Origin of the sequence: Amycolatopsis sp. cmx-4-61, from assembly GCF_046548775.1 — a bacterium.
In the GTDB taxonomy this organism is placed as follows: domain Bacteria; phylum Actinomycetota; class Actinomycetes; order Mycobacteriales; family Pseudonocardiaceae; genus Amycolatopsis.
On sequence record NZ_JAEBEI010000017.1, the window covers coordinates 169,156 to 225,091 of the forward strand.

Annotated in this window: 52 protein-coding genes (1 of these 52 cut by a window edge); 33 read left to right on the forward strand and 19 right to left on the reverse strand. The window is 73.2% G+C overall.

All coding sequences use genetic code 11. From position 1 onward, the window contains the following. Positions 1-64: 64 nt before the first annotated feature. From ACLJOU_RS35970 to ACLJOU_RS35980, 3 genes are read left to right on the forward strand one after another with little or no spacing between them, the layout of a single operon-like run. Positions 65-745 (forward strand): DUF998 domain-containing protein, encoded by a 681-nt coding sequence (locus ACLJOU_RS35970; protein WP_410573729.1) that lies wholly within the window; start codon positions 65-67, stop codon positions 743-745. Positions 746-781: 36 nt separating this feature from the next. Next, positions 782-2,086 carry a cytochrome P450 gene (locus tag ACLJOU_RS35975; protein WP_410573730.1) on the forward strand — a complete coding sequence of 435 codons (1,305 nt, stop codon included), beginning with the start codon at positions 782-784 and terminating at the stop codon, positions 2,084-2,086. Further along, positions 2,083-2,715 carry a TetR/AcrR family transcriptional regulator C-terminal domain-containing protein gene (locus tag ACLJOU_RS35980; RefSeq protein WP_410573731.1) on the forward strand — a complete coding sequence of 211 codons (633 nt, stop codon included), beginning with the start codon at positions 2,083-2,085 and terminating at the stop codon, positions 2,713-2,715. The genes ACLJOU_RS35975 and ACLJOU_RS35980 overlap by 4 nt, the downstream gene beginning before the upstream one ends. Here the strand turns inward: ACLJOU_RS35980 and ACLJOU_RS35985 are convergent. From ACLJOU_RS35985 to ACLJOU_RS36000, 4 genes are all read right to left on the reverse strand, one after another. After that, on the reverse strand, positions 2,712-3,359 hold the full coding sequence (locus ACLJOU_RS35985) for a GTP pyrophosphokinase family protein (RefSeq protein WP_410573732.1): 648 nt from the start codon (positions 3,357-3,359) through the stop codon (positions 2,712-2,714). The genes ACLJOU_RS35980 and ACLJOU_RS35985 overlap by 4 nt on opposite strands. 175 nt (positions 3,360-3,534) lie before the next feature. Then, a complete protein-coding gene (locus tag ACLJOU_RS35990) occupies positions 3,535-4,890 on the reverse strand; it encodes a hypothetical protein (protein WP_410573733.1) in 1,356 nt (451 codons plus the stop codon). Between the two features lie 182 nt (positions 4,891-5,072). Further along, positions 5,073-5,948, reverse strand: coding sequence for an LLM class F420-dependent oxidoreductase (locus ACLJOU_RS35995; RefSeq protein WP_410573734.1), 876 nt, complete (start codon positions 5,946-5,948; stop codon positions 5,073-5,075). A 66-nt stretch (positions 5,949-6,014) separates the two neighbouring features. Next, positions 6,015-7,319 (reverse strand): alpha/beta hydrolase fold domain-containing protein, encoded by a 1,305-nt coding sequence (locus tag ACLJOU_RS36000; RefSeq protein WP_410573735.1) that lies wholly within the window; start codon positions 7,317-7,319, stop codon positions 6,015-6,017. A 193-nt stretch (positions 7,320-7,512) separates the two neighbouring features. On the opposite strand from ACLJOU_RS36000, the gene ACLJOU_RS36005 reads away from it, so the two are divergent. Continuing rightward, positions 7,513-8,268, forward strand: coding sequence for an alpha/beta fold hydrolase (locus ACLJOU_RS36005; RefSeq protein WP_410573736.1), 756 nt, complete (start codon positions 7,513-7,515; stop codon positions 8,266-8,268). Here the strand turns inward: ACLJOU_RS36005 and ACLJOU_RS36010 are convergent. Further along, positions 8,259-9,254 carry a hypothetical protein gene (locus ACLJOU_RS36010; protein ID WP_410573737.1) on the reverse strand — a complete coding sequence of 332 codons (996 nt, stop codon included), beginning with the start codon at positions 9,252-9,254 and terminating at the stop codon, positions 8,259-8,261. The two genes, ACLJOU_RS36005 and ACLJOU_RS36010, sit on opposite strands and share 10 nt — an antisense overlap. Positions 9,255-9,305: 51 nt before the next feature. Here ACLJOU_RS36010 and ACLJOU_RS36015 point away from each other — a divergent pair, with 51 nt between their 5' ends. The 8 genes from ACLJOU_RS36015 (at position 9,306) to ACLJOU_RS36050 (ending at position 17,762) form a co-directional block, all read left to right on the forward strand. Continuing rightward, the gene (locus ACLJOU_RS36015; protein ID WP_410573738.1) at positions 9,306-9,881 is read left to right on the forward strand and encodes a TetR/AcrR family transcriptional regulator C-terminal ligand-binding domain-containing protein; all 576 of its coding nucleotides are present in this window, start codon (positions 9,306-9,308) and stop codon (positions 9,879-9,881) included. Beyond that, positions 9,878-10,864 carry a hypothetical protein gene (locus ACLJOU_RS36020; protein WP_410573739.1) on the forward strand — a complete coding sequence of 329 codons (987 nt, stop codon included), beginning with the start codon at positions 9,878-9,880 and terminating at the stop codon, positions 10,862-10,864. Before ACLJOU_RS36015 ends, ACLJOU_RS36020 begins: the two co-directional genes overlap by 4 nt. A gap of 95 nt (positions 10,865-10,959) precedes the next feature. Then, positions 10,960-14,103, forward strand: a complete 3,144-nt coding sequence (locus tag ACLJOU_RS36025) for a family 43 glycosylhydrolase (protein ID WP_410573740.1) — start codon at positions 10,960-10,962, stop codon at positions 14,101-14,103. A 143-nt stretch (positions 14,104-14,246) separates the two neighbouring features. Next, the gene (locus tag ACLJOU_RS36030) at positions 14,247-14,591 is read left to right on the forward strand and encodes a hypothetical protein (protein WP_410573741.1); all 345 of its coding nucleotides are present in this window, start codon (positions 14,247-14,249) and stop codon (positions 14,589-14,591) included. Positions 14,592-14,769: 178 nt separating this feature from the next. Then, positions 14,770-15,249: a MarR family winged helix-turn-helix transcriptional regulator gene (locus ACLJOU_RS36035; RefSeq protein WP_410573742.1), complete on the forward strand. Its 480-nt coding sequence runs from the start codon at positions 14,770-14,772 to the stop codon at positions 15,247-15,249. 91 nt (positions 15,250-15,340) lie between these two features. Further along, the gene (locus ACLJOU_RS36040) at positions 15,341-15,931 is read left to right on the forward strand and encodes an RNA polymerase sigma factor (protein WP_410573743.1); all 591 of its coding nucleotides are present in this window, start codon (positions 15,341-15,343) and stop codon (positions 15,929-15,931) included. Continuing rightward, positions 15,924-16,802 carry a CU044_5270 family protein gene (locus ACLJOU_RS36045; RefSeq protein WP_410573744.1) on the forward strand — a complete coding sequence of 293 codons (879 nt, stop codon included), beginning with the start codon at positions 15,924-15,926 and terminating at the stop codon, positions 16,800-16,802. Before ACLJOU_RS36040 ends, ACLJOU_RS36045 begins: the two co-directional genes overlap by 8 nt. Positions 16,803-16,937: 135 nt before the next feature. Beyond that, the gene (locus ACLJOU_RS36050; RefSeq protein WP_410573745.1) at positions 16,938-17,762 is read left to right on the forward strand and encodes a S1 family peptidase; all 825 of its coding nucleotides are present in this window, start codon (positions 16,938-16,940) and stop codon (positions 17,760-17,762) included. Positions 17,763-17,824: 62 nt separating this feature from the next. Here ACLJOU_RS36050 and ACLJOU_RS36055 read toward each other — a convergent pair whose 3' ends face one another. Then, a complete protein-coding gene (locus ACLJOU_RS36055; RefSeq protein WP_410573746.1) occupies positions 17,825-18,577 on the reverse strand; it encodes a ZIP family metal transporter in 753 nt (250 codons plus the stop codon). A 150-nt stretch (positions 18,578-18,727) separates the two neighbouring features. On the opposite strand from ACLJOU_RS36055, the gene ACLJOU_RS36060 reads away from it, so the two are divergent. Then, complete coding sequence (locus ACLJOU_RS36060) at positions 18,728-18,850, forward strand: hypothetical protein (protein ID WP_410573747.1); 123 nt, start codon at positions 18,728-18,730, stop codon at positions 18,848-18,850. Between the two features lie 48 nt (positions 18,851-18,898). Here the strand turns inward: ACLJOU_RS36060 and ACLJOU_RS36065 are convergent, their stop codons facing one another. Together ACLJOU_RS36065 and ACLJOU_RS36070 are read right to left on the reverse strand one after the other, a co-directional pair. Next, positions 18,899-19,039 carry a hypothetical protein gene (locus ACLJOU_RS36065; RefSeq protein ID WP_410573748.1) on the reverse strand — a complete coding sequence of 47 codons (141 nt, stop codon included), beginning with the start codon at positions 19,037-19,039 and terminating at the stop codon, positions 18,899-18,901. A 34-nt stretch (positions 19,040-19,073) separates the two neighbouring features. After that, positions 19,074-19,916, reverse strand: coding sequence for a phytanoyl-CoA dioxygenase family protein (locus ACLJOU_RS36070; RefSeq protein ID WP_410573749.1), 843 nt, complete (start codon positions 19,914-19,916; stop codon positions 19,074-19,076). 81 nt (positions 19,917-19,997) lie between these two features. Here ACLJOU_RS36070 and ACLJOU_RS36075 point away from each other — a divergent pair, with 81 nt between their 5' ends. Beyond that, positions 19,998-21,011 (forward strand): LacI family DNA-binding transcriptional regulator, encoded by a 1,014-nt coding sequence (locus tag ACLJOU_RS36075; RefSeq protein ID WP_410573750.1) that lies wholly within the window; start codon positions 19,998-20,000, stop codon positions 21,009-21,011. A 31-nt stretch (positions 21,012-21,042) separates the two neighbouring features. Next, positions 21,043-21,486, forward strand: coding sequence for an OsmC family protein (locus tag ACLJOU_RS36080; protein ID WP_410573751.1), 444 nt, complete (start codon positions 21,043-21,045; stop codon positions 21,484-21,486). Between the two features lie 213 nt (positions 21,487-21,699). Here ACLJOU_RS36080 and ACLJOU_RS36085 read toward each other — a convergent pair whose 3' ends face one another. Further along, positions 21,700-22,956 carry a diguanylate cyclase domain-containing protein gene (locus ACLJOU_RS36085; protein ID WP_410573752.1) on the reverse strand — a complete coding sequence of 419 codons (1,257 nt, stop codon included), beginning with the start codon at positions 22,954-22,956 and terminating at the stop codon, positions 21,700-21,702. Positions 22,957-23,197: 241 nt separating this feature from the next. Then, the gene (locus tag ACLJOU_RS36090; RefSeq protein WP_410573785.1) at positions 23,198-24,412 is read right to left on the reverse strand and encodes an MFS transporter; all 1,215 of its coding nucleotides are present in this window, start codon (positions 24,410-24,412) and stop codon (positions 23,198-23,200) included. 431 nt (positions 24,413-24,843) lie between these two features. Here ACLJOU_RS36090 and ACLJOU_RS36095 point away from each other — a divergent pair, with 431 nt between their 5' ends. The 11 genes from ACLJOU_RS36095 to ACLJOU_RS36145 all read left to right on the forward strand — a co-directional run bounded on the left by ACLJOU_RS36095 (position 24,844) and on the right by ACLJOU_RS36145 (position 37,563). Next, entirely contained in the window at positions 24,844-25,392 is a 549-nt protein-coding gene (locus tag ACLJOU_RS36095; protein WP_410573753.1) for a DUF2231 domain-containing protein, read from the forward strand. Next, positions 25,389-25,868 (forward strand): hypothetical protein, encoded by a 480-nt coding sequence (locus ACLJOU_RS36100; protein ID WP_410573754.1) that lies wholly within the window; start codon positions 25,389-25,391, stop codon positions 25,866-25,868. The genes ACLJOU_RS36095 and ACLJOU_RS36100 overlap by 4 nt, the downstream gene beginning before the upstream one ends. Before the next feature lie 103 nt (positions 25,869-25,971). Further along, complete coding sequence (locus tag ACLJOU_RS36105; RefSeq protein WP_410573755.1) at positions 25,972-27,051, forward strand: spore photoproduct lyase family protein; 1,080 nt, start codon at positions 25,972-25,974, stop codon at positions 27,049-27,051. Between the two features lie 46 nt (positions 27,052-27,097). Further along, positions 27,098-28,045: a threonine/serine dehydratase gene (locus ACLJOU_RS36110; RefSeq protein ID WP_410573756.1), complete on the forward strand. Its 948-nt coding sequence runs from the start codon at positions 27,098-27,100 to the stop codon at positions 28,043-28,045. Positions 28,046-28,178: 133 nt separating this feature from the next. Next, positions 28,179-29,351: a carbohydrate-binding protein gene (locus tag ACLJOU_RS36115; protein WP_410573757.1), complete on the forward strand. Its 1,173-nt coding sequence runs from the start codon at positions 28,179-28,181 to the stop codon at positions 29,349-29,351. 17 nt (positions 29,352-29,368) lie between these two features. Beyond that, the gene (locus tag ACLJOU_RS36120) at positions 29,369-30,655 is read left to right on the forward strand and encodes an extracellular solute-binding protein (protein WP_410573758.1); all 1,287 of its coding nucleotides are present in this window, start codon (positions 29,369-29,371) and stop codon (positions 30,653-30,655) included. A gap of 71 nt (positions 30,656-30,726) precedes the next feature. Continuing rightward, entirely contained in the window at positions 30,727-31,650 is a 924-nt protein-coding gene (locus ACLJOU_RS36125; RefSeq protein ID WP_410573759.1) for a carbohydrate ABC transporter permease, read from the forward strand. After that, positions 31,647-32,465, forward strand: coding sequence for a carbohydrate ABC transporter permease (locus ACLJOU_RS36130; RefSeq protein WP_410573760.1), 819 nt, complete (start codon positions 31,647-31,649; stop codon positions 32,463-32,465). Before ACLJOU_RS36125 ends, ACLJOU_RS36130 begins: the two co-directional genes overlap by 4 nt. Continuing rightward, positions 32,465-33,955, forward strand: a complete 1,491-nt coding sequence (locus tag ACLJOU_RS36135; protein ID WP_410573761.1) for a beta-N-acetylhexosaminidase — start codon at positions 32,465-32,467, stop codon at positions 33,953-33,955. Before ACLJOU_RS36130 ends, ACLJOU_RS36135 begins: the two co-directional genes overlap by 1 nt. Before the next feature lie 221 nt (positions 33,956-34,176). Further along, positions 34,177-34,875 carry a GntR family transcriptional regulator gene (locus ACLJOU_RS36140; protein WP_410573762.1) on the forward strand — a complete coding sequence of 233 codons (699 nt, stop codon included), beginning with the start codon at positions 34,177-34,179 and terminating at the stop codon, positions 34,873-34,875. Positions 34,876-35,166: 291 nt separating this feature from the next. Then, positions 35,167-37,563: a hypothetical protein gene (locus ACLJOU_RS36145; protein WP_410573763.1), complete on the forward strand. Its 2,397-nt coding sequence runs from the start codon at positions 35,167-35,169 to the stop codon at positions 37,561-37,563. A gap of 47 nt (positions 37,564-37,610) precedes the next feature. Here the strand turns inward: ACLJOU_RS36145 and ACLJOU_RS36150 are convergent, their stop codons facing one another. The 4 genes from ACLJOU_RS36150 to ACLJOU_RS36165 are packed head-to-tail and all read right to left on the reverse strand — an operon-like array spanning position 37,611 to position 42,366. Then, positions 37,611-38,375: an MHYT domain-containing protein gene (locus ACLJOU_RS36150; protein ID WP_410573764.1), complete on the reverse strand. Its 765-nt coding sequence runs from the start codon at positions 38,373-38,375 to the stop codon at positions 37,611-37,613. A gap of 12 nt (positions 38,376-38,387) precedes the next feature. Continuing rightward, positions 38,388-38,768: a DUF742 domain-containing protein gene (locus ACLJOU_RS36155; RefSeq protein WP_410573765.1), complete on the reverse strand. Its 381-nt coding sequence runs from the start codon at positions 38,766-38,768 to the stop codon at positions 38,388-38,390. Then, a complete protein-coding gene (locus ACLJOU_RS36160) occupies positions 38,765-39,250 on the reverse strand; it encodes a roadblock/LC7 domain-containing protein (RefSeq protein WP_410573766.1) in 486 nt (161 codons plus the stop codon). The genes ACLJOU_RS36155 and ACLJOU_RS36160 overlap by 4 nt, the downstream gene beginning before the upstream one ends. After that, positions 39,247-42,366: an ATP-binding protein gene (locus ACLJOU_RS36165; RefSeq protein ID WP_410573767.1), complete on the reverse strand. Its 3,120-nt coding sequence runs from the start codon at positions 42,364-42,366 to the stop codon at positions 39,247-39,249. Before ACLJOU_RS36165 ends, ACLJOU_RS36160 begins: the two co-directional genes overlap by 4 nt. Positions 42,367-42,718: 352 nt before the next feature. On the opposite strand from ACLJOU_RS36165, the gene ACLJOU_RS36170 reads away from it, so the two are divergent. After that, on the forward strand, positions 42,719-43,963 hold the full coding sequence (locus ACLJOU_RS36170) for a low temperature requirement protein A (protein ID WP_410573768.1): 1,245 nt from the start codon (positions 42,719-42,721) through the stop codon (positions 43,961-43,963). Positions 43,964-44,069: 106 nt separating this feature from the next. On the opposite strand, the gene ACLJOU_RS36175 is transcribed toward ACLJOU_RS36170, so the two are convergent. The 3 genes from ACLJOU_RS36175 to ACLJOU_RS36185 form a co-directional block, all read right to left on the reverse strand. Next, on the reverse strand, positions 44,070-44,549 hold the full coding sequence (locus tag ACLJOU_RS36175; RefSeq protein ID WP_410573769.1) for a hypothetical protein: 480 nt from the start codon (positions 44,547-44,549) through the stop codon (positions 44,070-44,072). Further along, the gene (locus ACLJOU_RS36180) at positions 44,546-46,933 is read right to left on the reverse strand and encodes a molybdopterin oxidoreductase family protein (RefSeq protein ID WP_410573770.1); all 2,388 of its coding nucleotides are present in this window, start codon (positions 46,931-46,933) and stop codon (positions 44,546-44,548) included. Before ACLJOU_RS36180 ends, ACLJOU_RS36175 begins: the two co-directional genes overlap by 4 nt. Positions 46,934-47,009: 76 nt before the next feature. Continuing rightward, complete coding sequence (locus tag ACLJOU_RS36185) at positions 47,010-47,477, reverse strand: MarR family winged helix-turn-helix transcriptional regulator (RefSeq protein WP_410573786.1); 468 nt, start codon at positions 47,475-47,477, stop codon at positions 47,010-47,012. Between the two features lie 87 nt (positions 47,478-47,564). Here ACLJOU_RS36185 and ACLJOU_RS36190 point away from each other — a divergent pair, with 87 nt between their 5' ends. From ACLJOU_RS36190 to ACLJOU_RS36215, 6 genes are read left to right on the forward strand one after another with little or no spacing between them, the layout of a single operon-like run. Then, on the forward strand, positions 47,565-47,921 hold the full coding sequence (locus tag ACLJOU_RS36190) for a DUF6292 family protein (protein WP_410573771.1): 357 nt from the start codon (positions 47,565-47,567) through the stop codon (positions 47,919-47,921). Beyond that, on the forward strand, positions 47,902-49,695 hold the full coding sequence (locus tag ACLJOU_RS36195) for a thiamine pyrophosphate-requiring protein (protein WP_410573772.1): 1,794 nt from the start codon (positions 47,902-47,904) through the stop codon (positions 49,693-49,695). Before ACLJOU_RS36190 ends, ACLJOU_RS36195 begins: the two co-directional genes overlap by 20 nt. Continuing rightward, positions 49,692-50,768, forward strand: coding sequence for an enolase C-terminal domain-like protein (locus ACLJOU_RS36200; RefSeq protein ID WP_410573773.1), 1,077 nt, complete (start codon positions 49,692-49,694; stop codon positions 50,766-50,768). Before ACLJOU_RS36195 ends, ACLJOU_RS36200 begins: the two co-directional genes overlap by 4 nt. 13 nt (positions 50,769-50,781) lie before the next feature. Further along, positions 50,782-53,844, forward strand: coding sequence for an FAD-binding and (Fe-S)-binding domain-containing protein (locus tag ACLJOU_RS36205; RefSeq protein ID WP_410573774.1), 3,063 nt, complete (start codon positions 50,782-50,784; stop codon positions 53,842-53,844). Further along, entirely contained in the window at positions 53,841-54,155 is a 315-nt protein-coding gene (locus tag ACLJOU_RS36210) for a hypothetical protein (protein ID WP_410573775.1), read from the forward strand. Before ACLJOU_RS36205 ends, ACLJOU_RS36210 begins: the two co-directional genes overlap by 4 nt. Then, entirely contained in the window at positions 54,152-55,150 is a 999-nt protein-coding gene (locus ACLJOU_RS36215; protein WP_410573776.1) for an SDR family oxidoreductase, read from the forward strand. Before ACLJOU_RS36210 ends, ACLJOU_RS36215 begins: the two co-directional genes overlap by 4 nt. 51 nt (positions 55,151-55,201) lie before the next feature. Here the strand turns inward: ACLJOU_RS36215 and ACLJOU_RS36220 are convergent, their stop codons facing one another. Then, positions 55,202-55,474 carry a hypothetical protein gene (locus ACLJOU_RS36220; protein WP_410573777.1) on the reverse strand — a complete coding sequence of 91 codons (273 nt, stop codon included), beginning with the start codon at positions 55,472-55,474 and terminating at the stop codon, positions 55,202-55,204. 13 nt (positions 55,475-55,487) lie between these two features. Beyond that, positions 55,488-55,936 carry the 3' portion of a hypothetical protein gene (locus ACLJOU_RS36225; protein ID WP_410573778.1) on the reverse strand. The gene runs 214 nt beyond the window's last position, so 449 of the gene's 663 nt are visible here — the last part of the coding sequence; its start codon lies beyond the right edge, outside the window; its stop codon occupies positions 55,488-55,490.

The following is a 55,936-nucleotide window of genomic DNA, read 5'->3' on the forward strand; positions in this document are numbered from 1 at the left end:
GCCGTAAGTCGTACAAAGTCCCGCTTTCACAGGGAGCCGACCACCGGTCGGCTACTGTCGGTCCATGGCCACGATCCCTGCGCGACGAGTGTCGGTCGCGGTCTCCCTGACGGGCATCGCGGCCCTGGTCATCGGCGCCGGCCTCGTGCTGCTCCTACAGGTCATCCCGCCGACCGACCGGATCAGCGTCACCCGCCGCACGATCAGCGAATACGGCCTCTCCGACCACAAGTGGGTCTTCGACCTCGCGGTGGTCCTGGTCGCCCTCGGCTCGGCGGCCGGCTTGGCCGTCCTGCGCAGCCAGCGGCGGCTCCCGGTGCCGTCGGCCATCCTCGGTACACTGTGGACGGTCGGGCTGCTGGTCATCGTGGCCTTCCCCAAGCCCGACTGGGCGACGGTCTCCCGCGCCGACTTCGGCGGCACGCTGCACCGCATCGCGAGCGTGGTGGCGTTCGTGGCGCTGCCGCTGGCGGTGCTGGTCGCGGCCCGCGCGGCGTTCCCGTCCGCCCCCGGCCGCCGGTGGCTGGCGCGCGTGCTGGCGATCGGTTCGCTGGGCTGGTTCGCGGTGATCCTGGGCGCGGTGGTCGTTGCGGCGGTCTCGGCTGGGCGCTGGTGGACGTTGATCCCGCTCGGCCTGGTGGAACGCGGGATGGCGCTGACGGAACTGCTCGCGCTGGGCGTGCTGCTGGCGCCGGTCGGGGGAGGGCCCGGCCACCGCGATGACCCGGCGCCCGGGCGGCGATAACCTACACTGTAGGTACGCCGACCGAAGGGGGAAGCCGTGCTCGAAGGAGCCCTGGCCCGCGCGAAGCCCGTCGTCCGCTGGAGCCTCGGCCACGCGCTCCCCCGGACCGTGCTGCGCCGCGAGGCCAAGCGCGGGGACCTGCAGGGGCGGATGGTGGTCGCCGCGGCCGACGGCCGGGACCTGACCGGGCTGTTCGAGGAGATCCGCGCCGCCGGCCCGCTCGCCCACACCCGCTTCGGCTGGATGACCACCACGCACGCCGCGGTCCGCCAAGTGCTCTCCAGCGAGGACTTCCGCGTCGGCGTCATCGGGTCCGACGGCTCGGCGCTCGGCAGGCTGGGCCAGTGGGCGGCGGGCGAGCACCTGCACCCGGTGCGGCCGCCGTCGCTGCTGGCCGTCAACCCGCCCGAGCACACCCGCTACCGCAAGCTGGTCACCGGCGTGTTCACCGTGCGCGCGGTCGAGCAGCTGCGCGGCCGGGTGCAGGAGATCGCGGACGGCCTGCTCGACGCGCTCGACCCCGCCGCCCCGCTCGACCTCGCCGAGTCCTACTGCGCGCTGCTGCCGGTGACGGTCATCAGCGAAATCCTCGGCGTGCCGCCGTCCGACCTCGGCCGGGTGCTTGCGCTGGGGGCCGCCGCGGCACCGAGTCTCGACCTCGGGCTCGGCTGGCGCACGTTCCGCCACGTCGAGAGCGCACTGGCCGAGTTCGACGCCTGGCTCGGCGAGCACCTGGACCACCTGCGCCGCCACCCCGGCGACGACCTGTTCAGCAAGCTCGTCGCGGCCCGCGACGGCGGCGTCGGCCTCACCGAGACGGAGCTGAAGTCGACCGCGGGCCTGGTGCTGGCGGCCGGCTTCGAGACCACCGTCAACCTGCTCGGCAGCGGGATCGCCCTGCTCGCGGCCGACCCCGGGCAGCTCGCCGTCCTGCGCGAACGACCGGAGCTGTGGGGCAACGCCGTCGAGGAGGTGCTCCGGTACGACCCGCCGGTGCTGCTGACCGGCCGCGTGGCCACGCGCGCCACCGAGGTCGCCGGCGTCCCGCTGCCGTCCGGGTCGCTGGTCACCACCGTCCTGGCGGGCGCCAACCGCGACCCCGGCGTGTTCGCCGATCCGGCCGTCTTCGACGTCACCCGGGAGGGCGCGCGCGATCACGTGTCGTTCGGCGCCGGCCGCCACCACTGCCTGGGTGCGTCGCTGGCGCGCATGGAGGGCGAGATCGGGTTGCGCACGATCTTCGACCGGTTCCCCGGCCTGCGGCTGCTGCCCGGGGCCCGCCGCCGGTCGACGCGCATCCTGCGCGGCTACGAGCACCTGCCCGCGGTGCTGAGGCCGTGACGACCCGGCGGGGTCGGCCGCCCCAGGCTGTCCTGTCGCGCGACCGGATCCTGCTGGCCGGGCTGGCCCTGGTCGACGAAGACGGCCTGGACGCGGTCAGCATGCGCAAGCTCGCACGCCGGCTCGGCGTCGACCCGATGAGCCTGTACAACCACGTCGACGGCAAGGACGCGCTGCTCGACGGGATCGCCGAGGTGCTGCTGGCCTCGATCCCCGCGCCGCCGGCGGAGGCGGACCTGCGGGAGACGATGTCCGCGCTGGCGCACGGGTTCCGGGCCGCGATGCTGCGCCACCCGCGGGCGGCGCCGCTGGTGCTCACCCGCCGGCTCGCCTCGATGACGGCGCTGGCGCCGGTGGAGGCGGTGCTCGCCCCGCTGCTCGCGGCGGGATTTCCGCCGGAGCGGGCGGTGCACGGGCTGCGGGCGGTGCTGGCGTTCCTGATCGGCACGCTGATGCGGGAGGTCGAGGCGGCCCCGACGCTCGGCGGCAGCGTCCAGCGCCTGGCGGACCTTTCGGCGTCCGGGCTGCCCGCGGTCGCCGTCGCCGCGCCCTACCTCGCGGTGTGCGACCACGAAGCGGAGTTCGAATTCGGGCTGCGGCTCCTGCTCGACGCCCTGGCCGGGCCCTAGCGGATCCGCTCGTGCAGCGCGGCCATCCGGCGGTCGAGGTCGGCCGCCGTCCGGGCCGCGGCCGCGAGCTCGCCGGCGAAGTCGGCCGGGACGCTGTCGCGGTACTTGTACGAGAGCTTGTGCTCGACCGCGGCCCAGAAGTCCATGGCGATGGTGCGCAGCTGCACCTCGACCTTGACCCTTTCCACCCGGTCGGAGAGGAACACCGGGATGCGGACGATCAGGTGCAGGCTGCGGTAGCCGTTCGCCTTCGGGTTGGCGATGTAGTCCTTGGTGCGCAGCAGTTCGACGTCGTCCTGCGCCGTGAGCATGCGGGCGACCTCGTGGACGTCGGAGACGAACGGGCAGACCACGCGGACGCCGGCGATGTCGTCGAGGACGTGCGCGGCGGACACCCAATCGCCGCCGAGGCCGCGGCGGCGGACCTTCTCCCTGATGGCTTCCGGCCGCTTCACCCGGCTCGTGATGTGCTCGATCGGGTCGTGCTGGTGGACGAAGTCGAATTCCTCGCTGAGGATCCGCAGCTTCGTCATCAGCTCTTCGATGGCGAACTTGTACATCAGGAGGAACCGCGGGAGCTGCCCGGCGACGGCGAGCTCGTCGGCCGCCTCGCGCAGATCCCCGGCCGCCGGGTCGGTGGTCACTGGAGCCTCAAGCTGTCGTCGGTCGTGGTCCGAGCGCCAGGGTACTGCGCTCGGCTGGAAGAACGAACGGCGGCGGGCCGGAGTTCCCGCGGGTCACCTGTCCGGGTGGTTGCGGCTGGTCCGGCGTCCGGGCCCGGACCGGGGCGGTCGGGCCGCCGGTCCGGGTCCGGTGTGTTCAGCGTCCCGCCGGCGCCTTCCCCGCGGCACTCACGGCGGCGGCGACGCACCGGGTCGCGGCCGCGCCGGCGGCAGCGGCCTTGTCCGTGGCAGCGGCCTTGTCGGCGGCAGCGGCCTTGTCGGTGGCCTTGTTCTTGGCCTTCTTCTGCTGGCCCTGGGCCTTCTGGTCCTCGGCCTTCTTCTGCTGGCCTTCGGCTTTCTGGTTCTCGGCCTTCTGGTCCTGGGCTTTCCGGCTCTCGTCGGCGGCCATGCCCTGCTGCTGCGCGGCGGCGGGATCGGCGGCCTGGGCCACGCAGTTCAGGATGGCGGCGCAGTCCTGCGCGGAGAGGACGACCTTGTTCGCGTCCTGCTGCTCCCCGGCCATGCCGTTCCGGTCGGCAGCGCCGCCCTGGGCGGCTTTGCCCTGCTCGGCGGCCTGGTTCCGGCTGTTGTTCTCGCCGGTCATGCCGCTCTGCCCGGCCGCGCCCATCTCCGCGCTCATCCCGTTCCCGGGGGCCGAGCCCTCTTGGGCGGCCATGCCGTTCGCGGCGGCCATGCCGTTCGCGTCCTGACCGGCCGCCTTGTTCTTGTCGACGTTCCCGCCGGCCATGCCGTTCTCCTCGGCCATGCCGTCCTGGTTCGCCATGGCATTGCCGTCGGCGGCGCCTGCCGCCTGCGCCAGGCACTTCTGGACCACATCGCAGGCCTGGACGGCAGCGGCATCCTGGGCGCCCGCGTTCTGCTGCCCGGCCATGTCGTTCTGGTCGGCAGCACTCTTCCCGGCCGCTGCGTGTTTCTTCGCCGCCATGCCGTTCTCGTCGGCCGCCGCGCCCTTCTGCGCGTCCATGCCGTTTTCACTGGCCGCCATGCCCATGCCGTTCTCGGCGGCCATGCCGCCTTCAGCCGCCAGGCCGTCCTGCTGCGCCTTACCGTTCCCGGCGCCGGACCCAGCCGCCTTCTTCTTGCCCGTGGCACCCTTCTCGGCCGCCATGCCGTTCTGCCCGGCCTTGTCCTTCACCGCCTCGGCCTGCCGGCCGGCCGCCGCGATCGAGGCGCACTGAGCGGCCACTTCGTTCGCCGCCACCGGGTTCGCGCAGCCCGATGCCCGGCGCTTCTGCTCGATCTGGTCGACCACCGCCTGGCGGTTGGCGATGCGGGCCGCCGACTGCGCGTCCGGGGCCGTGCGCTGGCCCGCGATGAACGTCAGGTTGTTCCGCAGCGCCGTGTCCAGACCACCGCACTGTTCCGTGGCCGCGTTGCTCGCCGGGCTGGTCAACGCGATCGCCGCCGCCGTTGCGCCTGCCACGCCCACCAGCGCGGCGAGCCCGATCGTCGCCGGTTTGCGGTGTCGTCCTGTCGTGCGCACGTGGGGCATCAGCCCCTCCTCTCGGTCGCCACCTCACCAGGACACACGGACGAAGCACCGCAACGGTTCACCGGGACCGGACGTGTCCACAGTGGACATATCATCGGCCGGTGCCGGTGCGGGATTCGATGCCGAGACGCGCTACGGGCCGACGCGTGTCCGGGTGAGCGGCAAGACCGGGCGCCGGCCGGCTAACCGAGTTCCGCCAGCTGCGGCACCGCCGGGGCCATCTGCTCGATCCACGCGGCGGGCGAACCCGTGGTCGGCGTGATGATCACCTGCTGCACCCCGAGTTTCGCGTAATCCGCCATCGAACGGACGAAGTCGTCGCGGGTTTCCGGGTTCGGGCGGGGGTTGTTGGCCACGATCGTCTTGCGGATCGCGGCGTAGTCGCGGCCGACGTCGTCGCAGTGGCGGCGCAGCACGTCCAGCTTGTGCTCGACGTCCTCCGGCGCGCTGCCGAAGAGGTTGCACGCGTCGCCGTACTGGGCGACCAGCCGGAGCGTCTTGCGTTCGCCGGCGCCGCCGATGAGCACCTTCGGCCGATGGATCGGCTGCGGCGAGCACAGCGTTTCGGCCAGCCGGTAGTGCCGGCCCTCGAACGGGCCGTTGTCCGCCGGGTCCCACATCTGCGCGCAGATGCGCAGCGTTTCCTCGAGCCGTTCGAACCGCTCGGCGACCGGCGGGAACGGCACGCCCATCCCCCGGTGCTCGCGCTCGAACCACGCGGCCCCGATGCCGAGGGCGGCCCGGCCGCCCGAGAGGACGTCGAGCGTGGTGACGATCTTCGCCAGCAGACCCGGGTGGCGGTAGGTCACGCCGGTGACGAGCAGGCCGAGTTCGATGCGGGACGTGTGCGCGGCGAGGTAGCCGAGCGTCGTGTAGCCCTCCAGCATGTTCGCCTCGGCGGGCCGGCCGGTCGGCTCGATCTGGAAGTAGTGGTCCATGAAGGACAGCCAGGTCGCCCCCGCCTCCTCCGCCGCCGCGCCCACGCGGGCGAGCTCGCCGGCGATGGCGGGCGTCCCGCCGTCGATGTCGAAGATGGGGAGGTGGAAACCCAGTTCCATGAAACAGCTCCTGAAGTGGTCGGTGTGCCCCCACGCTAGGACCTGGAGCGCACTCCAGGGCAAGTCTCACCCGTCGGCCGCGGCGAAGAAGTCCGCGACCTGCCGCTCGGACACCGGGCCGTCGGTCACCGGCACCCCCGCCGCGCGCAGGCGGGCAGCGAACTCCCCCGACTTCCGGCCGCCGTCGCCGAGCAGGAACGGTGGCGCGCCCGGGCCGGCGTGGGTCAGCGGGCTCGCCTCGCGCAGCGTCGACGGCGAGCGGCCCAGCGCCACGAGCACCGAGGCGCGGGTCAGCGGGTCCAGGCCCGCGAGGTCGAAGTCCGCCGGGGCCGCCAGCGCCGCCACCGCGCGGACCGTGCTGTCCTGCCCCTGGTACGGGCCGGTGTCGCCGCCCCGCGCGACGCCGAGCAGCGACGCCAGGGTGCCACCCGTGCCGGTGCCCGCGACGGCGATCCGGGCCGGGTCGACGGCCAGCGCGGCGGCGTTGGCCTTGAGGAACCGCACCGCGCACCGGGCGTCGTCGAGCGGGGCGGGCCACGGCGCCGCGGGGGCGAGCCGGAAGTCGATGACGGCGACCGCGAACCCCTGGGCCGTCAGCTCGTCGCGCAGCGGGCCGAACCGCGAGCCGGCGAGCAGCGCGCCCGGCCCGGCGGGCTTGCGGTTGCCGAGGACGAGCCCGCCACCGTGCAGGAACAGCACCACCGGAACCGGCGGCGCGCCCGTGCTGCGCCGGTAGATGTCCATGGCCAGCGGGATCCCGGCGGAACGGCAGTATTCGACGGTGCCGGGGCCCGCGTCGAGCAACGTCGACGCGGCCGGCCCGGTGCTGCTGTCGCCGGCCGCGACGGCACCCGCCACGCCGGTCGCGAGCACCGCCACGAGCACCGGGAACAGCAGGATCCACGCCGTCACCCGCCGGACCGCGGACGGCCACGGGTGCGCCCGCCGCCGGGCCACGACGAGGAAGCCGGACAGCGCGAGGACCTGCAGCCCGGCGGCCACCCAGTCGGTGAAGCCGGCCACCGTGTCCGCCGGCTGCCAGGGGTCGAAGCGGGTCAGCAGCCCGAGCGGACGGCTGGCCACCCACAGGACGAGCGCCGAGGCCGCCGCGAACGCGCCGAAGTGCGCGGTTCTGCGCGTCGGCCGGCCGAGCACGGCGACGGCGGCGACGATCCCGACCGCGGCCACCAGGCCGAACAACATCGCGTACAGCTGCCAGACCCGCCACAGCGCAGGCAGCGCGGCCGCCGGGATCACGGCACCGCCGAGGGCCGCGACAACGGCGGTGACCAGCACCGGACCGCGGCGCAGCGCCGGTGACGCGGTCGACGGCGGGCGGTACGAACCCCGCTGCCCGTCGACGACCTTCATGCCGCCAGTGTCACCCCGATGGCGCGAACGCGCACCCACTGGCGGGCCGCCGGGTGGTGGCGAGGCCGCCGCGGCACCCCAGCCCGCTCTCGAGGGCATCGCGACACACCGGCGGCGGCGCACCGAGCCGACAGCACGGTGCAGGACGGCACGCCCGGGTTCGCGGCCATCGACCCGCCGTACGATCGGGCGCATGGAGCACTTCCGTGCCCGCGACGGCCGGGAACTCGCCTACCGCGCCCTCGGCCGCGGACGGACCCTGGTGCTGTTCCACGGGTTCGGCGGCTCGGGACGCGACTGGCTCGCCCCGGCCGAGGTGCTCGCCGGCCACGGGCACCGCGTGATCCTGCCGGACCTGCGCGGCCACGGGGCGAGCGCCGCCCCGCGCGATCCCGCGGCGTACCCGCCCGACGTCCTGGCCGACGACGGCTTCGCGTTGCTCGACCACCTCGGCTTCGACGACTACAGCGTCAACGAGTACGACCTCGACGACTACGACCTGGGCGGCTACTCCTTCGGCGGCCGGGTGGTGCTGCGTCTCCTGGCCCGCGGCGCCCGGCCGGGCCGCGCGGTCGTGGCGGGCCAGGGCCTCGACGCGGTCCGGCGTGCGACGTCCCGGACCGGGGTCCTCCACGACGCCCTGACCACGCTGATCGAGGGCCGGCCCGTGGCGCCCGGCTCGCCGGCGTACTGGATCCGGCAGGCCGGGAGCGACCCGGTGGCGCTGCGGCACGTCCTCGGCACCCACGTGCCGACGGCCGGCCTGCACCGGATCACCACGCCGACGCTGGTCCTGGCGGGCGCCGAAGACGACGGCCACGCCACCGCGGACGCCCTCGCCGCGACCCTGCCGAACGGCCGCTTCGCCCGGGTGCCGGGCACCCACTTCACGGCGATGAGCAGCCCGGAACTGACCACGGCGATGGTGGACTTCCTGGCTCAGGCGTAGCACTCGGCCAGTGCGCCGAACGCCGCCTTCGGTTCCCAGGGGACGCCCGGGTACGTCCGCCCCGCGCCGTCCTCCAGCACCTTCACCACCCCCCAGCTCGCCATGTCCAGGTCGGTACGGGGATCGGCGCGGTGCACCAGGCCGTAGCAGACGAACGTGCACGCGAAAGCCGCGTCGACGCCTTCGGCCGCGAAGATCTCCACCAGTTCGCGGAGGTAGCGGGCCTGCTCTTCCTCGTCGCGGACGTGGTCGCCCGTCAGCCGGACCGGGACGCCGTCTTCGTACTCGACGATTTCGCCGCAGCGGGCGCCGAGGTCGGCCGCGCCGCGGTAGGGCGTCACGCCGAACTCCGTGATCGCCACCGGTTTGCCCGCCGCCACCAGGTTCCGGACGCCGTCGCGATAGAGGTGCTCGACCTCCTTCGAGCGGTGGGCGTCCACCGAAACGATGTCGAAGGGTGCCCAGTCGACCCGCTCGAGGGGGACCGCCGCGTACGTGACGCGGCCGCCGAACCGGGCGCGGACCTCCGCCACCGCGCGGCCGAGGAACGCGTTGATCCGCTCCGGCAGCCCGGCCAGCAGTTCCCGGGACGCCAGGACGTTCTCCAGCCGTTCCGGGAGGCTGTCGCCCGGCAGGAAGCCGTGGCAGAACAGGCTGAGCTCGGCCCCGGCGACGAACACGACCTCGGCGCCGGTCTCGCGGAGGCGTTCGGCCCGCGCGGCGCCGTCGGCGAAGAGGGCCAGGAGCTCCTCCGGGCCGCGGTCCCACGGGAACGGCGAGAACCACACCTCCAGCCCGAGCGCGGCCGCCTCGCGGGCGGCGGACTCGATCCGGTCCAGGTCGGTACCGATCAGCCGCACCGCCGTGCAGTGCAGGTCGTCGCGGATGATCGTCAGTTCGCGGCGCACGAGGTCCGGGTCGAACGGGCGGTTCACGCGCCCGTCGATCTCGAACCCCGTGTCGTAGCCGATGCCCTTGGCTCGCATGCTTCCCTCCGGAAATAGGGTACGGACCGTACCGTACCGTACAATGGCCCGATGGCGAAGACCCGGCGCCGGGGCACCGAACTGGAAGACGCGATCCTGCGCGCGGCGGCGGCCGAACTCGCCGAGGCCGGCTACCCCGGCCTGACCATGGAACGGGTCGCCCACCGCGCGGGCACCAACAAGAACGCGATCTACCGCCGCTGGCCCCACCGCGCCGCGCTCGGTGTCGCCGCGTACCGCCATCTCGCCGAGGACACGCTGAAGCCGCCCGACACCGGCAACCTCCGCGAAGACGCGCTGACGCTGCTGCGCGCGATCAACTGCGGCCAGACGTCGCCGGCCGCCCGGGTTCTCCGCAGCCTCCTCACCGGAGTGGGCGACGAACCGGACCTCCGCGAACAACTCCACGAGCAGGCCGCCGCGGGAGGCACGGCCGCTTGGCTGGCCATCGTGGAGCAGGCGGTGACCCGGGGCGAGGCCCGGCCGGGCGCACGGCACCCCCGCGTCGCCACCGTCGCCCTTGTGCTGCTGCGCAACGAGTACCTCACCCGGGGACTGACCACAGTGGACGATGAGGTGCTCGTCGAGATCGTCGACGAGGTCTACCTGCCCCTGGTGCGCGCATGACGTCCCGGCGCGCTCGCCACGAGAAGATCGCCGCCGCGCTGGCCGAAGCGGGCGACGACCTCCTGGCCGCGGCCCGCCCCCTGGGCACCGGCATCGGCGGCTCGTCCTGGCTGCTGCGGGTGGCCGGCGAGCCGGTCTTCGTCAAGCGGGTGCCCCTCACCGACATCGAACTGGCCCACCCCCGCTCGACGGCCGACCTCTACGGGCTCCCGCCGTGGTCGCACTACGGGGTGGGTTCCGCGGGTGGCGGCGCCTGGCGCGAGCTGGAAGCGCACCTCATGACGACCGCCTGGGTGCTCGGCGGCGACTGCGGGAACTTCCCGCTGCTGCACCACTGGCGGGTCGCGCCCGGCCTGCCGCGCCCACGCGCCGACATCGAGTCCGACATCGAGTCCGACATCGCGTTCTGGCACGGCGACGCCGGGGTGCGGCGGCGGCTGGAAGCGCTTGCGGGGTCCACCACCGACCTCGTGCTGTTCCTCGAGCACCTGCCGCACAGCCTCGCCGAGTGGCCGGACGACGGCCTGCCCCTGGAAGAAGAGCTGCGGCACATCACCGGTTTCCTGGCCGCCCAAGGCGTCCAGCACTTCGACGCGCACTTCGCCAACATCGTCACCGACGGCGAGCGGCTCTACCTCACGGATTTCGGCCTCACCGTGGCACCGGGTTTCGACCTCTCGGACGCCGAAGCGCAGTTCCTCGCCGAGCACGCCGACCACGACCGCGCCTACGTCCTGACCCACCTGCTCAACCGGTACGTCCGCGGTCTGCGCGCGTGGCCGGACCCCCGCACCCGCAACGATTTCGTCCGCGCCTGCGCCGCCGGGGAAGTCCCGCACCAGGCCCCGCTGCTCCGCCGGTACGCGCCACTGGCCGCCGTCGTCAACGACTTCTACTTCGCCCTGCACACCGAGAGCCGGAAGACGCCGTACCCGCGGGACGCGATCGCCGAGCAGCTGGCCCGCCATCCCGAAGGCTCTTGACCACCGGCCGACGCGGACCTACAGTCAGCGTACCCCGGATCATGTTAACGTTAACATGAGCGGTCCCCCGACGTGCCCCGAAGGAACCGACAACGATGAAGTTGTTCTCCCCACGCCGTTTCGGCGTCGTGCTGGCCGTCGCGGCCGCACTGGTCCCCCTCGGCGGTGCCGGCGCCGGTGCGGCGCCGTCCGCCGGCACCGGTTCCGGCCTCCGCACCGCCGCGAGCACGTTGTCCGTACCGGGCATCGACGACGTGCGCGGCAACCTCACGCTGCCGACGAGCGGCCCGGACGGCACCAGTGTCGCCTGGACGTCCTCGGCTCCGTCGGTGATCACCCCGACCGGCGAGGTGACCCGGCCGGCGACCGGCGCCGCACCCGCGAAGGTCGTGCTCACCGCGAAGGTCAGCCTCGGACGCGAGAGCACCACTCGGCGGTTCACCGCCACCGTCGTGCCCAAGCCCGTCCAGGAACCCCTGGCCGGTTACAGCTTCTTCTACTTCACCGGCGAAGGCACCTCCAACGGCGAGCAGATCTACTCGGCCCTCAGCAAGGGCAACGACCCGCTGAACTGGACCGAGCTGAACAACGGCCAGCCGGTCCTCAAGTCCAGCCTCGGCGAGCTCGGCGTGCGCGACCCGTTCATCCTGCGCTCCCCCGACGGCGACAAGTTCTACCTGCTCGCCACCGACCTGCGGATCTACGCGGGCCGGGGCTGGGACGCCGCCCAGCGCAGCGGCAGCCGGTCGATCATGGTCTGGGAGTCCACCGACCTGGCGCACTGGTCGCGCCAGCGCAGCGTCCAGGTCTCCCCGCCGACCGCGGGCAACACGTGGGCCCCGGAGGCCTTCTGGGACGCCAAGCGCGGGACGTACGTCGTCTACTGGGCGTCGAAGCTCTACGCGGAGAACGACCCGGACCACACCGGCGACAGCTACAACCGGATGATGTACGCGACCACGCGCGACTTCGTCACCTTCAGCGCGCCGCAGGTGTGGATCGACCCGGGCTACTCGGTGATCGACTCGACGGTCATCAAGAACCAGGACACCTACTACCGGTTCACCAAGGACGAGCGCAACAACACCTCGTCGACGCCGTGCAGCAAGTTCATCACCGAAGAAAAAGCCACCGACCTGCTCGACCCGCACTACGGCTTCGTCGCCGACTGCCTCGGCAAGGCCACCGCGACCAGCCCGGGCCTGTCCGCGGGCGAAGGGCCGACCGGCTTCAAGTCCAACACCGGGAACAAGTGGTACCTGTTCATCGACGAGTTCGGCGGCCGCGGCTACGTCCCGTTCGAGACCACCGACCTGAACTCCGGCAAGTGGACGATGTCCACCGGCGCGCACCTGCCCGCGTCACCGCGGCACGGGACCGTCCTGCCGGTCACGCAGGCCGAAATGAACCGGCTGAGCGCGCCCCCGGCGGCACCGAAGGCCGACTCGACCGGCCTGGTCGCGCACTGGCCGCTCGACGCGAAGTCGGGCACGGTCGCGGCCGACACGACCGGCCACGGCTACGACGGCGCCCTCGCCGGTGACGTCTCCTGGGCCGGCGGCTCACTGGCCTTCGGCGGCAAGAACGGGCACGTCCAGCTGCCGAACAACCTGCTCACCGGCGCTTCGGCGGCGACCGTGTCGGCCGACGTCCTCGTGGACCCGAACCAGCAGACGCCGTACTTCCTGTGGGGCCTGGGCAACACGGCCAAGGACGGCACCGGCACCGGCTACCTCTTCACCACCGGCGGCACGGCGAGCGGCGGGTTCCGCGGCGCCATCGCGACCGGCAACTGGACCACCGAACAGGCAGCCGACTCCGGCGGCGGGCTGCCGCGCGGGGTGTGGAAGAACGTGACGCTCACGGTCGGCAACGGCGTCGAGGTGCTGTACCTCGACGGCGTCGAGGTGGGCCGGAACGCGAACGCCACGATCAAGCCGTCCGACCTCGGCGGCGGCGTCACGGCCGCGAACTACCTCGGCCGCTCGGTGTACGCGGGCGACCGGACCCTGACCGGCAGGATGAAGGACGTCCGGCTCTACAACCGGGCCCTGTCCGGGCCCGAGGTCGCCACGCTCCCGTCGAACAGCACCGCGATCCGCTCGGTGCAGCTCGACGCGCTCAAGACGCCGGCCGTCATCGACGCGGGTGCCGGAACGGTCGTGCTGCCGGTGAAGCCGGGCACCGATCTGCGCCGGCTCGCGCCGGACTTCGGCCTGGCGCCGGGGGCGACCATCAAGCCGGAGAACGGGAAGGCGGTCAACCTCAGCTCGCCGAAGCAGTTCACCGTGACCGGCGCCGGCGGCGACCGTCGCGTCTGGACGGTCGAGGCGCACGAGACCCGCAGCCCGGTGCTGCCCGGTTACCACGCCGACCCGAACATCGTCGCCTTCGGCGACACGTACTACCTGTACCCGACCACCGACGGCTTCGACGGCTGGAGCGGGACGAAGTTCTCGGCGTGGTCGTCGAAGAACCTCGTGGACTGGACGGACGAGGGTGTCGTCCTCGACCTCGGCAAGGACGTCGGCTGGGCCGACAAGAACGCCTGGGCGCCGACGATCGCGAAGCGCGGCGGGAAGTACTACTTCTACTTCTGCGCCGAGGCGAAGATCGGCGTGGCGGTGAGCGACTCCCCGACCGGCCCGTTCGTCGATTCGGGCCGGCCGCTGATCGCGAAGAACCCGGACGGCGGCCAGGCCATCGACCCGGCGGTCTTCGTCGACCACACCGGACAGCCGTACCTGTACTGGGGCAACGGCAACGCCTACGTCGTCCCCCTGAACGACGACATGGTGTCCTACGACCCGGCGAAGATCACCCGCCTGACCGGCCTCGACGGCTTCCGCGAGGGACTGTTCACGGTGGAGCGGAAGGGCACGTACTACCTCAGCTGGTCCATCGACGACACGCGCAGCCCGGACTACCGCGTCGGCTACGCCACGGCGCCGAGCCCCACCGGGCCGTTCACCAACCGCGGCGTGCTCCTGAGCAAGGACGCCCACCTGGGTGTCCTCGGCACCGGGCACAGCTCGATGCTGCAGGTGCCGGGCACCGACGACTGGTACATCGCCTACCACCGCTTCGGCATCCCGGGCGGCGACGGCACCCACCGCGAGACCACGATCGACAAGCTGACGTTCCGCCGCGACGGCACGATCGCGCCGGTCGTCCCGACGCTGGAGAGCGTGCGACCGGAGCGGATCCCGTGGCACTGCGGGGCGGTCCGGGCCGGCTGAGCGGGGGGTGGGCCACTCGTCCGGGTGGCCCACCCGATGCGGTGAGACGGAGATCACGAGCCACGACGTTTACCCCAGTGTGGCCGGGGTAAACATCCGCCGTTCGGGTTGCTCCAGCTGCTTTCCGCCTCAGGAGTCATTTGATGACCAGCGTCCTGACCGACAACCTCGGGAACTCGCGTCCGGTACCCCGGCCGCGCCCGCGTCCGGTCACGTCCGACACGCTCGCGGAACTCGCCCGCCTCGCGGCGTTGGCCGAGCTGGCCCGGCGCTCCTCGCCGTCCCTCATGCACCACGCCATCCTCGCCGGCACCTCGCCCGCCACGGTGGCCGCGGCCGCGCAGGTCGACGTCGCCGAAGCGCACATCCGCTGGCACGAATGGGCCGACACGGCGGTCGGCCGCGACGAGTACCTGCGCGTGCACACCGCTTTCGCCGCCGCCGTCGTCGCCCGGCACGCGGCCGTGGAGGAAGAGCTGTGCCCGTGACCAGCGAAGAGACGACCCTGGCCGACCTGGCCGCGCTCGGCGACGCGGCCACCGAACTGCTGGCCGAGATCACCGAACAGCTGGCGTCGGTGGCCTCACGGCGCTGAGGCGGGCCGGCGCGCCACCTGCGCCGTCGAACCCGTTGAGTTCGAATTTGAACCACAGGTACCGTGGTGCCATGGGTCGTCCGCGGTGGCTGAACGCCGAGGAAAAGCGCGCCTGGAACGCGTTCCTCGGCACCTACGAGCTGCTCAGCCGGCGGCTCGACCAGCAGCTCAAGCAGGATTCCGGGATTTCCCACCTCCAGTACGTGATCCTGGCCCGGCTCAGCGGCGCCCCGGACCGCGAACTGCGGATGACCGAGCTCGCCTGCGCGGTCGCCAACTCCAAAAGCGGGCTGACGTACCAGATCGGCCAGCTGGAACGGGCCGGCCTGGTGCGCCGGCGCGCGTGCGAAAGCGATCCCCGTGCCGTCTACGCCGTGCTCACCGACGAAGGCGTGGCCCTGCTGGAGCGGGCCGCGCCCGGGCACGTCGGACTCGTCCGCGAACTGCTGATCGACGTCCTCACGCCCGATCAGCTGCACGCGCTGGCCGACGGCCTCGGCGAGGCGAACCGCCGCATGCTCGCGACCGGGGACACCACCGACTGCTCCTGAGTGAGCTGCGTCACTCCCGCCGCCGATCGCGGAACCCGTTGCGCGCCGCCCGGGAACAGCCGATGACACCGGCTGGACCGAAAGGCGGGCGATGACCCCGGAAGACACCGATTCCGACGACGACGCGAGCGTGATCGCGCGGTCGCGGCACGAGCCGAGCCTCTTCGCGATCATCTTCGACCGCCACTCGCGCCACATCCACCGCTACCTGGTCCGGCGCCTCGGCCCGGCGACCGCGGACGACGTCCTGGCCGACACCTTCCTGATCGCCTTCGACAAGCGGGCGAAGTTCGACCCGGCCCGGCCCGACGCGCGGCCGTGGCTCTACGGCATCGCCACAAACCTCGTTTCGCGGCAGCGGCGGGCGGAAGTGCGCGAGCTGAAGCTCCGGCTCGCCGTCGGACCGCCGCCCGCCGAAGAAGGGCACGCCGACCGGGTCGCCGACCAGGTCAGCGCGCAGGCGCTCGGCACGCGGCTCGACCGGGCCCTGGCCGGCCTGCGGCCCCGCGAGCGGGACGTCCTGCTGCTCGTCGCCGCGGAAGGCCTGGCGTACCAGGAAGTCGCCGAAGCGCTCGGCATCCCCGTCGGCACCGTCAAATCACGGCTCAGCCGGGCTCGCGGCCGCGTCCGCGCCGAGCTCGGCGCCTTCGACCTCGTGAAGGAGACCTCGGGTCATGGATGAACTGGACCTGATCCGCACCCGCGCGGAAGCCGTCGGCTTCGCCCCGGAGGAGCGCCTCGCCCCGGCGCGCGAGCGGCTGCTCGCCGCCGCCCGCGGGGATCGACGGCACCGGTCGCACCGCTGGTTCTGGATCGCCGGCGCCTCGGTGGGCCTCGCCGCGGCGATCACCGCCGTCGTCGCGCTGGCCCCGGCCGACCAGGCCGGCGTCGGGGCCGGCGTCGCGCACGCCGACCCGGTCAAGGTGCTGACCGCGGCGGCGGACAACGCCCTGAAGGAGCCGGCCAAGCCGCCGCGCCCCGACCAGTTCCTGTACGTGAAGACCGTGGAGCCGGAAAACCACGTCCGCGAGGTCTGGTTTTCGGTCGACGGCACCCGCGACAGCCTGATCGCCGGCGTCAAGGAAGGGGGCTGCCGCAACGGCAAGGCGCCGATGTACGGAACGAACGATCCGCGCCGGGAAGGGATGCTCCAGGACTGCACCCCCCGGCCGGTCTACCGGACCGACCTGCCGACGACCGCCGACGCGATGCTCGCCCACCTCGAGGCCGAGGCCGGCGACCAGCTGGGCAACGTCAACTCCATGGGCAAGAACATCTACGGTCTCGCCTACGAGCAGGTCCTCCCGCCGGCGTCCTACGCGGCGCTGTTCGAGGCGGCGGCGAAGGTGCCGGGCCTGACGGCTCTCGACCACGTCACCGACGGCGCCGGCCGCCCCGGCGTCGGGATCACGTGGCCGGTGCCCCCCGGCTCGAGCCCGCAGGCGAAGCCGGTCGTGCTCGTCTTCGACGCCACCACGTACCAGTTCCTGGGCACCCCCGAAAGCGCGGTGACGGTGAAGACCTACGTCGACGAGGTGGGGCAGCGCCCGTGACGTCCGGCGGGGCCGGGCGGCTGACCGGCGGGAACACCCCGGCCGCCCGGTCTTCGCAACCATTCCGGGCTCTCACCCGTGCATCAGGGTGTGAGGACTTCTGCGGATCGACGACGACGGTTCCGGGCACGAGCGGTGGCGGTCGCGGTGCTGGCCGGCGCCGGCCTGGCGTTCGCCCACGCCGTGGCCGGGCTGACGTTCGCGGGCCCCGTCCTGGCCGCGGCCGCCGGCGGGCACAGCCTGCCCGACCCCGCCGCCCCGGCGCCGGCTCCCGTGACCACGTCCGCCCGGCCGGCCCCGAACCCGGTCCTGCCGTTCAACGCGAAGCTGACTTCCGACGACATCCCCGTCCCCGGCGGCGGGGTGCGCAGCGGCGCCTGCAGCGGTTCCCTGGTCGCGCCGCAGTGGGTGGTCACCGCCGGGCACTGCTTCCACGACCTGAAGGACGCCCGGATCGGCGGGCGGCCGCCGTACACGATGACCGTGACCGTCGGGCGGCTGAAGGACACCGACCCCGGCGGGCACACGAGCGAGGTCGTCGACGTCCGGCAGTCGCCGGTGAACGACCTGGCGGTGGCGAAGCTCGCGAGCCCGGTCGACGACATCGTGCCGGTGGCGTTGGCCACGACCCGGCCGCCGATCGGGAAGGAGCTCCAGTTCGCCGGCTGGGGTTCGCACTCGGCGACCGTGCTCGGCCCGTCCGACCACCTCAAGCGCGGGCGGTTCACGGTGTCGGGCATCGGCCAGGCGACCCTGGAGGCCCAGCCGGTCGGCACCCGCACGGTCGAGAACGGGCCGTGCCCGGAGGATTCCGGCGGCCCGTTCTTCCTCTCCGACGACGACCGCACCGGGACGCTGGTGGCCATCGTCAACACCGGGCCGCCGTGCCCGCAGCCCGGGCCCGAGACGATCGCCCGGGTGGACGTCGTGGCGGACTGGATCCGCGAACAGACCGGCTGAGTCACCACCGTCGCAGGGCGGCCGGTTCGCCCGGCTGTCCGGCGTGCCCGTCGCCGTCGCGCTCAGCCGGCGTGCCCGATGACGAACGCGGTCAGGAAGCCGAGGGTGGCGAGCAGGCCGGTGTAGAGCTCGGTGCGTTCGAACGCCTCGGGAATCATGGTGTCGGCGATCATGGCGAGGATCGCCCCCGCGGCCACCGCCGTGATGGCGGCGACGGTCGCGGGCGACGCCGTCCGCAGCAGGAGGTTGCCGGCGAGGGCCGCGACCCCGCTGATGAGCGCGATCCCGGCCCAGACGCCGAAGACGTACCGGGCACTGCGCCCGGCGGTCTTCATCCCGGCGGCGCTGGACAGGCCTTCCGGGACGTTCGAGATGAACACGGCCGCCAGCACGGTGATGCCGATGCCCCCGCCCCCGAGCAGGGAGACGCCGAGCACGACGGATTCCGGCACCCCGTCGAGCAGGGCCCCGACGGCGATGGCCGCCCCGCTGCCCGCGGTGTCCTGTTCGGACGGTTGCTGCCCGCCGGAACGCTTGCGGTGCCGGGCCCCGCGGCGGGCGAGCAGCACGTTGATCAGGACGTAGACGGCGGCGCCGCCGAGGAAGCCGCCCGCGGTCGGCCCGAGGCCGCCGGAGTGCTGCGCTTCGTCGACGAGGTCGAAGGCGAGCGCGGAGATCAGGACCCCGGCCCCGAAGGCCATGATCCCGGCGACCACCCGCCGCGGCACCCGCACCCACCACGCGATGGCGGCGCCCAGCACGAGCGCCGCCCCGCCGACCAGGCCCCACAGCCCCGCCTCTGCCCATTGCGGCACGAGCGCCACCTTCCGCCGGTCCGTGATCGTCCGGGAACGGGCTACCCAGCGGGGGCCGCCGGTGAACGGCGACTGTGGCGCGCGTCACGGAATGCGCGGGGATCTTGGGCGCTACACACAGGAGAACCCGTTCGTCCACAAGGGAGGGCCATGTCCGCCACCACCACCGGAGAAGAGTCCGTCGCCGTGCCCGAGCTGGAGGACTTCGACTTCCCGCTCACCGACGGCGCCGCCTGCCGGATCGACGACCCGGACTGCGAAGCCTGCCAGTGAAATCAGGCTCCGGCCACGGCGCAGCACTCGTGGCCGGAGCCTGAAGACCTACAGGTGCATGGCCAGCCACAACGCCATCCAGGCGAGGCACGCCAGCGCACCGCCGACCCCGAAGGCCAGCAGCACGCGGCGCAGCGCCGCGACGACGCCGGCCCGGCCCGTCATTTCGGTGATTCCCGCATCAACCATGGCCTGAAGGTGCCCAGCCCGGGAGCCGCCAAACCTAGGCGCCCATCACGAGCCCTTCGATCGTGTGCTTCTGGGTGATGGGCGTCAGGACGTCGACGACCGGGCAGTGCAGGTGCGCGCGCACCGATTCCGGCAGCGCCGCCCAGAACTCCTTCGTCACCGCGGTGTCGTGGCGCTCGTCGTTGCCCGCACCCGGTGCGTCGAGGCCCAGCACCAGCACCGGGCGCGCCTTCGCCGAGTGGTTCGCGGTGCCGCGGTGGACCGTCAGCGCCGACCGGATCGAGATGTCGCCCATCCGCGGGAACTTCCGGGCGGCCAGTTCCCCGTAGCGCGGGTAGGCCTCGCGCGGCGGGAACATGCCGTGCTCGAAGGCGCTGCCGTCGTCCCAGTGCGTGCCGGGCGCGATCTCGAACGGGCCCATGTCCGGCTCGGTGTCGACCGCGGTCACGTTCACCGCCAGCGACGTCAGCCGGCGCTCGCGCGCGGTTTCCTCCGGCATCGGGAAGTCGCGGTGCCACGGCTGGTCGACCGCGCCGGCGAGCGGGACGTCGAAGCCGACCTCGACGATCCGGTACTCCGGGCCCAGCACCGCCTCGGCGACGGCGGTGATCCACGGGTGGGTGACCAGGTCGGTGAACCCGCGCAGCTGCTCCGGGTGGATCTCGACGTAGAAGCGGTTCGGGCCGCGGCCGACGGCGCCGTCCGGCCGGGCGCGAGCCTCGGCGAACGCCGTGTCGATGTCTTCGCCGAGGTGCCGCACCCAGTCGCGGGAGAACGCCCCGGGCAGGCCGATGATGCCGTCGGTGCCGAGGCGCTCGGTCAGCGACGCGAGTTCGGCCGCGGGCAGCGGGGCGGGCGTGGTCTGGTGCGCGGTCATCGGGAAACCTCCTGGGAGCACGACGGCGTGGCACCCAGTTTGCAACGTGGCATGCCACGTTGCAAGAGGTACGATGCGGCGGTGAACCCGAAACTGCGCGACGTGGCCGAGCACGCCGGCGTCTCGGTGCGCACGGTGTCCAACGTGGTGAACGGGTTCCGGTACGTGGCCCCGGCGACCCGCGAACGCGTGCAGGCCAGCATCGACGCCCTCGGCTACCGGCCCAACCTGGCCGCCCGCACGCTGCGACGCGGCCGGACCGGGCTGGTGGCGCTGGTGATCCCGGAGATCGATTCGCCGTACTTCGCCGAGCTCGCCGCGCGGACGGTCCGGATCGCCGGCGCCCGCGGCCTGACCGTGCTGATCGACCAGACCGACGGCGACGCCGAGCGGGAGAAGGAACTGCTGCACGGCCGGCGCAGCCAGCTGGTCGACGGCGTCCTGTTCAGCCCGTGGGCGGTGGCCCCGGCGGAACTGGCCGCGCGTACCGACACCGTCCCGCTGGTGCTGCTCGGCGAGCACGACGGCACCGGGGGCGTCGACCACGTCGCCATCGACAACGTCGCCGCCGCGTGCGAGGCCACCCGGCACCTGATCGCCGCGGGCCGCCGCCGCGTCGCGGCACTGGGCATCCAGCCGCGCTCGCTGAACGCGACCGCACGGCAGCGGCTGGCCGGCTACCGGCAGGCGCTGGCGGAGGCGGGCCTGCCGGCCGAGCCCGAGCTGGAGGTGCCGGTGCGGCGCCTGCACCGGGCCGACGGCCACCAGGCGATGCTGCGCCTGCTGGACCTGCCCCGGCCGCCCGACGCCGTCTTCTGCTTCACCGACGAACTGGCGCTGGGCGCGCTGCGGGCGGCCGCCGACCGCGGTCTCGCGGTGCCGGAATCGCTGGCACTGGTCGGGTTCGACGACATCGAAGACGGCCGCTACAGCGTGCCGGCGCTCACGACGGTGTCGCCGGACAAGGACCGCATCGCCGAGCTCGCCCTCGACCGGCTGGCGCGGCAGGCGGCGGAGCCGGGACCGCCGCGGTCGATCGTCGCACCGCATTCGCTGGAAGTGCGCGAAACGTGTGGAGCGGCCTTCGCCGGGTAATCGCGCCGGAACGACCCCTGCGGAGGACGCGATGGACATCTATTCGGCGGAAGCGACGTCGAGCCGCGGCAGCGTCCGGGTGGACGGCCGCGGCGACCTCGCCTACGCGGTCGGCGAGCCCTCCGGCGACGGCACAGCGGACCCGCTCAACCCGGAGCGGCTCTACGCCGCCGCGCTGGCGACCTGCCTGCACCAGTCGCTGACGATCGCGGCGACGTCGCTGGACGTGGAGCCGGCCGAAAGCGTGGTGACGGCCGAAGCCACGCTGTGCCACCAGGACGGCGGCTACGCGCTGCGCGCGGCGGTGGACATCTACCTGCCCGGCGCCGCGACCGACGAACTGTACGACGCGGTGACGCGCGAGGCCCTGCGGCTGTGCCCCCTGATCGGCACCGAGGTCCCGGTGGAGTTCGACCGCGACCGAGGGCTGGCGCTGCAGAACCACCGCGGCCCGGCCGACCCCGGCCAGAACTGACCCGCGGCATTCGGTCACCCCGGCTCGGCCGCCCCTCGGCCAGAGTCGGCCACCCCCGGCCCAGGCCACCCCGGCCGGAGTCGACTCACGACGCTCGATCACGCCAGCCGGGCAGCCCCGGCAGAAGCGCCCCCAGCCTTCGGCCACCCCGGCTCGGCGATCCCGGGTCGGCGATCCGGACCTCAGGCCCGGCCCAGCCGCGGTCCGGCGTCGTCACCACCCGGCCACCGCCACCCGATCGCGGCCCGCCTTCTTCCCCGCATACAGCGCCTCGTCCGCCGCGCGGATCATCTCGTCCAGACCCGCACCCGGTTCCGACGGCGGCAGGGCCGCGCCGATCGTCGCCGACAGCGGCACCGGCTCGCCCGTCGGCGCCGTGATGCGCAGGGCGCGGATGCGGAGGCGGATGCGTTCGGCGATCGCGCGGACCTCGGCCTCCTCGACGTCGGGCAGCAGGACGGCGAACTCCTCGCCGCCGTACCGGCCGACCGTGTCGCCGCGGCGGACCGCCCGGGTGAGCACGGTGGCCACCTCGGCGAGGACGTCGTCGCCGACCGGGTGGCCGTGGGTGTCGTTGACGCGCTTGAACCAGTCGAGGTCGATCATCAGCACCCCGATCCGGCCGCGGGTGCGCTCCAGCGCGTGCTCGGCCTGCTCGTGCCAGGCGATCGCGTTGAGCAGCCCGGTGCGCTGGTCGGTGCGGGCGGCGAGCTTCAGCTGGTCGAGCTGGACGCACTGGTGCAGCGCGAACGTCGGGATGATCATCAGCAGCGCGGCGGGCGGCCACCAGAGCAGGGCCATCGCGGCGAACACGCCGAGCGCCAGCTGGCTGACCTCGAGCAGGTTGTCCGAGGCGCTGCCGAGCAGCCGCCGCGGGTGCTCGACCGGGACCGTCCAGGCGATGGCCGTGCCGACCAGCCCCGTGTTGACCACCCACTGCACCGCGGCCGCGGCGACCACGGCGGCGAGGTCGGTCCAGCCGGGCCGCGCGCCGCCGGCGAGGTGTTCGTGGACGCCCGTCGCGTGCAGCACGGCGGCCGCGGCGGCCGCGGCCAGCGCGAGCGTGGCGGCGGTGAACACGGTGCGGTGCGGCGGGCGGACCGCGTCGAACCGGTTGACCAGTGCCCAGCGGTGGCCGTAGATCGCCGCCACCAGCACCAGTTCGAGCACCAGGGGCAGCACGATCGCCCCGGCGAAGATCCACACGCTGCACAGGTCGACGTACGGCGCGCCCACGCGATCGCGCCGCCGCCGTTCGATGAGGTGCGAAGCGTGCAGGTGCGGCAACGCCGCCGCCGCGAGCCAGCCCGCTCTCACCCACTCCTGCGCCGTCGGCGCCGTCCGGGCCGCGAGCGCCAGCAGGCCGACGGCGGCCAGGCTCACGCCCACCACGAGGACCCGCACCCGGCCCGGCAACGACCACAGCTGCCACGGCGCCCGGCCGCCGCCGGTACCCGCGTCTTCCCCCATCGCAGCGCCTCCCCCGCGCCGGTGACTCCCCGATCGCCCAGGGTAGTCGCGTGGCGGCCGGATGTCAGGCGATTCCCGGCAGCGCGACCCGACCGGGCGGCTGGGACCATTCCCGGGTATCCGGTACCGGACGAACCGCACGGAAAGGCGAGCCGATGACCGACAAAGGCTGGTGAAACCGCCCCGTTCCCCGCCCCTGCCACCGGAAGGAGCCCGCGATGAGCGACAAGGGCTGGTGACTTCAGGCCTCGGCCGGCAGCGCGGCCGAAACGGCGTCCGGACGGCGGCGCGCCCAGGCCGCGGCCGCGGCGAGCGCGACCAGCGCTCCCGCGGTCCCCGCCCAGGCGATCGCCGCCGCCGGCCCGACCAGCTGGGCCAGCACGCCGCCGGCCACGATCCCGAGCCCCTGCCCGGCGATCATGCCGGTCCGCGCGAAGCCGAGGGTCCGGCCGCGCACCGGCGGCGGGGACAGCTGGACGAACGTCGCCCCCGCCGTGACCTGGTAGGCCGACGCCAGCCCGGACACGAACAGCAACGCCAGCGCGGCGCCCAGGGACGGCCGGCCCCAGAACGCCACGAGCGGGACCGACGTCCCGACCGCCAGCACGCCGAGCGCGCGCACCCGCACGGTCCGGGCGACGCGCCGCAGGAGCAGCGCGCCGACGACGGCTCCCGCCGGTTCGGCGGCCAGGAGCACCCCGATCCATTCGCCGCCCACCCCGGCCTGCCGGGCGAAGGGGACCGCGAGCCCTTCGGGGACGACGGTGAACGACGCCAGCCAGCCCAGCCACAGCAGCGTGCCCAGGGTCCGGTCCCGGCCGACGGCGACGGCACCGGCGGCGATCCGCCGCCACCACCCCGGCTCGCGTTCGGTGCCCTCGGGTGGCGGATGGCGGCCGAGGCCGGCGCGGATGAGCAGGGCGGAGGCGCCGAAGGTGGCGGCGTCGACGGCCAGTGCGGCGTGCGCCCCGACGCCGGTGACGACGAACGCGGCCGCGGCGAACCCGAGCACCAGGCACAGCTGGGTGGTGACCTGCTGGACCGCTTGCCCGGCCTCGTACCGGGCGCCGAGCAGGTCGGGGAGGACGGCGCCCTGGGCGGCCGAGAACGGCGCTTCGGCCAGCTGGACGAGCACGAGCAGCCCGGCCAGCAGCGGCAGGGGCACGGCGGGCACGGCCATCACGGCGACCAGCCCCGCCCGGACGCCGTCGCAGACGACCATCACCCGCCGCCGCGGGTACCGGTCGGCGAGCCAGGACAGCAGGGCGCCCGAGACGAGCGCGGGCAGCATGGAGAGGGCGTAGGTGGCGGCGCTCAGCGCGGCGGAACCGGTGCGCTGGAAGACGAGTATCGACAAGGCGACCCGCGCGAGCTGGTCCCCGGCGACGGAGAGCAGGCCGGCCAGCCAGAGCAACCGGAACCCGCGCACGGCGAACGCGGACCGCGTCGCACCCATCCCCACCCCCACGCCCGGACTGTCACGCAGAGCGTTGCCCAAGACGCTCACGGTAGCGCGCGGCCGAGGTATCCACCACGACCGGAAGTCGGGCGCGAGCGCCGATCCGCAGTGGTCGGACCGCACGCGGTGAGCGGCGTGAGGAGCGCTCAGCCCGCCAAGGCGGCAGGGCTCGCCGCCGCGCCAAGACAGCGGCGGCGAGCGGTCCGTCCCGGACCGGTGCTCGGCGGGCAGGGCGGCGCCCTCGGTGATCGTGGCTCGCGACCGCCGGCCATGGGATCGCGCCCGGCCCGGCCGGGGGCGAGCAATCTGTGCTCCGACGCCCGGGTCCTCCGGGGCTGCCGACCACGACTACCGCAGCGGCGCCGGCGACAGCGACCCCATCCGGGCGGGCACGGTTGGACCGCGGCCGCCGGGGTAGCCGGGACAGCATGCCGACAGCCCACGAAACCCCCGCCCCGCCGCACCGTGCTCTGACCGCCGTCGAAGATGTCCGTGCGCTCGATGCTCCCGCCGCCGCGCTCGCCCGGCAGCTGCGGGGTGCCGCCGGCAGCGTGCCCGGGCGGCTGCTGCGCGGCCGGTGGCTCGGGCATCCGCTGCACCCGCTCGTCGTCACCGTGCCGATCGGGGCCTGGCTGTGCTCGGCACTGTTCGACCTGCTGCCCGGCCAGGAAGAAGCGGCCCGCCGGCTCGTCGCCACCGGGCTGCTGACCGCGCCGGTGGCCGTCCTGCTCGGGCTGTTCGACTACGCCGACCTCGACGAACGGCAACGGCGGGTCGGGCTCGCCCACGCCGCCGGCAACGCCGTGGCCACCGCCCTCTTCGGCGCCTCCTACGCCGCCCGCACGCGCGGCCGGGTGGCCCGCGGCCGGGTCCTCGGCGCACTCGGCCTGGCCATGACCAGCGCGGGCGGCGCGCTCGGCGGCCACCTCGCCTACGCCCAAGGCGCCGGGTTCTTCCGCTGGCAGGGCGCCCGATGAGCGGCTACCTGGCCATCTACCTGCGGGACCAGCTGGCCCTCGGCGTCACCTGGCGCGAGCTGGCCCGCCGCGCCCGCGACCACAACCGCGACACCGACCTCGGCCGGACGCTCGCCGAGGTCGCCGACGCGATCGCCGAGGACGTCCGGACGTTCGAGGACATCATGCGGCGGCTGGACGTCCGGCCGAACCCGGCGAAGGTCGCCGCGGCCGTCGTCGCCGAGCGGCTCGGCCGGCTGAAGCTCAACGGCAAGCTGACCGGGTTCTCGCCGCTGAGCCGGTTCTTCGAGCTCGAGGTGCTCGTCATGGGCATCGACGGCAAGAAGACCCTCTGGCACACCCTCGGCGAGATCGCGGGATTGCAGGAACGCTTCCCCGACATCGACTTCCCGGCCCTGATCGCCCGGGCCGACGCGCAACGCGACGCGCTGGAACCGTATCGCCGCAGCACCGGCGCGCAGGCCTTCGCGTCCTGAGCCGGGTCGACGGGCTCGCCCGCGACCAGCTCCGCCACCTCGCCGGAAACGTCCGTACCGGCGAGTAGACTGGGAGTTCCCGAGACTGCGCAGGTGAACTTCCGTGACCGACGTGACCCTCGAGCGGGAGAAGCTGCTGGCGCCGTCGCGCATCTACGTCGAACCCGCCGCCGCCGAGCTCCCCCGCGGCCGCCAGGTGCTGGCCCGCTTCCCCGGCGCCACGGTCGTCGAAGTGGACAGCCACTGGCGCATCCCCGAGCTCCACGGCGACGAGACCAACGTCCGCCGCTGGGTGCGCATCAAGCGCGAAGCCCTGGTCCTGGGGGTCAAGAAGTCGCTGACGGCCCGGCCCAACGGGCGCTCCGCCGACTTCATCGCCCCCTCGACGGCCAACGGCTGCGCGATGGCGTGCGCCTACTGCTACGTCCCGCGCCGCAAGGGGTACTCCAACCCCATCACCGTCTTCGCCAACATCGAGCAGATCACCGGGTACCTGGCGCGGCACATCGCCCGGCAGGGCCCCAAGCCCGAGCCGAACCAGTGCGACCCCGCCGCGTGGGTCTACGACATCGGCGAGAACTCCGACTGCTCGGTCGACGCACTGGTCAGCGACAACGTGGCCGACCTGATCGGCCTGTTCGCCGGGCAGCCGACGGCGAAGGCGTCCTTCGCCACCAAGTACGTCCACCGCGGGCTGCTGGACCTGGCCCCGCGCGGCCGCACCCGGGTCCGGTTCTCGCTGATGCCCGAGCGACCCGCCAAGCTGCTGGACCTGCGCACCAGCCCGATCGCCGAGCGGCTGCGCGCGCTGGACGACTTCGTGGCGGCGGGGTACGAGGTGCACGTCAACTTCAGCCCGGTCGTCGTCTACGACGGGTGGCTCGCCGACTGGACCCGGCTGCTGCAGGACCTCGGCGACGCCACGAACGCCGCCACCAAGGCCCAGCTGGCCGCGGAGGTGATCATGCTGACGCACAACCAGGGCCTGCACGAGGTCAACCTCGGCTGGCACCCCAAGGCCGAGCAGGTCCTGTGGCGGCCCGACCTGCAGGAGACCAAGCGCAGCGAGGGCGGCGGCGTGAACGTCCGCTACCGCGCCGGCCAGAAGCGGGCGCTCCTCGACGAGCTCCTCGACCTGATCGCCGTCCACGCCCCGTACCTGCGGGTCCGGTACGCGTTCTAGTGGTGTCCAGGAACAACGTTCCTGGACACACAACTAGGCTTCCCCCGTGCCGGAGACGCGTCTCGACCTCGCCCGGATCCGGGCCGCCCGGCAGGTCATCGACCCGGTCTTCCTCGACACTCCCCTGTACCGCTGCGAAGCACTGGAGCCGGTTCTCGGGTGTGCGGTGAGCATCAAGCTCGAGACCGCGAACCCGGTGCGCAGCTTCAAGGGCCGCGGCACCGAAGTGGTCGCCGACGGGCTCGCGGGTGCGGTGGTGTGCGCCAGCGCGGGCAACCTCGGGCAAGCCCTCGCGTGGTCCGGGCGCCGCCGGGGGCTCGACGTCACCGTCGTCGCCTCCCGGCACGCGACGCCCGCCAAGCTCGAGCGCATCCGCGCGCTCGGGGCCCGGCTGGAGCTGGTGGACGGCGACCACGAACTCGCGCGCGAACGCGCGGTGGCCATCGCCCGCCGTGACGGCATCCGGCTCGTCGAAGACAGCCTGGACCTCGAAACCTGCGAGGGCGCGGCGACCATCGGCCTGGAACTGGCCGACGCCGGGACGGCGTTCGACGCGGTTTTGATCGCCCTCGGCGGCGGCGCCATGGCCACCGGGGTGGGGCACGTCCTGCGGGCACTGGCCCCCGGCACCGAGGTGCTCTGCGTCCAGCCCGCGGGCGCCCCGGCGATGACCCGCTCCTGGCACGCGCGCCGCGTCATCACCACCGGCCCGACGCACACGATCGCCGACGGCGTCGCCGGGCGGCGGCCGATCCCGGAGGTCCTGGCCGACCTCCTGCTCGTCGCGGACGACGCCGTCCTCGTCTCGGAGGCGTCGATCGTCGCCGGGGTACGGCTGCTCTTCGAGCACGCCGGACTGGTGGCCGAACCTTCGGCGGCGCTGGGCATCGCGGCGGTTCTGGAGGCCCCCGACCGCTTCGCCGGCCGGCACGTGGTGACCATCGTCTGCGGCGGCAACGTCGACCCGGCCGCGTTCCGCGGCTGGCTCGCCTGACCATCGAAATTACCAAAGGTAAGTTCTGCCGCCTTCTTGACTTTACCAATGGTCAAGAGGAAGGTACTGGCCACCTGATTCGTCTAGACCAATCGGCGCTCCCCGCGGTACGGCCATCCCCAGGAGGAGACCCATGTCCCGCAGCACCCGGACCACCACAGCAGCCCTGACGAGCCTCGCGACCGCGGCCGCGACGGCCGTGATCCTTTCCGGCGGAGCCGCCGCCAGCCCCGCGGCCGCGGCGGCCGGCTGCGGTGTGCTCTTCGACGACTTCCACTACGCCTCGCCGACCGACGGCGCCTTCACCCAGGCCGGGTGGACCACGCGCAACGACGTCGGCAGTCCCGGCGTGCCCGGGGCGCGCTGGCTCAGCAGCAACATCAGTTTCCCGGCCGTGGGCGGCGACCGCGTCGCCCAGCTCACCGCCACCACCGACGGCAGCGCCGCCGGAACCACGCACGCCGAGCTGTACCAGAACCAGTTGCGGTTCCTGGACGGCACGTACGCCAGCCGCGTCCGCTTCACCGACGCACCCGACAGCGGACCGGACGGCGACCACGTCAACGAAACGTACTTCACGATTTCCCCGCTGCGGTACGACCGCGACCCGCTCTACAGCGAACTCGACTTCTCCGAGTACCTGCCCAACGGCGGCTGGGGCGGGCCGCAGGCGGACTACCAGACCAGCTGGTACACCTACTGGAACAACCCGACGTGGGACGGGCTGCGCACGTCGACCGCGCAGAACCGCAGCTTCGCCGGCTGGCACGACATCGTCACCCAGGTCTCCGGCGGGCACGTGAAGTACTACATCGACGGCGTGCTGACCGCCGACCACACCACCGACGCCCAGGGCGACCCCGTCTACCCGCGCACACCGATGTCGATCAACTACAACATGTGGTTCATCGACACCGCCGGGCACACGAGCGGGAACAGCGTCTACACCGAACAGGTCGACTGGACGTACTACGCGGGCAACCAGGTCGTCTCGCCGGGCGACGCCGTCGCGCAGGCCGGACAGTACCGCTCCGCCGGAACGTCCCATGTGGACACCGTCACCGGCTGCACGACCCCGACCACCCCGCCGCCGACGACCCCCACCACCCAGCCCACCACGCCGACGACCCCCACCACGCCGACCCAGCCCGCCAACTGCTCGACGGCGGCCGAATGGGACTGGGGCACGGTGTACCTCGAGGGTCAGCGGGTGAAGCACAACGCCCACCTGTGGCAGGCGAACTGGTGGACCCAGGGCTCGGAACCCGGCCTCACCGCCCAGTGGCGCGACCTCGGCCACTGCTGATCCCCCGGGAGTCCTCCATGCGCAGACGCACCCTCGCCGCCGCACTGGCGCTCGCCACCGTCACCGTCACCGTCACCGCTACCGCCTGCGGCACCGGCACCCCCGCGCCCGCCGCCGGTGGTGGCACGCTCACCGTCTGGCTGATGAACGGCGATCTCAGCGACAAGGCCACGGCCGCGATCGACGCGGCGTTCGAGAAGGCCACCGGCGCCAAGGTCACCGTGCAGGTCCAGGAATGGGACAACATCAACACGAAGATCAGCACCGCACTGGCCCAGGACAACACGCCCGACGTCATCGAGATCGGCAACACCGACGTCCCGCTGTTCGCCGCCAACGGCGCGCTGACCGACCTCACCCCGCACCGCGACGAGCTCGCCGCGGGCCAGACCTGGCTGCCCGGGCTCGCCGGACCGGCCACTGTGGACGGAAGGCTCTACGCCGCGCCGCTGTTCGCCGGCAACCGTGCGGTGATCTACGACAAGCAGGTCTGGGCCGACGCCGGCGTCACCGCCCCGCCGAAGACCTTCGCCGAGCTCACCGCCGCCCTCGACAAGATCAAGGCGAAGCACCCGGCGCCGGACTACTCGGCCTTCCACTTCCCCGGCCGGTACTGGTTCGGCGCGCTGCAGTTCGTCTGGGACGCCGGCGGGCAGATCGCCACGCAGAAGGACGGGAAGTGGACCGGTGCCCTGGAAAGCCCCGAGGCGCTGAAGGGCCTGCAGGCGTGGAAGGACTTCCAGAACGCCTACTCCTCCCCCGCCTCCCGCAACGTCGACACGAAGGCCCCGGACCAGGCCGCGATCTTCTCCTCCGGCGGCGCCGCGGCCATCCTCGACACGAGCGTCAACACCGTGCTCAAGAACAAGCCGGAGCTGAAGGACCGGCTGGGCACGTTCCCCTTCCCGAGCGCCACGCCCGGGAAGACCCAGCCGGTGTTCCTCGGCGGCTCGGACCTCGCCGTCGCCGCCAAGAGCCGCCACCCCGACCTCGCGCTGGCCTACCTCAAGGCGGCGGCCGACCCCGCCGTGCAGCGCGACGCCATCGCCGGTATCGACGGCTGGACGCCGATCTCGACCGAGCTGATCGACCGGATCACGCCCACGCTGCCGCCGCTCAACGCCGCCTTCGCGACCGCGGCGAAGACCAGCGTCGCCACCCCGGCCGCGCCCGGCTGGGCGACCATCGAGAGTGACAAGTCCATCAACACGTTCTTCGCCGACATCGCGACCGGACGGCGGCCGGTCGCCGACGCCGCCCGGGAGTTCGACACGCACCTGACCGAGGCGCTGGGCGCCCGCTGACCGGCGGGGTGGCCCGGCCGACCGCCGTCCCCACCGGGCCACCCCGCCCCTGCTTCCGCGAAGGAGTCCCTGTGCTGCTCGAAAAGGCGCGCACCCGGGAGAGAACGCGACGCCCTTCCCTGCTCCCCTACGGCCTGCTCCTGCCCGCGGCCGTGCTGCTCGGGCTCGTGCTCGGCTACCCGCTCGTCCGGCTGGTCGTCATTTCGCTGCAGCAGTACGGCCTGCGGTCGCTGTTCACCGGCGAGACGGGGTTCGCCGGCCTGGACAACTACACCGCCGTGCTCGGCGACCCCCAGCTCGCCGGAGTCCTCGCGCGCAGCCTCGGGTTCTGCGCCGCGCTGGTGACCGGCACGCTCGTCATCGGGTTCGGCGTCGCGCTGCTGCTGCGGCGCCTGGGCCGCCGGATGCGCACGGCGGTCACGCTGTGCCTGATCGCGGCCTGGGCGCTGCCGAACGTGGCGTCCACCCTGGTCTGGCAGTGGCTCTTCCAGCCCGGCTACGGCGTGGTGAACTGGCTGCTGACCCGCCTCGGGTTCGGGGACCTGACCCAGCACGACTGGACGACGACGCCGGCTTCGGCGTTCACCCTCGTCTGGCTGCTGGTCGTGTGGCAGTCGGTCCCGTTCGTGGCGCTCACCCTGCACGCCGGGCTCTCGCAGATCCCGCGGTCCTACTACGAAGCCGCGGAGCTGGACGGCGCCGGGCCGTGGCGGGTGCACCGCACCATCACCGTCCCGTTCCTGCAGCCGATCCTCGGGCTGGTCACCATCCTCTCGGTCATCTGGGACTTCACCGTGTTCAACCAGATCTGGATCCTCACCCAGGGCGGCCCGGGCGGCGGCACGACGACACTGGGCATCTGGACGTTCACCCGCGCCTTCAGCCGCAACGACTTCGGCCAGGGCGCGGCGATCGCCGTCGTCTCGGTCGCGCTGCTCGTCGGCCTGACCGCCGTGTACGTGCGGCGGCTCGTCCGCTCCGGGGAGGACCTGTGATCGGGCGCTTCGGCCGGAACGCCGCGGCCGTCCTCTTCTGTCTCGTGTGGATCTTCCCGGTCTACTGGATGGTGCTCACGGCGTTCAAGCCCGCGGGCCGGATCCTGCGGCCCACGCCGGAGTTCCTGCCCTTCGACGTCACGCTGGACAACTTCGCCGGCGCCCTCGCCAAACCCGGTTTCGGCCAGGACCTGCTCAACAGCGTCGTGGTCGTCGTCGTGGTCGTCGCGCTGTCCGTCGTGGTCGCCTTCCTCGCCGCGACGGCGTTGACGCGGTTCCGCTTCTTCGCGCGCCGCGGTTTTCTGATCGGGGTGCTGGTGCTGCAGATGGTGCCGGTGCCCGCGCTCGTCATCCCGCTGTTCCTCGGCCTCAAGAGCGCGCACCTGCTCGACACGCTGCCCGGGCTGATCCTCACCTACGTGGCGCTCGTGCTGCCGTTCACGATCTGGACGCTGCGCGGCTTCCTGCACGGCATCCCGGTCGAACTGGAGGAAGCGGCGATGGTCGACGGCGCCACCCGCGGGCGCGTGCTGCGCTCGGTCCTGCTGCCGCTGGTGCTGCCCGGGCTGATCGCGACCAGCGTGTTCGCCTTCATCACCGCGTGGAACGACTTCCTGTTCGCCTACGTCATCATGAAGGACAGCTCGGGCTACACGCTGCCGGTCTGGCTGGTCTCCTTCAGCACGAGCACGGGCACCGACTACGGCGGCCTCATCGCCGCGTCGACGTTGTTCGCCCTGCCCGTCGTCGTCTTCTTCGCGCTCGTGCAGCGGCATCTGGTCGAGGGCATGACCGCGGGCGCGGTGAAGGGCTGATGCTCATCCCGTTCCCCGCGCGGCTGACCCGCCGCGCCGGCTCCTGCGTGCCCACCGGCATCCTCGCGGGCCCCGGCACCCACGGCGCGGCCCGGCTGCTCGCCGCGTACACCGGGCTCCCCCTGACCCCCGAGGGGCCCGTCATCCGGCTCGCGCGGAAACCGGGCCTCGGGCCGGAGGAGTACACCCTCGAGGTCACGCCCGGCCGCGCGCTGCTCACCGCGTCCACGGAGGCGGGCCTGCTCGCCGGTGTGCAGACGGTCCGCCAGCTGCACCCGCGGCTGCCGTGCCTGAGCATCCGCGACGCGCCCCGCCTGCCCTGGCGCGGGGTGCTGCTGGACGTCGCCCGGCACTTCATGCCGCTGGAGTTCCTGCGCGAGTTCGTCGAGCTGCTGGCCCTGCACAAGTTCAACGTCCTGCACCTGCACCTCACCGACGACCAGGGCTGGCGGATCGAGATCGCGGGGTGGCCGCGGCTCACCGAGGTCGGCGCCTGGCGGGCCGAATCGATGGTCGGGCCCGCGGGCAGCGGCGTCTTCGACGGCGTCCCGCACGGCGGGTTCTACACCCGGCCAGAGCTGCGCGAGCTGGTCGCGTTCGCCGCCGCGCGCGGCGTGCGGATCGTGCCGGAGATCGACCTGCCCGGCCACGTCCGCGCGGCGCTGGCCGCCTACCCCTCGCTGGGCAACCGGCCCGAGGTGGCGCTGCCGGTGTGGACGGAGTGGGGCATCAGCCCCGACATCCTCGGCGTCCACGACGGGGTTTTCGCGTTCTGCCGGGACGTGCTCGGCCAGGTCGCGGACGTCTTCCCGGCGCCGCACCTGCACATCGGCGGGGACGAATGCCCGACCACGCAGTGGGAGGCGAACCCGCTCGCGCGCGAGAAGGCGGCGCAGCTCGGGGTGCGTCCCGCCGAACTGCACCCGTGGTTCCTCGGGCGGCTGCACGACATCGTCGCGGACCTGGGGCGCCGGGCGGTGTGCTGGGACGAGACCGGCCACGCCGCGGGTCGGCTGCCCGCGGACCTCGTCGTCACGGCCTGGCGCGACGCCGCCCACGGCGCGCTCGCCGTCGCCCGCGGCCACCAGGTCGTCATGGCCCCGCACACGGCGACGTACTTCGACTACCGGCAGAGCGAGGACCCCGGCGAGCCGCCGCGCGAACCGGTGACGACCCTGGCGGACGTCCACCGCTTCGACCCCCTGGCGGGCGGGCTGCCGGTGAGCGACGGGACCGGGCCCGGGGTGCTCGGCACCCAGGCCCAGCTGTGGACCGAGCACGCGCCGACCCCCGACCACGTGCGGCACCTGGCGTTCCCGCGGCTGTGCGCGCTGGCCGAACGGGCGTGGTCGCCGCCGGGCCGCGGTTATGCTGACTTCCACCAGCGCCTGACCGGGCACCTGCCCCGGCTCCGGGCACTGGGTGCCCTGCCGAAGGAGCGCGTCCGGTTCGCCGGCGCGCTCGGAGTACCCGGGAAGACGGTGCCTTGACCGCTGTGACATCCGGCGCTGCGCCCCAGGCCGGGGGCTCCGCCACCCGGGGCCCCCGGAAACAAGCCGCGACACCCGGCGCTGCGCCCCGGACCGAGGGCTCCGCCACCCGGAATCCTCGCAAAGAAACCGCGACAGCCGGAACTTCGGCCCGGGCCGGGGGCTCCGCCGCCCGGAGCGCCCGCAAAGACGGTGGTGAGCCCGCGGACCGGCCGCCCACCGTGAAGCGCGACCGCGTCCGGCGGCACCTGCTGAAGGTGATCGAAAACGCCGGTCCCGGCACCGGACTGGCCTCCGAACGCGACCTGGCCGCGGAGCTGGGCGTCTCGCGCCCGACCGTGCGGGCCGCCATCGACGAGCTGACCCGCACCGGGCTGCTGGTGCGCCAACGCGGCCGCGGCACGTTCACCAGCCCGCACAAGGTCACCCAGGAACTGGCGACCGGCCTGGCGGTGCCGCCGGCGGAAGGGCACTGGACCAGCCGGGTAGTCGCGTTCGCCGTCACCCCGGCCGCCCGGTCACTGGCCGCCGAGCTGGAGCTCGAGCCGGGGACGCCGGTGCTGCGCGTCACCCGGGTCCGGGACGTCGACGACGAACCGATCGCGATCGAGGACCTGGCGCTGCCCGCCGGACTGGTCCCCGGGCTGCAGCCGGCGGACCTCGAATCGGGCAACTTCTACCGGCTGCTGCGGGAACGCTTCGGGATCGCGGTGCAGGACGCGGTGCAGACGATCGAGCCCGCCGTCACGAACCCCGGCCAAGCCGAACTCCTGGAAATCGCCGTGTACGCCCCGATCCTGCACATCGAACGGCTGACCCGCGACACGACGGGCCGGGTCGTCGAACTGACCCGCTCGGTCTACCGCGGCGACCGCTACCGCATCACCTCGAAACTCCGCTTCGACGCCGAATCCGGTTAGCTTCCGGTAAATAAATCTTCACCGGCGCCCGAAAACGCGGGTTTTTAGCGTGCCCTCGTTACCCGATCGAGTGAACGCGATCGGCATCCGGGTGACCCGCACCCGGAAATTCCCTCGTCAATTCAGCTGTCCACACCGGTGAACCGGCCGGAAACTGCGCTGTTGGCATCGCCTTTTCGGCGCCCGGGTGAGACTTCTTCAACCGGACCGCCGACGCGGCATAGGATTTTCCTTCGGTCGGGAAAACGTTTCCCGGCGCATTCCGGCAAGCAAAAGAATCGAGGACCATCCATGCGAAGACGCATGCTGGGGGCGGTCCTGCCCCTGGTGCTCGCCGCGGCCGCCGCCGTCCCGCTGCCCGCGGCCGCCGACCCCGCCCCGGCGGTCTCGGCGCTGACGAAGTCCGTGCAGGGCACCGGTTCCCCCGCCGACCACGGCGCGACCGCGAACTGGGTCATCGGCTACGACGACCACGCCACCACGACCGGCCCCGCCACCATCACCGACACCGTCGGCGCCGGCCAGGCCTACCAGCCCGGCTCGCTGCACGCCCCGCCCGGCTGGACGCCGGAGTGGTCCACCGACGGCACCACGTTCACCGGCACCGAACCGGCGTCCGGGGTCACCGCCGTCCGGGCGGGCAACCCCGGCGCCGGCCCGGACGCGACCCAGCTGTCCGGCGCCCTCACCCCGCCCGTGCAGGCGGTCACCACCGCCACCGGCGGCGACGGCTTCTCCCCCATCCTGTACCGCACGCCGGGCGGCGCGCTGCAGGCCTGGAACATCTACCACCACCTGGGGGCCGCCGCACCGAAGGTGGTCTGCACCGACCTCGCCACCGGGACCCGGTGCCCGGGCGGCCCGTGGCCGAAGCCGCTCAACACCGCGACCGGCCCGCTCGGCACCGGGGCGACGGGCGACATCGCGAGCACCATGGTCGAGCAGTACGTCCGCGACCCCGCCGCGCCGGCGAAGGTCTACTACCCCGCCGTCACCGCGGCGTCCGTCGGCGTCGGCTGCCTCGACATGGCCGCCGCGGCCAACTGCGGGTACTGGGCGCTGGCCGCCACCGGCGGCTCGCCCGCGGTGAACGGCATCACCGGGTTCGTCGAAACCGGCGGCAACCTCTACGGCCTGGTCAGCAGCGGCGCGGTCGTCTGCTGGACCCTCGCCACCCACAGCGCCTGCGGCGGCCAGCCGTACGCGCCGATCGCGCCGGCCATCAGCGGCAACGCCTACGTCTACGGCGCGCTGGACGTGGTGGCGGGCAAGGTGTTCGCCTCTTCGTCGAACCCGAGCACCGCGCAGGTGCCGTCGGTCGGCTGTTTCGACCCGGCGACGGCCGCGCCGTGCGCCGGCTGGGCGTCCTGGCGGCCGACCGGGCCGGCCGGCAACTTCACCTACAACGCCTACACGGCGTTCAGCACGGCCGGAACCCCGGTGGGCGTGTGCTCGTCGACGACGGGCGGCACCAACGTCACGACGTGCTTCGCCCTCGACGGCTCGGCCCTGGCCGCCCCGCCGGGCGCGGCCGCGCTGCCGAACGGGACCTACGTCTTCAACCCGGAGGTCGTCACCGACCCGAGCGGCCACGTGCGCAGCTACCTCCCCGTCTGGAACGGCGGTATCGCGGGTGCGGCGGTGTGCCACGACTGGACGACCGGGACGGCGTGCGCGGGGCTGCCCGCGCGGATCACCCACCCGTCGGTGAACGGCGGCGCCACGCGGGACTACGGCTACACGTACGACCCGCCGTCGGGCTGCCTGATCGGCCTGGGCGACGCGGGGGTGCTGTTCTCGATGGACCCGGCGACCGGCGCCAGCCCGTGCGTCCGCTCCGGCGGGCAGGTGACCCTGCGCCCGGGCGACTTCTACTGCGACGGCGGAAGTCACGTCCAGGGCTACACCTCGGCCCGGCTGACGGGCATCGATCCGGCGAACGTCGACTTCGCGGCGTCGCGGGTCACGGTGGTCGACCAGGACGGGGCGGTCGTGCCGACGCCGGGCTTCGCCCCGGACGGCTCGGTCGACCTGACCGGGGTCTCGGTGGCGGCGCACCCGTCGATCACCGTGACCACGACACTCGTCCTGCACAGTGCGGCGGGCTTCAGCGGCTCGCTGGTGGTCGACTTCGCCGGTGACGCACCCCAGCTGTGCTTCCGCACGACGATCTCGGCGGACTGCACGGTGACTTCGGTGACCGACACGGCGACGGGGTCCGACTCGACGGGTTCGTTCACGTCCAACACGGTGACGCTCCCGGTGGCGCCGGGTGCGTCCTGCACCCCGAAGGTGACCGTGGAGAAGGAGATCTGCACGGCGATCCACCCGGCCGACTGCGGTCCGGGCGGCGCCGGTCCGTGGGCGAAGCAGGCCCCGGTGGGTCTGCTCGGCGTACTCGCCGCGTCGGCGTACTGGCGGATCACGGTGACGAACCAGGGTCCGGTGGGGATCACGTCCGCGCAGGTGGTGGACACCGTGGAGCCGTCGTGCCAGACGGGTCCGTTCACGCTGGCCGCGGGCCAGTCGAAGCAGGTGTACTGCGCCACCTACGCCCTGCTGAACCTGTTCCCGATCACCAATAAGGCGAAGGTGACCTACGTGCCGGTGAACGTCCCGCCGGGGACGCCACCGTCCACAACGGACTGGTCGGCGGCCAAGGCCTGTTCGCTGCTGTGCAGCCTGTAGGGAGGTGAGACGGCCGGGCCCGCGGGCACGTTCCCCGCGGGCCCGGCTCACACCGTGACGGCGTCCTGCGCGACGGGCTCGGCGGCCTTCGGCGAGACCGCCGGCGCCATCAGGACCGCGCACAGCGGGACGGCCATCGCGATCGCCGCCAGCACGAACACCGGGAACAGGAAGGAGAACACCTCGGCCCCGGCCGGGTCCGGGGCGGTCATGTCCATGTGCATCCGGACCGCCGCCATGCCCGTGTAGTGCATGCCCGTCACCGCCGCGCCCATCACGAACCCCGCCAGCAGCCGCAGCGGAAGACGGTCGAGGAACACCGCGAACCACAGCGCCGCCGTCGCCGCCACCACCGCGATCACCACCGACAGCGCCACCAGGCCGCCGTCGTAGCCGAAGTCGCCCTTGACCCGCAGCGCCGACATCCCGGTGTAGTGCATGACGTTCACCGCCAGGCCGGTGACCACGCCGCCGACGGCGAGGCGCCACCAGCCGAACTTCGCGCGGCCGCCCACCACCAGCAGGCCCGCGAACACCGCCGTCACCGACAGGACCGCCGAGAGCACCGTGCGGAAGATGTCGTAGCGGACCGGCATGCCCGGGGTGCTGAAGCCGAGCATCGCCACGAAGTGCATCAGCCAGATGCCGACACCGCCGATCGAAATCGCCGCCAGCACCAGCCACCGCAGGCGGTGGCGGGGATCGGCCGCGTGCCGGGCCTGGACCGCACAGGCCAGCCCGAGCGCGCAGCCGACCACCGACGTCAGGTACGCGAGCACGAGCAGCCAGTGCCCCAGCGCGAAATGCTCCATGGCGAGTCCTCTCTACAGGTCGCGCAGCCCGTGCAGCACGCGTTCCATCAGGTCGTGGCGCTCGTCCCAGGTGGCGGTGTCCGACAGCGTGTCGCGGACGATCACCAGGGTCTCCTGCATCAGGTCCGACACGAGCACGCGGACCACGCCGAGCGGCAGCGCCAGCAGCGCGGCGATCTCCATCAGCGAGCGCGGCCGGACGCACAGCTCGAGGACCTCCGCCAGCGCGCTCGACGTCTGGTAAACGGCTTCGGCCCGGCCTTCGGCCGTGGTCTCGACCAGTGCTTCGACGGCGATCTCGACCGCCGGGGCCGTCCGGCCTTCCGTCCACGCGTAGGGACGGGCCAGCGCCGGGCTGCGGCGCGGCTCGTCCCCGGGCGGGTCGTCGGTCACCGGTGGTCCTGGGCCACCGGTATCTCGCGCGCGGGCACGTCGACCTTCTGCCCCACCCGCTCGACCAGCATCGTCATCTCGTAGCCGACCAGCCCGATGTCGCAGCCGGTGGAGGCGAGCACGACGAGGTTCGAGCCGTCGCCGACGCTCATCAGCAGCAGGAACCCCTGCTCCATCTCGATCACCGACTGCACGACCCGCCCGGCGGTGAACAGCTCGGCGGTGCCGAGCGAAAGGCTGGACAGGCCGGCCGCGATGGCGGCGAGCTGGTCGGCGCGTTCGCGGGGCAGGGCCTCGTCGGCGGCCACGAGCAGGCCGTCGGCGGAGACGAGCACGGCGTGCGCGACACCCGAGACGTCCTGGACGAAGCCGTTGACCAGCCAGTTGAGCGTCGCGGTCCGTTCGGGCGCGGCGGGGAGCGTCCCGCTGAGCGACCGGGCCACCGGCTCGGTGGCGGCGCGCCGGGGGTGCAGTTCCGTCATCGCGGATCCACTTCGTCCTTTCCGGATCGTTCGGCGCGCGCCGCGGTCTCGAGCCGGGCGGCGCGCATGCCCTGGTAGTGGCGGGAGAGGCTGCTGCGCACGGCGGCGGCGTCCCGGAAGGACCCCCCGGTCTCCTCGCGCCCGCGGGGCACGACGGCCCCGGGGGCGAGCTGGGCCCCGGGCCGCCGGGTGGGCAGCCCGGCATCGGTGAGCCGCTGCGCGGCCGCCGGCGCGAGAGCGCTTTCGGCGGCTTGCCGGGTCCGGTCGGCGGCGGTGTCCCACCCGCCGACGACGGGTTGTCCGCGGGTCTCGGCCGGGTGCGCCGGGCCGGCGGAAGCCGCGGCGGGCTCGGCCCGGCTCGGCTCGGCGGGAGCGGGCGCGGCAATGGTTCCGGCGGTTCCGGCCCACTCCACCGGCTCGGGATCCACCGGCTCGGCGGCTCGATGTGCCGCGGGAGACCCGGCTCCGCTCGACCGGGCCGCCGCTGCCTCGGAAGCGGCCGGGTCCACTGGTTCGGCAGCGCGATGTACGGCAGGAGATCCCGCTCGGCTCGACCAACCCGCCGCCGCATCGGAAGCAGCCGGAGCCACCGGCTCCACGGCGCGATGCACCGCAGAAGAACCCGCCACGCTCGACCAACCCGCCGCCGCATCGGAAGCAGCCGGGTCCACCGGCGCGGCAGCGCGATGTACCGCAGAAGAACCCGCCACGCTCGACCAACCCGCCGCCGCATCGGAAGCAGCCGGGTCCACCGCCTCTACGGCGTGATGTACCGCAGAAGATCCCGCCCCGCCCGACCAACCCACCGCCGCATCGGAAGCAGCCGGAGCCACCGGCTCCACGGTGCGATGTACCGCAGAACTCGACCAACCCGCCGCCTCCGAAGCGGCCGGGTCCACCGGCTCCGCGAGCCCCAATTGGTCGGCCGCCGACGCTCGGTACGCCGCGGCGGACTCCTGCGCGGGCGGCTCTTCCGGCACCGCGGCCGCCGAACCCACCGAGCCCCCGGAGTCCGCTGCGCCCGCCGGCAGCTCGAGCGGCGGCCGGTCCCCCACCGCCGGCCAGGCGACCGGTCCCGCCGTTCCGTTGCGGCGGACCACCGGCTTCGCCGCCGGCTCGGTGAACCAGCTCGTCACCACCTGCTCGAAGATCGGCGTCGAGGCCTGCGCCGGGACCACCGGTGGGCGCGGGTGGCCGTTGCGGCTCGCCGGGACCAGGCGGCCCGCGCCGATCGGGCGGGCCAGGTCCGCGATGACCAGCGCGCCCGGGACGTGGACGCTCGCCGTCACCCCCGCGTGGCGGGCCGCCGCTCCCGTCGCGCGCAACCGGACCGTCACCCCGTGCAGGGCCGCCAGCCTGCCCACCACGAACAACCCCATCCGGCGGGTCGTCTCCGGGCCGACCGTCCCCGCCGCCGCCAGGCGGTCGTTCACCGTCGCCAGCTCGGCCGGCGTCATGCCCAGCCCCTGGTCGACGACCTCGATGAGGAGGCCGCCGTCGGCGCCGCGGTCGGCTGTCAGCGCCACCTTCTGCTCCGGCGGCGAAAACCGCGTCGCGTTCTCCAGCAGCTCCGCGAGGATGTGCACGACGTCCGCCGCCGCCTCGGGCTGGACCGAGCTGCGCGGCGCGTTGCCCAGCGCCACCCGCCGGTAGTCCTTGACCTCCGACGTCGCCGCGCGCAGCAGGTCGCGCGTCGGCACCGGTTCGCGGCCGTGGCGGACCGGGCGGCCGCCCGCCAGGACGTGCAGGTTCTCGCCGTTGCGGCGCAGCCGGGTCGCGATGTGGTCGATGCGGAACAGCTCGTCGAGCCGCCGCGGGTTCTCCTCGCCCGCTTCGAGGTCTTCGATGATCGACAGCTGCTGCTCGACCAGCGACTGGCTCCGCCGGGACAGCGTCATGAACATCTCGCTGACCTGCTTGCGCAGCTCGGCCTGCTCGACGGCGAGCCGGACCGCCTGGCGGTGCATGTCGTCGAACGCCCGCGCCAGCTGGCCGATCTCCTCGTCCGTCTCGACACCGGAACCGGGCACCGCGCGCCAGTCGACCTCGTGGCCCTCGCGGATCTGCCGGACGGTCTCCGGCAGCTGGTCGTTGGCCGCGCTCAGGGCGGCCGCGCGCAGCCGGCGCACCGGCGTGACCAGCGACCGCACCACCAGCAGCGCGATCGCCAGCGCACCGAGCAACGCACCCAGGACCAGTGCGGTGTCGCGCAGGGAGTCCGACCGGGCTTCGTCGGCCGCCGTCCCCAGGTTCGCCGTCAGCCGCGCGGTGACATCGTTCAGCACGCCGGTCACGCCCGCGGCCTCGGCCGTGATGGACGGCAGCAGCGACGCGAGCGGGCGGCCGCCGCCCGGCTCCTGCAGGGCGTCGAGCCGGTCGTCGGCGGCGCCGGTCGCCGCGGTGAACCGGGCCAGCCGGTCGCCGGTCAGCTGGTGCTCGGCCTGTTCGGCGAGCACCTCCTGCTCGGCGGCGGTCTGGATGACGGCCGGGCGCAGCGAAGCGTCGTCCGGGCTGTTCTGCGCGGCCCGCCGGTAGGTCTCTTCGGTGGCCAGTTCGCCGCGCAGGTGCACCAGCAGCCGGGCGGTCTCGGCACCGGCCGCGGTTTCCGCGCCGGCGTCGGACGGCACGAACGCGGGGACGAGGTCGCCGAGGGTGGCGATGATGTCGTTGTAGCCGGCGGCTTTCGTGCGGACGTCGCCGCCGCCCGCGCCGGCCGCGCGGATCCCGGAAAGCTTGCCCAGCGCGGTGTTCAGCGCCCGGCCGGTGTCGCCGGGCAGGGGCGCGAAGCCGGCGTCGCGCTGGATCGCGGCCACCTTCCCGTCGACGGCCGCGGTCAGCGTGTCCGGCGCGCCCGCCGGGACCGCGACCGCGGCGACCATCTCTTCACCGAGCGAGGCGGTCAGGTCGATCGTGTCGCGCAGCACCGGCAGCCGGTCGCGGGCCGCGCTGAGCGCCGTCGCCCGGTCGAGTTCGCCCTGGATCCGGATTTCCGCGAGCGCCACCGCGACCAGGACCGGCAGCAGCAGGAGGACGCTGATCTTGGTGCGGACGCTCCAGTGCGCCGGCCACCACGCCGCGTCCGCCGGGCGGCGGGGCGTGGATCTGCTTTCGTGCATGGCGGAATCGCTCGATTCCCAGCCGCGCGGACGGCTGACGTCGAACTTCGGACAGGACGAGGAACCCCAGGAAGACGTGGCGTTGATCGAGCCGATCAGCAGAAGACATCACGCCCGGCGTCCTTGTCAACCCTGCCGAGCGGCGTTTCGGAAGGCGGGGAGCGAATTGTTTGCGCGGTTCACGCATCGTGTTCCGGCGGTCGCTGTTTGCACATCGTTCAAGCACGTTCGCGCAGCTCCGAGGCCTGACGGGCAACATCCGAGTGTCGCCTTCGCACTGGCGGCAGAATTACCCACAGCTGCCGGCGGGGCGAATTCGGCCATTGTCCGAACGGTGTGTTATTAATTCCCCGTGACCGGAGTGGACGGACGAAGCGGCAAGCGGGTCGGCTGGGTCGAGCTGTACTTCGATCTCGTCTTCGTGTTCGCGGTGGGTCAGGTGGCGCACGGCATCGTCGCGGACCCGCACTGGGCGCGCGCCGCCGCGGCGCTGGGCCTGTTCGCGACGCTCTGGTGGACGTGGATCGGCTTCGCGGTGCTGTACAACCGGCGCGGCGACGACAGCCGCGTCGCCGACCGGCTGTTCGTGCTCGCCGGCACGATCCCCTGCGGGATCGCCGCGACGCAGGCCCACCACGTCTTCGAAGGGCACCCGGCGATCTTCGCCGCGGCGATGGCCGCGGTCCGGCTGATCCTGGCGGCCGCGCACCAGTGGCCGCGCACCGGGGCCGACCAGCGGCGGATCAGCTGGGGCTACGCGTTCTCCGCCGTCCTCTTCGCCGTCTCGGCGCTCCTGCCGCACCACGGGCTGCTGTGGGCGCTGGCGCTGGTGCAGGAGGCCGGGTTCCTGCTGCTCGGCGACCGGCAAGACCGGCGCCGCGGCGAACGGCCCACGCGGGAAAAGCGGTGGCGGACCATGCTGGCGCCGCCGCGCGACCCGAGCCTGGCGGTCGACTCGGCGCACCTCGCCGAGCGGTTCGGGCTCTTCATGATCCTGCTGCTCGGCGAGCTGGTGATCACGGTCGGCACGGCGGCGCTCGAGCGCCCGGCCGACGACCTGGGGTACTGGCTCGCCCTGGCCGGCGGGCTCGTCCTGGCGGGTGCGCTGTGGTGGGTGTACTTCTCCTCGGCGGTGGAGATCTACGAGCGCCTGCTCGGCTTTTCGGGCGGCAACCCGGCGCTGGCGTATTCGCTGTACGCGGGCGGGCACCTGCTGCCGGCGTTCGCGTTGCTGCTGATGGCGGCGGGGGTGAACCTGGCCCTGCACGAGTCCCCGCCCCACGCGGCGGCGTGGTTCACGACGGCAGGCCTGGCGATCTACCTGGCCGGAACGCGGGTCTTCGCGGCGGGGTCGCACCGCTGGTCCTTCGCACTGGCCCGGGTGGCGGCACTGGCGGCGACGGTGAACCTGGCGTTCCTGGACCGGGTGCTGCCGGCCCCGGCGGTGGTGCTGGTGATCGCGGTGTGGGCGGTGGCGATGGCCGTGGTGACGGCGGTACTCCGCCGCCGGAGCCTCACCCACCTCGACCAGGACCCGGTGGCTTTCCTGAGGCAGGTCGCCGACCGGCACGGGACCGACGGGAAAGCCGGCGCCTGACGCACTTCGTGATCGAGTCCGGAACCCGCGTGACCGGAGCCTGATCACGCGAGTTGCGGGCCTGATCACGCGAGTCACGGGGCTGTAGCCGGGCGCGTGCCCTGGCCTAGCTGGTCAGGATCTGCGGCGAGAGGACCTTCAGCATCGCGTTCGTCCACTTCAGCTGCCGCAGCGTCCGCGGGTGGCAGCTGCTCGCCAGCTCCTCGAGCTCGCGATCGCGCGCCGCCTGCGCGGCCTGGGCCAGCAGCTCCCAGTCGAGCGACACGCCCGCCGCGCGGCGGTGCAGGCGGCGCAGGTCCGCCAGCAGCACCAGGCCGGGCTCCGGGCGGCGGCCGCTCAGCTCGGACAGGGCCGTCCGCAGCGGCTCCAGCGGGCCGGGACCCGGGACGTCCTCGGCGAGGTCCAGGCCGTGGGCCCGGCCCGCGCGGGCGATGTCCCGCACGTGCGCCGCCGACCAGCCCGCCAGGTCGCGTGCGAGGTGGTGGATCTCGTGCTCCGCGTGGTGGCGGTCGGACGCCTTCCGCAGGTCCTTGGCCAGCGCCGTCTCCGCGCGGTGCAGTTCCCGCAGGACGAGGTCCAGCTTCATCGGACGATCTCCTCCTCGACGTCGGCGGGCACCGGCTCGACGGCCGGGGCCGGCACCGGGCCGATCCGGCGCAGCGCCGCCGCGGCCGTCTTGAACAGCGGCTGCTTGGACACCGGGTCCCAGTCGGTGAACGTCAGCTCGTTGGCCGCGCGGTCGCCGTCCTTGCCCGCCGGGTGGTCGGTGTCCCAGTAGCCGTAGTGGAACGGCAGGAACAGCACGCCGTCGCGGATGCCGCCGATGCGGACGCGGGCCCGGACCGCGCCCCGGGGCGTCGACACCTCCGCGAGGTCGCCTTCGGCGAGCCCGGCCGCGGCCGCGTCTCGTTCGGACACCTCGAGCCACACCTCCGGCGCCGCCGCGCGCAGCTGCGGGGTCCGGCCGGTCTTCGTGCGGGTGTGGAAGTGGTGGATCGTCCGGCCGTTGACCAGGTGGAACGGGTGGTCGTCGTCGGGGGTCTCGTGCGGCGGGAAGTACTCGGCGGCCTTGAGCATCGCCTTGCCGTCCGGGTTCTTCGCCTGGTACTCGACCGGATCGAGCGGGGTCCCGGTGATCAGGTCCCGGCCGTAGTTCTCGCAGTAGTCCGGCTTGGCCGGGAACTTCCCGTCCGTGTAGAGCCGTTCGGTGCCGTCCGGGTGCTCGGCGGTGCAGGGCCACTGGATCCCGCTGACTTCACGCAGTTTCGCGTAACTCAGGCCGCTGTAGTCGCAGGGCCGGCCCGCCGACGCCCGTTTCCACGCCTCGAACGCCGTCTCCGGGTCGTGCCACTGGGGGAACGGCTCGCCGTCCTTGCCCCGGAAGTCCATCCGCCGCGCGTAGTCCAGGAAGATGTCGAGGTCGGCCCGCGCCTGCCCGGGCGGCTCGACGGCCTTCTCCGACAGGTGCACCGTGCGATCGACGTTGGTGAACGTGCCCGTCTTCTCCCCCCACATCGCCGCCGGCAGCACGACGTCGGCCAGCTCGGCGGTTTCGGTGAGGAACACGTCCTGCACCACGAGGAACAACCGCGGCGAGTCCAGAATGGACCGGATGCGGTTCAGTTCGGGCAGTGAGACGGCGGGATTCGTGGCCGACACCCACAGGAACCGGATGGAGCCGGTCTCGGCGTAGCGCAGCATCTGCATCAGGTGCGTCGGCGGCGCGAAGTGCGGCAGCTTCTCGAGCTCGACGTTCCACACCGACGCGAGCTCGGCCACGTGCGCGTCGTTCGCCCAGTTGCGGAACCCGGTCAGGTCGCCGTCGGCGCCGCATTCGCGCGTGTTCTGCGCCGTCGGCTGCCCGTTCATCTGCAGGACACCGGCGCCGGGTTTGCCCAGCATGCCGCGCAGCAGCACGATGTTGTTGACCTGGACCGCGGCCGCCGACGCCTGGTGCGACTGGTAGAAGCCCTGCAGCACCGTGCACAGCAGCCGGTCCGCCGAGCCGAGCAACCGGGCGGCTTCGCGGATTTCCCCGGCGTCGACGCCGCAGAGTTCCGCGGCGCGCTCGGGCGGGTACTGCGCGGCCATCGCGGCGACGTCGTCGTAGCCGATCGTGCAGCGGTCGATGTACTCGCGGTCGATCCAGCCGTGCTCGATGATCTCGTGCAGGATGCCGTTCATCAGGGCGACGTTGGTCCCGGGCAGCGGCGCCAGGTGCAGCGTCGCCGCCCGGGCGACCGGCGTGTCGCGCGGATCGACGCAGAGCACCGCCGGCGGGTTCGGCCCGGCGAGCCGATCGAGGATGCGCGACCAGAGGACGACCTGCGTTTCGGCCATGTTGTGCCCGAAGAGGGCGATGACGTCGGCGTGGTCGATGTCGGTGTAGGACGACGGCTGACCGTCGCAGCCGAAGGACTCCTTCAGCGCCGCCGCCGCGGTCGCCGTGCAGAGCCGCGTGTTGCCGTCGAGGTGGTTGGTGCCCAGGCCGCCGCGGCAGATCGCGGCGAGCGTGTGGTACTCCTCGGCGAACAGCTGGCCGCTGGTGTAGAAGCCGAGGGCACCCGGACCCTGCTCGTCGAGCAGTTCCCTGCTGCGGCGCACGACCAGGTCCATCGCCTCGTCCCAGCTCGCTTCGACGAGCTCGCCGTTCTTGCGCACGAGCGGCGTCGTCAGCCGGTCCGGCGAGGAGTTGGCCTGCCAGGCGAAGAGGTCCTTCGGGTCGAGGCGTCCGTGGTTGACGCGGTCGTCGGCGCGGCCGCGGACACCGGCGATCCGCCCGTCCTTCACCGCGATGTCGAGCCCGTCGCCGTTGGAGTGCAGCACCGCGGCGCTGCGGACCCAGCGGTCGACGTCGTCCGGCGCCAGGCCGTCGGCGAGGCGGCTGTCCACCCGGACCGGCCACGTCTCCCCCGGCCCGTACGGCGTCCTCGTACCCCAGGGCTGGGCGATTCCGTCACGCTTTCCCACGGCAAGGCCTCCGATCATGCGACGGCTTGCGCCGGATACCCCGCCACTCCGGGGTCAAACCTTTTTTCTGACACACTTAATTTGCGCGACGCAACGATGCACCCGAATCCGATTCGTCCGCTTCGACGACCCGGGCAAACCGTGCGAACGCGGCGATCGCGGCCTCGCGCGTCCCGGGGTCGAGCCGGCCCAGGACGCCGGCCAGCACGCGGCGGCGGTCGCGGTCGACGCGGTCCACGAGCTGCCGCCCCGCCGCGGCCGGAGCGAGCAGCGTCTCCCGCCGGTTCAGCGGGTTGGGGGCTTTTTCCAGCAGTTTCAGCGCGACCAGCCGGTCACACGCGCGGGTGACCGAGGACGGGTTGAGCGCGAGCTCGCGCGCGACCCGGCCCATGGTGACCGGGGTCAGGTCGACCACCACCCGCAGCGCGCGGAACTGGGTCAGCGTCAGCTGCTCGGTGTTCCGCTCGACGGTCGAATCGGCGATCAGCACCATGGCCCGCAGCGCCGCCAAGGCCGCCTCGGTGCCGTCTTGCTCCTGCCACATTTGCGTCACGCAAGTATGATAGACGGCGAAAGCGGGTACAGCGATCCGGAGCGCCGAAGGCGACCGCGAAAGGAGGCGTCCGCGCCGGTGAAACCGGATCCCGGGCACGTCGAAGTCACGGCCCTGCGCGACTACGTCGAGACCGTCGCCGAGCTGCTGCGCGTCGAGCCGGCCGCGTCGTGGAGCGAACCGGGCAGTCCGTCGACCGCCTACATCGCCCTCGCGGCCCAGCGCGCGGGGCGGTTCCTGATGTTGTCGTGGACCGACCGCAGCGGGTGGTGCCTGGCCGTGGAACCGGACGGCGCGGAAGCGCCGTCGGTACTGGTCCGGTGGCCCGAACCGGTGCAGCCGCACCCCGCCGTGGTGGCCCGCCGGGTCCACGAGGCGCTCACCGAAGCGGCACCGCACGCCAAAGGGAGTACTCATGAGCCAGACAGTCGGTGACTACCTGCTCCAGCGCCTGCGCGAGTGGGGCGTCGAGCAGGTCTTTGCCTATCCGGGCGACGGCATCAACGGGCTCGTCGCCGCCTTCGGCAAGGCCGACAACCAGCCACGGTTCGTGCAGGCCCGGCACGAGGAGATGGCCGCCTTCGCCGCGGTCGGCTACGCGAAGTTCAGCGGCAAGGTCGGCGTCTGCATGGCCACCTCGGGCCCGGGCGCGATCCACCTGCTCAACGGCCTCTACGACGCCAAGCTCGACCACGTCCCGGTGGTCGCGATCGTCGGGCAGACCGCGCGCAGCGCGATGGGCGGCAGCTACCAGCAGGAAGTCGACCTGCAGGCGCTCTACAAGGACGTCGCCAGCGAATACCTCGTCGAGGTCAACGTCGCCGAGCAGCTGCCGAACGCGCTCGACCGGGCCATCCGGACCGCCGAAGCGTCCCGCTGCCCGACCGCCCTGATCATCCCCGCCGACCTGCAGGAAGAGGAGTACACGCCACCGCAGCACGCCTTCAAGCAGGTGCCGTCCAGCCCGCCGAGCACGGCGTGGTCCCGGCCGGTGCCCGCGGAGGCCGACATCGCCGCGGCGGCCGAGGTGCTCAACGCCGGCGAGAAGGTCGCCATCCTGGTCGGCCAGGGCGCGCGCGGCGCGGCCGAGGAGGTCCGCGAGGTCGCCGAGGTCACCGGCGCGGGCGTGGCGAAGGCGTTGCTGGGCAAGGACGTCCTGCCCGACGACCTGCCGTGGGTGACCGGCTCGATCGGGTTGCTCGGCACCCGGCCGAGCTACGAGATGATGCGCGACTGCGACACGCTGCTCATCGTCGGCTCGAACTTCCCGTACAGCCAGTTCCTGCCGGACTTCGGGCAGGCGCGGGCGGTGCAGATCGACCTGGACGGCCGGTTCATCGGGATGCGCTACCCGACCGAGGTCAACCTCGTCGGGGACAGCGCGGCCACCCTGCGGGCCCTGCTGCCGCGGCTGCAGTCCAAACCGGACCGCTCGTGGCGCGAGACGATCGAAAAGAACGTCGCGTCCTGGTGGGAAACCGTCGAGAAGGAAGCCGCCGTCGACGCCGATCCGGTGAACCCGATGGCGATCGTTTCCGAGCTGTCGAAGCGGATCCCCGAAAACGCCATCGTCACCGCGGACTCCGGTTCGTCGACCAACTGGTACGCCCGCAACCTGCGCATGCGCGGTGACATCCGCGGGTCGCTGTCGGGCACGCTGGCCACGATGGGGCCGGGCGTGCCGTACGCCATCGGCGCCAAGTTCGCCCACCCGGACCGGCCGGTGATCGCCCTCGTCGGCGACGGCGCCATGCAGATGAACGGCCTCGCCGAGCTGATCACCATCGCCCGCTACCAGCACCTCTGGAGCGACCCGCGCTGCGTGATCTGCGTCTTCCACAACAACGACCTCAACCAGGTCACCTGGGAGCTGCGGGCGATGGGCGGCGCCCCGAAGTTCGAAGAGTCCCAGGTCCTGCCGGACGTCGACTACGCCGGCTTCGCGCTGTCGCTGGGACTTGCGGCCGTCACGGTCGAGAAGCCGGACCAGCTGGCCTCGGCCTGGGACACCGCGCTCACCGCGGGCAAGCCGGCGGTGCTGGACGTGCGCTGCGACCCGGACGTGCCGCCGATCCCGCCGCACGCCACCTTCGAACAGGTGAAGTCGGCCGCCCAGGCCGTGCTCAAGGGCGACCCCGACGCACTGCACCTCGTCGCCCAGGGCGTCAAGACGAAGCTGCAGGAGTTCCTGCCCGGGAAGCACCGGTGACGAGCGTCGAACGGGTCGGCGCCCGGGCCTACCGGGTGCCGACCCCGGCGCCCGAGGCCGACGGCACCCTGGCCTGGGACGCCACCACGATCGTCGTCGTGCACGCCGAAGCCGGCGGGATCCGCGGGCTGGGCTGGACGTACGCCGACGCGGCCTGCGTGCCGCTGATCGACGGCGTGCTCGCGGACGCCGTCCGCGGCCGCCCGGTGCTCGACGTGCCCGCCTGCTGGGCGGCCATGCAGCACGCCATCCGCAACCTCGGGCGGCCCGGCCTGGTCTCGTGCGCGATGTCCGCCGTCGACATCGCCTTGTGGGACGCCGCGGCCCGCTCGCTCGGCCTGCCGCTGAGCAGGCTGCTGGGCCGGGTGCACGACGAGGTCGCCGTGTACGGCAGCGGTGGCTTCACCACGCTCTCCGGTGACGAACTGACCGCACAGCTGGACCACTGGGTGCGGCAGCAGGGCATCCCGCGGGTGAAGATCAAGATCGGTGGGTCGCCGGACCGCGCTCTCGACCGGGTCGCGCTGGCCCGCACGGCGATCGGTGACGACACGGCGCTGTACGTCGACGCCAACGGCGCCTACTCCCCCGGCCGGGCGCGCCGCGTCGCCGAGCGGCTGACCGAGTGGGGCGTCACGTGGTTCGAGGAACCGGTTTCGAGTGACGACCTGCCCGGGCTCGCGGGGACGCGCTTCCCCGGCGGCCCGGACATCGCCGCCGGCGAATACGGCTACGACCTGCCCTATTTCGCGCGCATGCTGCCGGTCGTCGACTGCCTGCAGGTCGACGTCACCCGCTGCGGCGGCTACACCGAGTGGCGGCGCGCCACGGCGCTGGCCGCGGCGGCGAACCGGGACGTGTCGGCCCACTGCGCGCCGAACCTCTCCGCGCACGCCGCGGTGGCCACGCAGAACTTCCGGCACATCGAGTGGTTCGCCGACCACGACCGCATCGAACAGCGCCTCTTCGACGGCTGCCTCGACCCGGCCGGCGGCACCGTGGCGCCGTCGATGACCGCGCCCGGGCACGGTCTGGCCTTCCGCGCCGACGCGGCGGCCGAGTACGCACTCTGAAGGAGGATCCGCGATGGGACCCGTTCAGCTCCCCGATCCGGTGGTGCGCCACGCGGACCACGAAGACGTCGACCCGGACGCGCTCGCCGCGGCGCTGCGCGAACGTGTCGGCGGCGAAGTGCGCTTCGACCGCGGTACGCGCGCCGCGTACTCGACCGACGCGTCCAACTTCCGGCAGGTCCCCCTCGGCGTCGTGCTGCCCCACACGCCCGAAGACGCCGTGGCGGCGCTCGCGGTGGCGCGGGAGTTCGGCGCCCCGGTGCTCTCCCGCGGCGGCGGCACCAGCCTCGCCGGCCAGTGCACCAACACCGCCGTCGTGCTCGACTTTTCGAAGTACTGCCACCAGCTCGAGTCGGTCGACGCCGGCGCCCGGACCTGCGTGGTGCAACCGGGGATCGTGCTCGACGAGCTCAACCGGCAACTCGCCGACACCGGCCTGCGGTTCGGGCCGGAACCGGCGACGCACATGAACTGCACGCTCGGCGGGATGATCGGGAACAACTCGTGCGGGGCGACGGCGCAGCGGACCGGCAAGGTCGTCGACAACATCGCCCGCCTCGAAGTCGTCACCTACGACGGCACCCGCTTCTGGTGCGGCGAAACCAGCGACGAGGAATACGCCGAGATCGAACGCCGGGGCGACCCGCGCGCGGCGCTCTACCGGCAGCTGCGCCGGCTGCGCGACGAGTACGCCGACGAGATCCGCCGCCGGTACCCCGACATCCCCCGCCGGGTTTCCGGCTACAACCTCGATTCGCTGCTGCCGGAACACCGCTTCGACGTCGCCGGGCTGCTCGTCGGCAGCGAGTCCACTTTGGTCACCGTGCTGCGGGCCGAGCTGGAGCTCGTGCCGGTGCTGCCCGAGCGGACGCTCGTGGTGCTCGGCTACCGCGACATCGCCACCGCCGCCGACGCCGTGCCCGCGGTCCTCCCGCACGAGCCCGTCGCGCTGGAAGGCGTCGACCACAAGCTGATCCGGGACGAGCAGATCAAGCACATGAACCCGAAGGCCCTCGGCGAGCTGCCGCACGGGCGCGCGTTCCTGATGGTGCAGTTCGCGGCCGGCACCCACGAGGAAGCCGAGCAGCAGGCGCACAAGATGCTCGACGCCCTGCGCGGCACCGAGCACGAGGCCGACGCCGAGTTCCTCGACGACCCCGCCCGCGAAGACGAGCTGTGGCAGGTCCGTGAAGCCGGGCTCGGCGCCACCGCGCACCTGCCGGGCCGGGCCGACACCTTCGAAGGCTGGGAGGACTCCGCCGTCGCCCCGGAGCGGCTCGGCGAGTACCTGCGGAAGCTGAGCGCGCTGTACGAAGAGTTCGGCTACGCCGGTGACACGGGACCGAGCCTGTACGGCCACTTCGGGCAGGGCTGCGTGCACACCCGGATCCCGTTCGACCTCTACACCGCCGACGGCGTCGCCACCTACCGCCGGTTCATGGAGCGCGCCGCCGACCTCGTCGCCGGGCTGGGCGGGTCGTTCTCCGGCGAGCACGGCGACGGCCAGTCACGCGGCGAACTGCTGCCGAAGATGTTCGGCGAGGACCTGGTGACCGCGTTCGGCCGGCTGAAGGCGGTCTTCGACCCCGGCAACCGGATGAACCCCGGCAAGGTCGTCGCCCCCTACCGGCTCGACGAAAACCTGCGCCTGGGCGCCGACTGGGCGCCCGCCGACCCGCAGGACCTGTACTTCCGCTTCCCGCACGACGGCGGCTCGTTCGCCCAGGCGGCCAACCGCTGCGTCGGCGTCGGCCGGTGCCGGCAGCACACCACGAGCGGCGGGCAGGTCATGTGCCCGTCGTACCAGGTGACGGGCGAGGAAGAGCACTCCACGCGCGGGCGGGCCCGGCTGCTGTTCGAGATGCTGAACGGCCACGGCGACAGCCCGGTCGGCGACGGCTGGCGATCGACGGACGTGCGCGAGGCGCTGGACCTCTGCTTGGCCTGCAAGGGCTGCAAGACCGACTGCCCGGCCAATGTGGACATGGCGACGTACAAGGCGGAGTTCCTGGCCCACCACTACGAGGGCCGGCCGTGGCGGCGGCCGCGGTCGGACTTCACGATGGGCTGGCTGCCCGCGTTCGCCCAGGTCGTCGGCCGGCTGCGGGCCGGCCGCGTGGTCAACGCCCTGACGCACGCGCCCGGGCCGGCCCGGCTGGCGACCCGGATCGCCGGCGTCGAGGACCGCGAAGTCCCGATGTTCGCCGGGGAAACGCTGCAGCAGTGGTTCGCCCGGCGCGGCCCCTCCGGCACCGGCGCCCGCGGAACGGTGCTGCTGTGGCCGGACACGTTCACCAACTCGTTCCACCCGCACGTCGGGCGGGCCGCGGTCCGGGTGATCGAGGACGCGGGGTGGCGGGTGACCCTGCCGTCCGCGCCGCTGTGCTGCGGGCTGACCTGGATCTCGACCGGGCAGCTGGGCGTGGCCAAGCACGTCCTGGCGCGCACGGTCCGCGAACTGGCCGCGCACCTGCACGACGGCGGGCTCGTCGTGGGCCTGGAACCCAGCTGCACGGCGGTGTTCCGCGCCGACGCGGCCGAGCTCTTCCCGGGCGACCACGACGTCCGGCGGCTGCGCGCGCAGACGGTCACCCTGGCCGAGCTGCTCACCGAGCACTCCCCCGGCTACCGGCCACCGCGCCTGGACGCGAAGGCGATCGCGCAGGTCCACTGCCACCAGCACGCGGTCATGGGCTGGGACGCGGACCGGAAGCTCCTCGACGCCGCCGGGGTCGACGCCGAGCACCTCGACTCGGGGTGTTGCGGCCTGGCCGGCAACTTCGGCTTCGAGAAGGGCCACCTCGACGTCTCGAAGGCGTGCGCCGAGCGCGTCCTGCTCCCCCGGGTGCGGGCCGCTTCGCCGGAGACGGCCGTGCTGGCCGACGGCTTCAGCTGCCGCACGCAGCTGCACGAACTGGACAGCGGCGGCCGCGAAGGCGTCCACCTGGCCGAGTTGCTGGCCCGCGGGCTCGACACCGCGCCGCGCCGCCGGCCGCGGCGGAGGCGGAAGACCGTGGCCGCCGCCGTGGCCGGCGTGGCGGCGCTCGGGGTCGCTGTCTCGCGGTGGGTTCGATGACGCGCCGGGTCGCGACGGCGCGGGCGCTGTGGGGCGGCGGGATCGTGGCCGCGTCGCGGGCGCTGCCGCCGGTCCCGCGGAAAGTGGCGCTGGCGCTGGGCGTCCGCCACCTGGCCCAGGCCGCCGCCGTCCTGCGGCGGCCGGACGGGGTGGTGGCCCGCCGGGGCTGGGCGGTCGACGTGGCGCACAGCGTCAGCATGCTCGGCTTGGCCGCGGTGTCCCGCCGGTGGCGGGCCGCGGCACTGGCGAACGCGGTGGTCGCGGCCGCCTGGGCCCGCGCGGCCCGCACCGGAGAACGGAGGCAGAAATGAACCAGGTCGTCGTCGTGACCGGCGCCAGCGGGGGCATCGGCCGCGCGGTCGCGCGGGCGTTCGGGGCCCGCCACGCCCGGGTCGCCCTGCTGGCCCGGGGCAAGGAAGGTCTCGAAGCCGCCGCGGAAGACGTCACCCGCGAGGGCGGGACGGCCCTGGCCATCCCCACCGACGTCGCCGACTTCGAGCAGGTCGACGCGGCCGCCGCCCGGGTCGAGCGGGAACTCGGCCCGATCGACGTGTGGGTCAACGTGGCGTTCACGTCGGTGTTCGCGCCGTTCGGGGAGATCGAGCCGGCGGAGTTCCGCCGCGTCACCGAAGTCAGCTACCTCGGCTACGTCCACGGCACGATGGCCGCCCTGCGCCGGATGAAGACCCGCGACCGCGGCACGATCGTGCAGGTCGGCTCGGCACTGGCGTACCGCGGGATTCCGCTGCAGAGCGCGTATTGCGGCGCGAAGCACGCGATCCAGGGGTTCAACGAGGCCCTGCGCTGCGAGCTCCTGCACGACGGCAGCCACATCCGCACGACGATGGTCCAGATGCCGGCGGTCAACACCCCGCAGTTCTCCTGGGTCCGGTCCAAGCTCCCGCACCAGGCTCAGCCGGTGGCCCCGATCTACCAGCCGGAGGTCGCGGCCCGCGCGGTGGTCCACGCGGCCGACCACCCCCGCCGCCGCGAGTACTGGGTCGGCGGCAGCACGGTCGGCACGCTGATCGCGAACGCCGTGGCGCCGGGGGTCCTCGACCGGTACCTGGCCCGGACCGGTTACCGCTCCCAGCAGACGGGGGCGAAGAAGCCCGCGGACCAGCCGGAGAACCTGTGGTCGCCGGCGGACCAGGGACGCGATTTCGGGGCGCACGGCCAGTTCGACGGGAAGGCGACCCCGAAGAGCGCGCAGCTGTGGGCGAGCCGGCACCACGGTGTCGTGGCCGCGGCCGGTGGCACGCTGGCCGCGGCGGCGCTGGCGGTCTGGCGGCGGGCCCCGTCGTGACCCGCCGGGCCACGGCCCCGGCGGAGTGCCGGGGCCGTGGCCGGTCGGGGGTCAGCAGAAGTACTGGGCCAGGACGTAGCCGCCGTAGGGCGAGTTGATGTGCCACCACACGTTGTCGTTGTGGTTGTCGACGTTCACGCGGATACCGTAGCCGATCGTCTCGCCGGGGATGGCCGCTCCGCCGGGGGAATACCGGACGGTGACGCTGTCCGCGCCGCACTGCCAGCGGATCTCCTGCACCGACGCCCCGGCGACGGCGGGGGTCAGGCCGAGCGTCGCGGCCGCCAGGACACCGGCGGCGATCACGGTCTTCGCACTGCGCATGATGGTTCCTTCCTCAGTCGTTGTCGTTGTACAGCGAGGCCGGCCGCTGGACGCAGCCGATCGGCAGGAAACCCCAGCCGAGCACGGAATCGCGGACGACGACCGCTTGGCCGTCGCGCGTGGTGAAGCGGTAGCGGACGCTGCCCTGCGGCGCGCCCGCCGGCGTGGCCCAGTGGCCGCCGTTCGCCGTGAAGTCGGTGCCGTGGAAGTAGTTGAAGTACAAGGTGCACGTCGGGTCGGCCGGCACGGAGCTGCCGTCGGTCGCCTGGTGCGCCGGGGCGTTGTAGTCCCGGCCCACCGTCAGCCGGTGGGAAAGCGACCCCTGCGTGGTCGCCGAACAGCTGTCCGCGGTGGGCCCGAGATCGGCACCCATCGAGCCGGGGAGCACCCAGCCGCACATGTTCACCGTCGACTGCGCCCGGCCGAAGTGCCAATTGGCGCTCGTGGTGACCTCGTTGTCGA

Excerpts from the sequence above, each read along its gene's own strand:
- ACLJOU_RS35970 (WP_410573729.1), top strand. The coding sequence starts at position 65 with ATGGCCACGATCCCTGCGCGACGAGTGTCGGTCGCGGTCTCCCTGACG.
- ACLJOU_RS35990 (WP_410573733.1), bottom strand. The coding sequence starts at position 4,890 with ATGCCCCACGTGCGCACGACAGGACGACACCGCAAACCGGCGACGATC.
- ACLJOU_RS35995 (WP_410573734.1), bottom strand. The coding sequence starts at position 5,948 with ATGGAACTGGGTTTCCACCTCCCCATCTTCGACATCGACGGCGGGACG.
- ACLJOU_RS36000 (WP_410573735.1), bottom strand. The coding sequence starts at position 7,319 with ATGAAGGTCGTCGACGGGCAGCGGGGTTCGTACCGCCCGCCGTCGACC.
- ACLJOU_RS36005 (WP_410573736.1), top strand. The coding sequence starts at position 7,513 with ATGGAGCACTTCCGTGCCCGCGACGGCCGGGAACTCGCCTACCGCGCC.
- ACLJOU_RS36010 (WP_410573737.1), bottom strand. The coding sequence starts at position 9,254 with ATGCGAGCCAAGGGCATCGGCTACGACACGGGGTTCGAGATCGACGGG.
- ACLJOU_RS36015 (WP_410573738.1), top strand. The coding sequence starts at position 9,306 with ATGGCGAAGACCCGGCGCCGGGGCACCGAACTGGAAGACGCGATCCTG.
- ACLJOU_RS36020 (WP_410573739.1), top strand. The coding sequence starts at position 9,878 with ATGACGTCCCGGCGCGCTCGCCACGAGAAGATCGCCGCCGCGCTGGCC.
- ACLJOU_RS36025 (WP_410573740.1), top strand. The coding sequence starts at position 10,960 with ATGAAGTTGTTCTCCCCACGCCGTTTCGGCGTCGTGCTGGCCGTCGCG.
- ACLJOU_RS36030 (WP_410573741.1), top strand. The coding sequence starts at position 14,247 with ATGACCAGCGTCCTGACCGACAACCTCGGGAACTCGCGTCCGGTACCC.
- ACLJOU_RS36035 (WP_410573742.1), top strand. The coding sequence starts at position 14,770 with ATGGGTCGTCCGCGGTGGCTGAACGCCGAGGAAAAGCGCGCCTGGAAC.
- ACLJOU_RS36040 (WP_410573743.1), top strand. The coding sequence starts at position 15,341 with ATGACCCCGGAAGACACCGATTCCGACGACGACGCGAGCGTGATCGCG.
- ACLJOU_RS36045 (WP_410573744.1), top strand. The coding sequence starts at position 15,924 with ATGGATGAACTGGACCTGATCCGCACCCGCGCGGAAGCCGTCGGCTTC.
- ACLJOU_RS36060 (WP_410573747.1), top strand. The coding sequence starts at position 18,728 with ATGTCCGCCACCACCACCGGAGAAGAGTCCGTCGCCGTGCCCGAGCTG.
- ACLJOU_RS36065 (WP_410573748.1), bottom strand. The coding sequence starts at position 19,039 with ATGGTTGATGCGGGAATCACCGAAATGACGGGCCGGGCCGGCGTCGTC.
- ACLJOU_RS36070 (WP_410573749.1), bottom strand. The coding sequence starts at position 19,916 with ATGACCGCGCACCAGACCACGCCCGCCCCGCTGCCCGCGGCCGAACTC.
- ACLJOU_RS36080 (WP_410573751.1), top strand. The coding sequence starts at position 21,043 with ATGGACATCTATTCGGCGGAAGCGACGTCGAGCCGCGGCAGCGTCCGG.
- ACLJOU_RS36085 (WP_410573752.1), bottom strand. The coding sequence starts at position 22,956 with ATGGGGGAAGACGCGGGTACCGGCGGCGGCCGGGCGCCGTGGCAGCTG.
- ACLJOU_RS36090 (WP_410573785.1), bottom strand. The coding sequence starts at position 24,412 with ATGGGTGCGACGCGGTCCGCGTTCGCCGTGCGCGGGTTCCGGTTGCTC.
- ACLJOU_RS36095 (WP_410573753.1), top strand. The coding sequence starts at position 24,844 with ATGCCGACAGCCCACGAAACCCCCGCCCCGCCGCACCGTGCTCTGACC.
- ACLJOU_RS36100 (WP_410573754.1), top strand. The coding sequence starts at position 25,389 with ATGAGCGGCTACCTGGCCATCTACCTGCGGGACCAGCTGGCCCTCGGC.
- ACLJOU_RS36115 (WP_410573757.1), top strand. The coding sequence starts at position 28,179 with ATGTCCCGCAGCACCCGGACCACCACAGCAGCCCTGACGAGCCTCGCG.
- ACLJOU_RS36120 (WP_410573758.1), top strand. The coding sequence starts at position 29,369 with ATGCGCAGACGCACCCTCGCCGCCGCACTGGCGCTCGCCACCGTCACC.
- ACLJOU_RS36135 (WP_410573761.1), top strand. The coding sequence starts at position 32,465 with ATGCTCATCCCGTTCCCCGCGCGGCTGACCCGCCGCGCCGGCTCCTGC.
- ACLJOU_RS36145 (WP_410573763.1), top strand. The coding sequence starts at position 35,167 with ATGCGAAGACGCATGCTGGGGGCGGTCCTGCCCCTGGTGCTCGCCGCG.
- ACLJOU_RS36150 (WP_410573764.1), bottom strand. The coding sequence starts at position 38,375 with ATGGAGCATTTCGCGCTGGGGCACTGGCTGCTCGTGCTCGCGTACCTG.
- ACLJOU_RS36160 (WP_410573766.1), bottom strand. The coding sequence starts at position 39,250 with ATGACGGAACTGCACCCCCGGCGCGCCGCCACCGAGCCGGTGGCCCGG.
- ACLJOU_RS36165 (WP_410573767.1), bottom strand. The coding sequence starts at position 42,366 with ATGCACGAAAGCAGATCCACGCCCCGCCGCCCGGCGGACGCGGCGTGG.
- ACLJOU_RS36175 (WP_410573769.1), bottom strand. The coding sequence starts at position 44,549 with ATGAAGCTGGACCTCGTCCTGCGGGAACTGCACCGCGCGGAGACGGCG.
- ACLJOU_RS36185 (WP_410573786.1), bottom strand. The coding sequence starts at position 47,477 with ATGTGGCAGGAGCAAGACGGCACCGAGGCGGCCTTGGCGGCGCTGCGG.
- ACLJOU_RS36195 (WP_410573772.1), top strand. The coding sequence starts at position 47,902 with ATGAGCCAGACAGTCGGTGACTACCTGCTCCAGCGCCTGCGCGAGTGG.
- ACLJOU_RS36205 (WP_410573774.1), top strand. The coding sequence starts at position 50,782 with ATGGGACCCGTTCAGCTCCCCGATCCGGTGGTGCGCCACGCGGACCAC.
- ACLJOU_RS36210 (WP_410573775.1), top strand. The coding sequence starts at position 53,841 with ATGACGCGCCGGGTCGCGACGGCGCGGGCGCTGTGGGGCGGCGGGATC.
- ACLJOU_RS36215 (WP_410573776.1), top strand. The coding sequence starts at position 54,152 with ATGAACCAGGTCGTCGTCGTGACCGGCGCCAGCGGGGGCATCGGCCGC.
- ACLJOU_RS36220 (WP_410573777.1), bottom strand. The coding sequence starts at position 55,474 with ATGCGCAGTGCGAAGACCGTGATCGCCGCCGGTGTCCTGGCGGCCGCG.